Source organism: Mycobacterium shottsii (assembly GCF_010728525.1).
Classification (GTDB): Bacteria; Actinomycetota; Actinomycetes; order Mycobacteriales; family Mycobacteriaceae; genus Mycobacterium; species Mycobacterium marinum.
In genome coordinates this window covers 3,459,673-3,517,343 of record NZ_AP022572.1, presented here as the reverse complement: position 1 = coordinate 3,517,343, position 57,671 = coordinate 3,459,673, and the positions used below count along the sequence as shown (strand labels likewise).

At 64.4% G+C, this 57,671-nt stretch carries 41 protein-coding genes, 9 pseudogenes and 1 riboswitch (2 of these 51 only partly in view); of the genes and pseudogenes, 25 read left to right on the top strand and 25 right to left on the bottom strand.

Annotated elements, in window-relative coordinates:
* Nucleotides 1-180, top strand: the 3' portion of a protein-coding gene (locus tag G6N41_RS16215) for a pyridoxamine 5'-phosphate oxidase family protein (RefSeq protein ID WP_198965111.1). 465 nt of this gene lie to the left of the window's left edge; 180 of the gene's 645 nt are visible here — the last part of the coding sequence; its start codon lies off the left edge, out of view; it ends in the stop codon at nucleotides 178-180.
* A 27-nt stretch (nucleotides 181-207) separates the two neighbouring features.
* Here the strand turns inward: G6N41_RS16215 and ilvA are convergent, their stop codons facing one another.
* Nucleotides 208-1,488 (bottom strand): threonine ammonia-lyase, encoded by a 1,281-nt coding sequence (gene ilvA / locus G6N41_RS16210; RefSeq protein ID WP_198965110.1) that lies wholly within the window; start codon nucleotides 1,486-1,488, stop codon nucleotides 208-210.
* A 33-nt stretch (nucleotides 1,489-1,521) separates the two neighbouring features.
* Nucleotides 1,522-1,959 carry a nitroreductase family deazaflavin-dependent oxidoreductase gene (locus tag G6N41_RS16205; RefSeq protein ID WP_198967885.1) on the bottom strand — a complete coding sequence of 146 codons (438 nt, stop codon included), beginning with the start codon at nucleotides 1,957-1,959 and terminating at the stop codon, nucleotides 1,522-1,524.
* A gap of 102 nt (nucleotides 1,960-2,061) precedes the next feature.
* On the opposite strand from G6N41_RS16205, the gene G6N41_RS16200 reads away from it, so the two are divergent.
* Nucleotides 2,062-2,292 (top strand): hypothetical protein, encoded by a 231-nt coding sequence (locus tag G6N41_RS16200; protein ID WP_198965109.1) that lies wholly within the window; start codon nucleotides 2,062-2,064, stop codon nucleotides 2,290-2,292.
* 10 nt (nucleotides 2,293-2,302) lie between these two features.
* Here G6N41_RS16200 and G6N41_RS16195 read toward each other — a convergent pair.
* The 7 genes and pseudogenes from G6N41_RS16195 to G6N41_RS16165 all read right to left on the bottom strand — a co-directional run bounded on the left by G6N41_RS16195 (nucleotide 2,303) and on the right by G6N41_RS16165 (nucleotide 13,079).
* Nucleotides 2,303-3,153, bottom strand: a pseudogene (locus G6N41_RS16195) (IS5 family transposase).
* A 57-nt stretch (nucleotides 3,154-3,210) separates the two neighbouring features.
* On the bottom strand, nucleotides 3,211-5,085 hold the full coding sequence (locus G6N41_RS16190) for a lysophospholipid acyltransferase (protein ID WP_198913355.1): 1,875 nt from the start codon (nucleotides 5,083-5,085) through the stop codon (nucleotides 3,211-3,213).
* A 14-nt stretch (nucleotides 5,086-5,099) separates the two neighbouring features.
* A complete protein-coding gene (gene fadD11 / locus G6N41_RS16185; RefSeq protein ID WP_198913354.1) occupies nucleotides 5,100-6,926 on the bottom strand; it encodes a fatty acid--CoA ligase FadD11 in 1,827 nt (608 codons plus the stop codon).
* Between the two features lie 174 nt (nucleotides 6,927-7,100).
* Nucleotides 7,101-10,643 carry a DNA polymerase III subunit alpha gene (dnaE, locus tag G6N41_RS16180; RefSeq protein ID WP_198913353.1) on the bottom strand — a complete coding sequence of 1,181 codons (3,543 nt, stop codon included), beginning with the start codon at nucleotides 10,641-10,643 and terminating at the stop codon, nucleotides 7,101-7,103.
* A 67-nt stretch (nucleotides 10,644-10,710) separates the two neighbouring features.
* Nucleotides 10,711-11,142 carry a type II toxin-antitoxin system Rv0910 family toxin gene (locus tag G6N41_RS16175; protein ID WP_012394117.1) on the bottom strand — a complete coding sequence of 144 codons (432 nt, stop codon included), beginning with the start codon at nucleotides 11,140-11,142 and terminating at the stop codon, nucleotides 10,711-10,713.
* Between the two features lie 119 nt (nucleotides 11,143-11,261).
* Nucleotides 11,262-12,058 (bottom strand): annotated as a pseudogene (locus G6N41_RS16170) (SDR family NAD(P)-dependent oxidoreductase).
* Between the two features lie 4 nt (nucleotides 12,059-12,062).
* Nucleotides 12,063-13,079 (bottom strand): SDR family NAD(P)-dependent oxidoreductase, encoded by a 1,017-nt coding sequence (locus G6N41_RS16165; RefSeq protein ID WP_198913352.1) that lies wholly within the window; start codon nucleotides 13,077-13,079, stop codon nucleotides 12,063-12,065.
* Nucleotides 13,080-13,317: 238 nt separating this feature from the next.
* Here G6N41_RS16165 and G6N41_RS16160 point away from each other — a divergent pair, with 238 nt between their 5' ends.
* The 3 genes from G6N41_RS16160 (at nucleotide 13,318) to G6N41_RS16150 (ending at nucleotide 15,511) form a co-directional block, all read left to right on the top strand.
* A complete protein-coding gene (locus tag G6N41_RS16160; protein WP_012394114.1) occupies nucleotides 13,318-13,728 on the top strand; it encodes a group I truncated hemoglobin in 411 nt (136 codons plus the stop codon).
* Between the two features lie 83 nt (nucleotides 13,729-13,811).
* Nucleotides 13,812-14,447 (top strand): lysozyme inhibitor LprI family protein, encoded by a 636-nt coding sequence (locus G6N41_RS16155; protein WP_015356027.1) that lies wholly within the window; start codon nucleotides 13,812-13,814, stop codon nucleotides 14,445-14,447.
* Between the two features lie 338 nt (nucleotides 14,448-14,785).
* Complete coding sequence (locus G6N41_RS16150; RefSeq protein WP_198913351.1) at nucleotides 14,786-15,511, top strand: class I SAM-dependent methyltransferase; 726 nt, start codon at nucleotides 14,786-14,788, stop codon at nucleotides 15,509-15,511.
* Nucleotides 15,512-15,519: 8 nt separating this feature from the next.
* Here G6N41_RS16150 and G6N41_RS16145 read toward each other — a convergent pair whose 3' ends face one another.
* Together G6N41_RS16145 and lspA are read right to left on the bottom strand one after the other, a co-directional pair.
* Nucleotides 15,520-16,431 carry an RluA family pseudouridine synthase gene (locus G6N41_RS16145; protein WP_020728671.1) on the bottom strand — a complete coding sequence of 304 codons (912 nt, stop codon included), beginning with the start codon at nucleotides 16,429-16,431 and terminating at the stop codon, nucleotides 15,520-15,522.
* 14 nt (nucleotides 16,432-16,445) lie between these two features.
* Nucleotides 16,446-17,036 carry a signal peptidase II gene (lspA, locus tag G6N41_RS16140; protein WP_012394110.1) on the bottom strand — a complete coding sequence of 197 codons (591 nt, stop codon included), beginning with the start codon at nucleotides 17,034-17,036 and terminating at the stop codon, nucleotides 16,446-16,448.
* A gap of 75 nt (nucleotides 17,037-17,111) precedes the next feature.
* Here lspA and G6N41_RS16135 point away from each other — a divergent pair, with 75 nt between their 5' ends.
* Nucleotides 17,112-18,068 carry an asparaginase gene (locus G6N41_RS16135; RefSeq protein WP_036455857.1) on the top strand — a complete coding sequence of 319 codons (957 nt, stop codon included), beginning with the start codon at nucleotides 17,112-17,114 and terminating at the stop codon, nucleotides 18,066-18,068.
* On the opposite strand, the gene G6N41_RS16130 is transcribed toward G6N41_RS16135, so the two are convergent.
* Nucleotides 18,033-19,445: a DNA polymerase IV gene (locus tag G6N41_RS16130; protein ID WP_456320206.1), complete on the bottom strand. Its 1,413-nt coding sequence runs from the start codon at nucleotides 19,443-19,445 to the stop codon at nucleotides 18,033-18,035. The genes G6N41_RS16135 and G6N41_RS16130 overlap by 36 nt on opposite strands.
* Before the next feature lie 66 nt (nucleotides 19,446-19,511).
* On the opposite strand from G6N41_RS16130, the pseudogene G6N41_RS16125 reads away from it, so the two are divergent.
* Nucleotides 19,512-20,074, top strand: a pseudogene (locus tag G6N41_RS16125) (class I SAM-dependent methyltransferase).
* A 55-nt stretch (nucleotides 20,075-20,129) separates the two neighbouring features.
* Nucleotides 20,130-21,168, top strand: a pseudogene (locus tag G6N41_RS16120) (hypothetical protein).
* A gap of 4 nt (nucleotides 21,169-21,172) precedes the next feature.
* Here the strand turns inward: G6N41_RS16120 and ileS are convergent.
* On the bottom strand, nucleotides 21,173-24,373 hold the full coding sequence (ileS, locus tag G6N41_RS16115) for an isoleucine--tRNA ligase (RefSeq protein ID WP_198913349.1): 3,201 nt from the start codon (nucleotides 24,371-24,373) through the stop codon (nucleotides 21,173-21,175).
* 444 nt (nucleotides 24,374-24,817) lie between these two features.
* Between ileS and G6N41_RS16110 the strand changes: the two genes are divergently transcribed.
* From G6N41_RS16110 to G6N41_RS16090, 5 genes and pseudogenes are all read left to right on the top strand, one after another.
* Nucleotides 24,818-25,084 carry a hypothetical protein gene (locus tag G6N41_RS16110; protein WP_015356035.1) on the top strand — a complete coding sequence of 89 codons (267 nt, stop codon included), beginning with the start codon at nucleotides 24,818-24,820 and terminating at the stop codon, nucleotides 25,082-25,084.
* Nucleotides 25,072-26,580 (top strand): condensation domain-containing protein, encoded by a 1,509-nt coding sequence (locus G6N41_RS16105; protein WP_198913348.1) that lies wholly within the window; start codon nucleotides 25,072-25,074, stop codon nucleotides 26,578-26,580. The genes G6N41_RS16110 and G6N41_RS16105 overlap by 13 nt, the downstream gene beginning before the upstream one ends.
* Nucleotides 26,581-26,594: 14 nt before the next feature.
* A pseudogene (locus tag G6N41_RS16100) lies at nucleotides 26,595-27,968 on the top strand (hypothetical protein).
* A gap of 63 nt (nucleotides 27,969-28,031) precedes the next feature.
* Nucleotides 28,032-29,276, top strand: coding sequence for a glycosyltransferase (locus tag G6N41_RS16095; RefSeq protein ID WP_198913347.1), 1,245 nt, complete (start codon nucleotides 28,032-28,034; stop codon nucleotides 29,274-29,276).
* A gap of 27 nt (nucleotides 29,277-29,303) precedes the next feature.
* Entirely contained in the window at nucleotides 29,304-30,038 is a 735-nt protein-coding gene (locus G6N41_RS16090; protein WP_198913346.1) for a GAP family protein, read from the top strand.
* A 118-nt stretch (nucleotides 30,039-30,156) separates the two neighbouring features.
* On the opposite strand, the gene G6N41_RS16085 is transcribed toward G6N41_RS16090, so the two are convergent.
* Nucleotides 30,157-30,906, bottom strand: a complete 750-nt coding sequence (locus G6N41_RS16085; RefSeq protein ID WP_231608536.1) for a glycosyltransferase family 2 protein — start codon at nucleotides 30,904-30,906, stop codon at nucleotides 30,157-30,159.
* Nucleotides 30,907-31,007: 101 nt separating this feature from the next.
* On the opposite strand from G6N41_RS16085, the gene G6N41_RS16080 reads away from it, so the two are divergent.
* The gene (locus G6N41_RS16080; RefSeq protein ID WP_198913345.1) at nucleotides 31,008-31,679 is read left to right on the top strand and encodes a class I SAM-dependent methyltransferase; all 672 of its coding nucleotides are present in this window, start codon (nucleotides 31,008-31,010) and stop codon (nucleotides 31,677-31,679) included.
* Between the two features lie 45 nt (nucleotides 31,680-31,724).
* On the opposite strand, the gene G6N41_RS16075 is transcribed toward G6N41_RS16080, so the two are convergent.
* From G6N41_RS16075 to G6N41_RS16060, 4 genes and pseudogenes are all read right to left on the bottom strand, one after another.
* Nucleotides 31,725-32,507: a glycosyltransferase family protein gene (locus G6N41_RS16075; RefSeq protein WP_231608535.1), complete on the bottom strand. Its 783-nt coding sequence runs from the start codon at nucleotides 32,505-32,507 to the stop codon at nucleotides 31,725-31,727.
* Nucleotides 32,508-32,750: 243 nt separating this feature from the next.
* The gene (locus G6N41_RS16070; RefSeq protein WP_020728659.1) at nucleotides 32,751-32,984 is read right to left on the bottom strand and encodes an Rv1535 family protein; all 234 of its coding nucleotides are present in this window, start codon (nucleotides 32,982-32,984) and stop codon (nucleotides 32,751-32,753) included.
* Between the two features lie 285 nt (nucleotides 32,985-33,269).
* Nucleotides 33,270-33,439, bottom strand: a riboswitch (M-box (ykoK) riboswitch).
* A 177-nt stretch (nucleotides 33,440-33,616) separates the two neighbouring features.
* Nucleotides 33,617-34,750 (bottom strand): annotated as a pseudogene (locus G6N41_RS16065) (nitronate monooxygenase).
* 132 nt (nucleotides 34,751-34,882) lie between these two features.
* Nucleotides 34,883-35,446: a carboxymuconolactone decarboxylase family protein gene (locus tag G6N41_RS16060; protein ID WP_020728657.1), complete on the bottom strand. Its 564-nt coding sequence runs from the start codon at nucleotides 35,444-35,446 to the stop codon at nucleotides 34,883-34,885.
* Between the two features lie 574 nt (nucleotides 35,447-36,020).
* Between G6N41_RS16060 and G6N41_RS29610 the strand changes: the two genes are divergently transcribed.
* Entirely contained in the window at nucleotides 36,021-36,149 is a 129-nt protein-coding gene (locus G6N41_RS29610; RefSeq protein WP_259594201.1) for a hypothetical protein, read from the top strand.
* A gap of 107 nt (nucleotides 36,150-36,256) precedes the next feature.
* Here the strand turns inward: G6N41_RS29610 and G6N41_RS16055 are convergent.
* Nucleotides 36,257-37,128, bottom strand: a pseudogene (locus G6N41_RS16055) (IS5 family transposase).
* Nucleotides 37,129-37,195: 67 nt separating this feature from the next.
* On the opposite strand from G6N41_RS16055, the gene G6N41_RS16050 reads away from it, so the two are divergent.
* Genes G6N41_RS16050 through G6N41_RS28660 form a run of 3 tightly spaced genes read left to right on the top strand, consistent with a single transcriptional unit; the run spans nucleotide 37,196 to nucleotide 38,153 of the window.
* Nucleotides 37,196-37,435, top strand: a complete 240-nt coding sequence (locus G6N41_RS16050) for a hypothetical protein (RefSeq protein WP_198913343.1) — start codon at nucleotides 37,196-37,198, stop codon at nucleotides 37,433-37,435.
* Nucleotides 37,411-37,572, top strand: a complete 162-nt coding sequence (locus tag G6N41_RS16045; protein ID WP_198913342.1) for a hypothetical protein — start codon at nucleotides 37,411-37,413, stop codon at nucleotides 37,570-37,572. Before G6N41_RS16050 ends, G6N41_RS16045 begins: the two co-directional genes overlap by 25 nt.
* A gap of 5 nt (nucleotides 37,573-37,577) precedes the next feature.
* A complete protein-coding gene (locus tag G6N41_RS28660; RefSeq protein ID WP_231608534.1) occupies nucleotides 37,578-38,153 on the top strand; it encodes a hypothetical protein in 576 nt (191 codons plus the stop codon).
* Nucleotides 38,154-38,192: 39 nt separating this feature from the next.
* Here G6N41_RS28660 and G6N41_RS16035 read toward each other — a convergent pair whose 3' ends face one another.
* Nucleotides 38,193-39,263 carry an IS3 family transposase gene (locus G6N41_RS16035; RefSeq protein ID WP_231608533.1) on the bottom strand — a complete coding sequence of 357 codons (1,071 nt, stop codon included), beginning with the start codon at nucleotides 39,261-39,263 and terminating at the stop codon, nucleotides 38,193-38,195.
* A gap of 53 nt (nucleotides 39,264-39,316) precedes the next feature.
* On the opposite strand from G6N41_RS16035, the pseudogene pks2 reads away from it, so the two are divergent.
* The 5 genes and pseudogenes from pks2 to G6N41_RS16010 all read left to right on the top strand — a co-directional run bounded on the left by pks2 (nucleotide 39,317) and on the right by G6N41_RS16010 (nucleotide 48,615).
* Nucleotides 39,317-45,595, top strand: a pseudogene (pks2, locus tag G6N41_RS16030) (sulfolipid-1 biosynthesis phthioceranic/hydroxyphthioceranic acid synthase).
* A gap of 53 nt (nucleotides 45,596-45,648) precedes the next feature.
* Nucleotides 45,649-46,305 (top strand): class I SAM-dependent methyltransferase, encoded by a 657-nt coding sequence (locus tag G6N41_RS16025; protein ID WP_012394089.1) that lies wholly within the window; start codon nucleotides 45,649-45,651, stop codon nucleotides 46,303-46,305.
* A gap of 358 nt (nucleotides 46,306-46,663) precedes the next feature.
* Nucleotides 46,664-47,537 (top strand): annotated as a pseudogene (locus tag G6N41_RS16020) (IS5 family transposase).
* Between the two features lie 36 nt (nucleotides 47,538-47,573).
* Entirely contained in the window at nucleotides 47,574-48,275 is a 702-nt protein-coding gene (locus tag G6N41_RS16015) for a hypothetical protein (RefSeq protein ID WP_231608532.1), read from the top strand.
* Between the two features lie 127 nt (nucleotides 48,276-48,402).
* Complete coding sequence (locus G6N41_RS16010; protein WP_011739649.1) at nucleotides 48,403-48,615, top strand: dodecin; 213 nt, start codon at nucleotides 48,403-48,405, stop codon at nucleotides 48,613-48,615.
* A 19-nt stretch (nucleotides 48,616-48,634) separates the two neighbouring features.
* On the opposite strand, the gene lipL is transcribed toward G6N41_RS16010, so the two are convergent.
* The 4 genes from lipL to mutA all read right to left on the bottom strand — a co-directional run bounded on the left by lipL (nucleotide 48,635) and on the right by mutA (nucleotide 55,207).
* Nucleotides 48,635-49,921 carry an esterase/beta-lactamase LipL gene (lipL, locus tag G6N41_RS16005; RefSeq protein ID WP_036449818.1) on the bottom strand — a complete coding sequence of 429 codons (1,287 nt, stop codon included), beginning with the start codon at nucleotides 49,919-49,921 and terminating at the stop codon, nucleotides 48,635-48,637.
* Nucleotides 49,922-49,984: 63 nt separating this feature from the next.
* Nucleotides 49,985-50,974, bottom strand: coding sequence for a methylmalonyl Co-A mutase-associated GTPase MeaB (gene meaB / locus G6N41_RS16000; protein WP_036455852.1), 990 nt, complete (start codon nucleotides 50,972-50,974; stop codon nucleotides 49,985-49,987).
* Between the two features lie 88 nt (nucleotides 50,975-51,062).
* Complete coding sequence (gene scpA, locus G6N41_RS15995) at nucleotides 51,063-53,324, bottom strand: methylmalonyl-CoA mutase (protein WP_198913341.1); 2,262 nt, start codon at nucleotides 53,322-53,324, stop codon at nucleotides 51,063-51,065.
* 5 nt (nucleotides 53,325-53,329) lie between these two features.
* On the bottom strand, nucleotides 53,330-55,207 hold the full coding sequence (mutA, locus tag G6N41_RS15990) for a methylmalonyl-CoA mutase small subunit (protein WP_198913340.1): 1,878 nt from the start codon (nucleotides 55,205-55,207) through the stop codon (nucleotides 53,330-53,332).
* A gap of 192 nt (nucleotides 55,208-55,399) precedes the next feature.
* Between mutA and G6N41_RS15985 the strand changes: the two genes are divergently transcribed.
* Together G6N41_RS15985 and G6N41_RS15980 are read left to right on the top strand one after the other, a co-directional pair.
* Nucleotides 55,400-56,173, top strand: coding sequence for a TVP38/TMEM64 family protein (locus tag G6N41_RS15985; protein ID WP_231608531.1), 774 nt, complete (start codon nucleotides 55,400-55,402; stop codon nucleotides 56,171-56,173).
* Between the two features lie 64 nt (nucleotides 56,174-56,237).
* Nucleotides 56,238-57,209, top strand: a complete 972-nt coding sequence (locus G6N41_RS15980; protein WP_198913338.1) for a S1 family peptidase — start codon at nucleotides 56,238-56,240, stop codon at nucleotides 57,207-57,209.
* Nucleotides 57,210-57,213: 4 nt separating this feature from the next.
* Here G6N41_RS15980 and G6N41_RS15975 read toward each other — a convergent pair whose 3' ends face one another.
* On the bottom strand, nucleotides 57,214-57,671 hold the 3' end of the coding sequence (locus G6N41_RS15975; RefSeq protein ID WP_198913337.1) for a HAMP domain-containing sensor histidine kinase. 1,063 nt of this gene lie beyond the right edge of the window; only the last 458 of its 1,521 coding nucleotides appear in the window; the start codon falls outside the window, past its right edge — the gene reads right to left on this strand; its stop codon occupies nucleotides 57,214-57,216.

The following is a 57,671-nucleotide window of genomic DNA, read 5'->3' as shown; positions in this document are numbered from 1 at the left end:
CTTGCCCTCGATCTCGCCGAAGCCTCGGCCAAGGTGCGCAGCGGCGGCCCGGTCGACGACCCGCAAGACCATGCCCTGCCGCATTGGGCGGGCGTGGTACCTCTCGCGCTCAGGGCCGGAACCCCGGAGCCCGCCGCGGATCTAGACCCCGCTACCCCACTGCCGGCCTATTTGCGGTGACCACGCCACCCCCGCGCCGGGCTGCGGTTACAGGAGGTACCGGTATGCCGGCGAACCGGGGGCAAGGGGTTCCACGTGAACTTCGGTCTCACGCATCCGAGCCAACAGGCCATCGAGATTCGCCGCAGACCCCAGCTCGACACCGACCAGCGCCTCACCGGTTTCCCGGTTGTTGCGCTTGACGTACTCGAACAAGGTGATGTCGTCGTTGGGACCAAGCACCTCGTCGAGGAATCGTCGCAACGCGCCGGGTTCTTGTGGGAAGTCCACCAAGAAGTAGTGCTTGAGGCCCAGGTGCACCAGCGAACGCTCCAGGATCTCCCCGTAGCGGGAGACGTCGTTGTTGCCCCCCGAGATCAGGCACACCACGGTCGATCCGGGTTCGATATCGGCTTCCAGCAATCCCGCGACCGACAATGCTCCCGCGGGTTCGGCGATGATGCCCTCGTGCTGATAGAGGTCAAGCATCGCCGTGCAGACCGCACCTTCGTCAACGGTGGTGATCGACACCATGTCGCCGGCCGCGGACAATGCCGCATAGGGCAGCGCCCCCGCCCGATTCACCGCCGCGCCGTCGACGAATTGGTCAACATGGTCCAGTGTGACCGGTTCACCCGCTGCCAGCGCAGCCATCATTGCGGCGGCCCCAGCGGGCTCGATGCCCAGCACCGCCGTCTTGGTCGTCCGCTCGGCCAGGTAGGAGGTGATGCCGGCGATGCAGCCGCCACCACCGACCGGGACCACCACCAGGTCGGGCTCCGCATCGAGTTCGGCGAGCAGCTCGACGGCGATGGTGCCCTGTCCGGCCATCGTGCGCAGGTCATCGTAGGGCGGCACGAGAGTCGCACCGGTACGTTCGACATCCTCGCGAGCCGCGGCGGCGGCAAGATCGTAGGTCTCCCCACAAACGATCAGGTCGATGAACTCTCCACCGTGGTAGCGGATGCGATCCCGCTTCTGTTTGGGCGTCTTGGCCGGTACATAAACCCGACCGTGCACACCCAGGGTTTTGCAGGCGAAAGCGAAGCCTTGTGCGTGGTTGCCCGCCGAAGAGCACACCACGCCCGCGGCCAGCTCCTCGGCCGCTAGCTGAACCAGCAGGTTATAGGCGCCGCGCAACTTGTAGGACCGTACGATCTGCAGGTCTTCGCGCTTGAGGTAGACTGTCGCGCCGGTTATGTCGGACAACCGCTCGCACAGCTGCAGCGGGGTGGGGGTAATGACGGGGGCGATCCGCTCAGCAGCGTTGTCGATATCAGCCGCAGACAGCGGCGACCTGCTTGGAGTCTGACTCAGTTCGGCGGACACCGGTCAATGGTGCCATGCCGACCAATAAGCAACTCAGCTCACCGGCGTCAGCACAAAAACTGGAATCTGACGGTCGGTCTTTTTCTGGTATTCGGCGTAGTCCGGCCACACCCCTACAGCCCGTTCCCACCAAATCGACTTCTCGTGATCGAACACCTCACGAGCGTCGTAGTCGCGGATGACAGTGCCGTCTTGAAGCTCGACTCGAGGATTCTGCACGACGTTGTAGTACCAAACCGGGTTCTTGGGGGCCCCACCCAGCGATGCGACGATCGCATACTCCCCGTTGTGCTCGACGCGCATCAGCGGGGTCTTGCGCAGTTTGCTGCTCTTGGCCCCGACGGTGGTCAGTAGCACTACCGGTTTCCCTTGTAACTGTGTGCCCTCGGTACCACCCGATTCCAAATATTTGTCGGCCTGTTCACGAGACCAGTCGAGTGGGCTGGGTGCGTATTCACCTTCTAGCGGCATACGCACCACTCTAGGCCGTGCGCCCCCGCACCCCGCCGCGATCAGCGCCACCCACGCCGAATCTTCGGTTACCCGAAAATCAGAGTGGGGTAGGCTGAATCCATGACCACGGCAGAACGATTCTCGGCGTTCGCCGCCGCGAACCGAGGCGATGTGCTGATCGCGGGCGTGCCCTGGCCTCGGCACAAGCTGTTTGCCGTGATAGCAGGGCTGGTCACCTTCGTGCTTGTCGGCGCGATCACCAGCAGCGCGGCACCGTCCGTTCTGGGTGCGACCGCCGTCGGGGTCATCGTTGCGGTGGCGCTCAAGATGATCGCCAAGGACATCGACTAGGTCCTGTCTGCTAATTGCGGACGCGATGGTAGGTGATGATGGCGGCCAGGGTGACACCGCCGAGGTAGGTCAGGGCGTATTCGTCGTAGCGGGTGGCGACCGCGCGCCAGTGTTTGAGCCGGTTGAAGCTTCGCTCGACGGTGTTGCGGTGCTTGTAGATTCGGCCTGAGAACCCCGGAGGCCGTCCTCCGTTGCGGCCTTTGGCTTTGCGGCGGGTGATCTGGTCGCTGCGCTCGGGGATGGTGTGGGCGATCTTGAGCCGGCGCAGCTGTGCCCGCGTCGAATCATAGGAGTACGCCTTGCCCGCCAGCAAGCGAAACGGGGCGTATGAGTTGCTGCACCGGGCGGCCAGCAATGGCCAAAGCATCGGATTATCACCGGCTTGACCGGCCGACAGTGCCAGGGTGACCGGACTGCACAGCTGGTCGGTCAAGGCGTGGATCTTGGTAGTCAGCCCGCCGCGGGAACGCCCAATGGCGTGGTCATCGGGCTCATCGAGATATTTCTTGTAATTCGACAGATCCCCTGTGCTGCGTGTCGGTGGGCGCGCACACTGGTCGAATCGACCGACAACAGTGCGCCCAGGTCGGCGTCCTCGGCGTCGAGGTCAGAGGCGATCGCCGCGAAGATCCGCGCGTAGATGCCATCGACCGACCAGCGTAGATGCCTCTCGGCCACCGATTGCCAGGGACCGAAGTGCTCGGGCAGGTCACACCACGGAGATCCCGCACGGTAACGCCAGATAATGCCCTCCAGAGTACGTCGATGATCGTTCCACGGCCGGCCACGCCGCCGCCCCGCAGGCAACACCGCCACGATCAGCGACCACAAATCATCAGAAATCGCATGCGTCCGCATCACCCAAACAGCATCAGCCAAAACACCATTCACATTAAGCAGACACGCCCTAGTCGCGGTTCAGCGCGTCCTGGCCAACTCGGCGATCGTGTTAACCCGTCGTGTCGCCGTAGCGACCTCGTCCGCGAACTGTCGCCGGCGCCGAGAAATGTCCGCAAAATCGGCCCCATCCACCAGCTCGCGATGGCGAGCAAGCCGCAGCGCGGTCTTGAAAAGTTCCATCGACCTCGACTCGGCGTTGGCGATGCGGCGCTGCAACTCCCACTGCTTACCGACATCCAGACATTCGGCCAGGAAGGCCTCTTCGTCGAACGACTCATCCTCGAGGGCGGCCAGTCGATCGGCGACGATGTGATAGGCGTCCAGGAACGGACGCAACACCAAATGCGCCAGCAGCAAGTCGGCCGATTCCAGCAGTTCGCGGACATCGGCCGTGTTGACGGCCTTGGTGATATCTTCCACCGGCCCGATCAGGCGCACCTCGTCGGCCAGGTCCTTCTCGAACTGCGCGCGTGCCGAGAACAAGAACTCGAACTTCAGCAACTCACGCAGCCGCAACGCCTCGTCGCGCACCGTCGCCGGTGCAACCGAGCTATCCGCCGACATCACCGATATCTCGGCGGCGGCAAGCAACGCCATCTCAGCGATGGCGCGATCAACCAGAATGTGGATCGCGGTGTTGCGATAGAACGCGGCGACGAGGTGTTGATCTTCGCCGATACCCCACACGGCTTCGGTACCAGCGTCATAAACCCGCACGACCCCGGAGGCCACCATCTGGTGCAAGGTCCATCGGATCGTCGAACGGTTGGTCAGGTCGGCTGCACCGGCCACCGCCCAGTTGCGGGCGGCGATGTAGCTCGCCAGCGGGCGCACCGTGGACAGCACTTCGCTGATCGACAATGACCGATCCGCGCCCAACAGCGCGAGACTTACCACCGCGGTGGGTGTCACCGGGGTGGCCCGGTTGATCCGGTGCTCCACATCCAGGGCGATGCGTTCTATTTCGGTCCCGGTCCCCGATTCGTCGGTACGCAGTTCTTCCAGCCGCTTGCGCAGCGGCAATGGCTCACCGAAGTCCAGGAACGCACGTCCGAGGCGCTCCCCCTGCTGGCGAGCCAACCGGACCAGGAATCGCAGGTCTTCGGGCCGCTTCACCGCACCGTAGGCCTCGGTCGTCATGGCCTCAACCTCGTGCAACTGGTCGTACACGATGGACGTGGGCACCAAATACACCTCGGGACCGTCGATTTCATCGACCGCGTCGGCGATGTAGCGCAGGATGCCGAATACCGGCGGCCGCAACTTGCCCGTCCTGGTCCGCCCACCCTCGATCGACCAGGTCAGATTCGCATGGTTCTGCACCAACTGTGCGGCGTAGGCCCGCAGCACAAAGCGATAAACCGGAATGTCTTTGGTCTGGCGCCGGATGAAAATCGCACCGGCCCGCTTGGCCCAGGCACCCATTGGAAAGAAGTTCAGATTCGCACCACCGAACGTCAGCGCCGGCGAGAGCCGATTGGCCTGAATCACTTCCGGAAGCAGCATGCCGTCCAGGTAGGAGCGATGCGAGAAGGCGAACGCCAACGTCGCCTTGCGGTCCAGCTTGCGCAGCTGGGCGATCTGATCTTCGTCGACCAGGACGTCGTAGGCCCGCATCAGCCAACGACTGAAACCGCGCCAGGCCTGCACCGCGCGCTCATCGAGCGTGGCCACCATCTCGCGGAGATACCCCGCGGCCTCCGCACGCACCCCGTCGGGATCACGCCCGAGTTCGGCGGCCAGCTTGGCAAGCCGCTCGTCATACCATGGGGCACTCATCAGCTCAGCGACCTCGGCCGCGTCAGTCGACAGCGGCGATATCGATTCATCGATAATCCCACTGCGCTGCAACAGCTTTCGCGCTCCGACCCGACCAACCTCACGCGCAGTCATCAGTGGCCCCTTCATCACGCCGGTTGTACCGTTGCCGCGGACGCGGGTTCGTGGACGTGAGGTCCCGGCTTGGCCGCATAGAGTTCTTCGATCTCGGCCGCGTATTTCGTCACGATCGGCCGGCGCTTGAGCTTCATGGTCAGCGTTATCTCGTCTCCCCCGGGTTCCCACAGTGTCGGCAATATGCGGAAGCGCTTGATCTGTTCCACCCGCGATAGTTTGGCGTTGCCTTCGACCACGCCCGCGGCGATCCGGGCAATCACTGCTGGGTCAGCGGCAAGCGCGGCCGGCGACGCATCCGAAATCCCGTGCTGGGCCGCGTAGGGCCCCACCGAGTCGGCATCGAAGACCAGCAGCGCAGTGTTGTACGGACGACCGTCACCGATCGCGATCAGCACGCCCACCATCGGACAGGCCGCCAAGATGGTGTTCTCAATGTTTGCCGGCGACATGTTCTTTCCGGCCGCGTTGATGATCAGCTCCTTCTTGCGATCCACCACCCGCAGGTAGCCGTCCGCATCGACATCGAAGATGTCACCGGTGTGCAACCAGCCATCCTCGTCGATGGCCTCCGCGGTCTTGGCGGCTTCTTTGCGGTAGCCCTTCATCACTAGCGGACCGCGAACCAGGTACTCGCCGTCATCGGCGATCTTGCCTTCCAATCCGGGCAGCAGCTTGCCGACGGTACCCAGTCGCGCATCGCGCGGATGGCTGGCGGTGGCAACGCAACTCAGCTCGGACATTCCCCAGATCTCCGTTATCGGAATGCCGATACCGCAGAAGAATCCCAAAGTCTCCTTGGGGATCGGCGCCGCTCCCGAGACCGCCCACCGGAGTTCACCGAATCCCAGCCGCTCGCGCAACTTCGACAGCACCAACTCGTCGGCCTTGGCCCATTCGTCGACCACCTCGGCTGACATCGGTTCATCGGCAAGCATGGCCTCTGCCCGCTTGGCGGCCACTGACATCGCCCAGATCAGGGCCTGTTTCTTCATCTCATCGGTCTCGTGGCTGATCATGAATTCGATGCCGGCCTTGAGCTTCTCCCAGACCCGCGGCACCGCGCCCCACACGGTGGGTCGCACATCGGGCAGGGCGGAGACGATCGCCCGTCCGTCGGCCACCGCGGTGACCTGGGTGCCGAACATCTCCTGCAGATACAGGCCGGTCATCCGGTCGGCGATGTGCGCGGTCGGGAGGAAGGAGGTAACCCGGTCACCGAACTGAATGCCGAACACCTCCTCGATGGCGAACCCCTCGAACAGCAGGTTGGCGTGGGTCATCTCGACCCCTTTGGGGTTCCCGGTGGTACCGGACGTGTAGATCAGGGTCACCACGTCATCGGGCTGCACTGCTGCCCATGTCGCTTCGAAATCGAAGTCTTCCGGCGCGGCCGCGTACAGCTCCTGCACCGACATGGTGCCCTCCGGCGCGCCGTCGATGCAGACGATGTGCTCGATGGGTGCGCCGCTAGCACGGATGCGGTCGACGTATTGCTCCTCGCAGATCACGACCTTGGTGCCAGCGTTGTCGAACACATAGGTCAACTGTTCGGCGGGCAACGTGTTGTACACCGAGAACGACGTGGCGCCAACGTGTTGCGCGCCGACTTCGAGTGGGTAGAACTCGACCCGGTTGGCCATCATCAGCGAAACGGTGTCCCCGCGTCCCACCCCCAGCCCCGCGAGGCCGCCGGCTACCTGCCGCACCTGGTCGGCATACTCTCTCCAGGTCAGCGTCTGGGCGCCCCCCGGCGTCCGGAGTGCGATGGCATCCGGATCGATCGCGGCGCTGCGCTGGAACGCCTCGCACATGGTGGTCGGACGCTCGGTTGGGGTCATTTCCGTCCTCCTTGATCGACCGGCGCTCCATCGCTGAGCCTACGTCCGCGACACACCAAGCGTCACGCTGGTGTTGCGCCCAAAAACGAGCGTCACGCTAGCCTGACGCTGGGCGCCAGCCCGCCGTCAGCTGCCCAGCGTCACGCTAGCCTGACGCTGGGCGCCAGCCCGCCGTCAGCTGCCCAGGCAGCCGGGACCGAGCAGCTCTTTCAGATCGCCCATCAACGCCGGCGATGGCGTGACCCGTAGTGACTGGTCGAGCTCCAGCGTGGTGATCCGATCCCCACTGATCAGCCGCAGATGCACCTGAGACGTACCCGCGTGCCGAGCCAGCACCTGTTTGAGTGCGGTGACCTTATCGATGGTGCACTGCCGGGTGGGCAGGCTCACGGCCAGCGGCCGATCCGCCTGGGCATTGGAAAAATCGGGCACCACGAGCTCGTTGGCGATCAAGCTGATGCGGTCGTCGCGAATCGCGACCTTGGCGTTGACCAGCACCACGGCGTCGTCGGCGATATCGGCGCCATAGTTGGAGTAGGTGTGCGGGAAGAACATCACCTCGATACCACCGGTGAGATCTTCCAATTGAGCTGATGCCCAGGGCATCCCGTTCTTGTTGACCCGCCGGTTCACGGCCGCCAGGATGCCGCCCACCCGCACCTGGGCATCGTTGGAGACATCACCATCCAGGATTGCCGGGATCGCGGTATCAACCTGGGCGGCCAACAGATGTGCCACCCCGTTGAGTGGATGCCCCGACACGTACAGGCCCAGCATCTCGCGTTCCAGTGCGAGTTTGTGTTTGTCTTCCCACTCGTCCTCGGGAACCTTGATGGTGAACACCGCGTCGGCACCCGAGTCGCTGCCGCCGAAGAGATCGAACTGTCCCATCGCCTCGGCCTTCTTGGTACCCAGCACCGAGTCCACGGCGTCGGTGTGCACCAGGAAGAGGCCTTTGCGCGGGTGCCCGAGCGAGTCGAACGCCCCCGCCTTGATCAGCGACTCGGTGACTTTCTTGTTGCAGGCCGAGATGTCGATCTTGTTCAGGTAGTCGGAGAAGTCGGTGAATTTGCCTTTGCCGCTGCGGGTACCGATCAACGAACCGACGACGTTGGCCCCGACATTGCGCACCGCACCCAACCCGAAGCGGATGTCCTGCCCGACCGAGGCGAAGTTCACCAATGACTCGTTGACATCGGGCGGTAGCACGGTGATGCCCAGCTTGCGGCAATCGGCCAGGTAGACCGCGGCCTTGTCCTTGTCGTCACCGACCGAGGTCAGCAACCCGGCCATGTACTCGGCCGGGTAGTTGGCCTTCAGATAGGCGGTCCAATACGAGACCAGACCGTAGCCCGCGGCGTGCGACTTGTTGAAGGCGTATCCGGCGAACGGCAGGATGGTGTCCCACAGCGCCTTGACCGCTTTTTCGGAGAATCCGTTGGCGGTCATGCCTTCGTAGAAGCCCTTGTATTCCGCCTCGAGCACCTCGAGCTTCTTCTTGCCCATCGCCTTGCGCAGCGCGTCGGCCTTACCCATCGTGTAGGAGGCGACCTTTTGGGCGATGAACATGATCTGCTCTTGATAGACGATCAGACCGTAGGTCTCCGAGAGGATTTCGCGCAGCGGCTCCTCCAGCTCGGGGTGAATCGGCTTGACCGCTTGGCGATTGTTCTTCCGGTCGGCATAGTCGTTGTGGGCGTTCATGCCCATCGGGCCTGGCCGGTACAGCGCCAGGACGGCGACGATGTCATTGAACTCGGTGGGTTGCATGCGACGCAGCAGGTCGCGCATCGGCCCGCCGTCGAGCTGGAAAACGCCCAGCGTCTCACCGCGTCCCAACAGCTCGTAGGTGGGCTTGTCGTCGAGCGGCAGCGATTCCAGGTCGAGGTCGATTCCCCGGTTGGCCTTGATGTTCTCGATCGCGTCGCCGATGATCGTCAGGTTTCGCAGGCCCAAGAAGTCCATCTTCAACAGGCCGATCGCCTCACACGACGGGTAGTCCCAGCCGGTGATGATGGCCCCGTCTTGAGGCCGCTTCCACAGCGGAATGGCCTCCGTCAAGGGTTCGCTGCTCATGATCACCGCACACGCGTGCACGCCCGCATTACGGATCAGACCTTCCAGCCCGCGCGCGGTCTGGTAGATGGTGCGGACGTCGGGGTCGGTCTCGATGAGGCCACGAACCTCCGCGGCCTCCTTGAACCGCTCGTGGGCCGGGTCGGTGATGCCGGACAGCGGAATGTCCTTGGCCATGATCGGCGGCGGCAACGCCTTGGTGATTCGGTCGGCGATCGCAAACCCGGGCTGGCCGTAGTGGATACGCGCGGAATCCTTCAGCGCCGCCTTGGTCTTAATGGTGCCGAAGGTGATGACCTGGGCGACTCGATCCTGGCCCCACTTGTCGGCGGCGTAGCGCACCATCTCGCCGCGACGGCGGTCGTCGAAGTCGATATCGATATCGGGCGCTGACGGGCGCTCCGGGTTGAGGAACCGCTCAAACAGCAGACCGTGCGGTATCGGGTCGATGTTGGTGATGCCCATCGCGTAGGCCACCAGCGATCCGGCCGCCGAACCACGCCCCGGTCCCACTCGAATGTCGACCGACCGCGCATAGTTGATCAGGTCGGCCACGATCAGGAAGTACGACGGGAAACCCTTGTCGCAGATCACCTTGATCTCGTACTCAGCCCGATCGATGTAGTCCTGGCCGAGACCGGACGGGAAACGTCGCCGCAGGCCGGCCATCACCTCGTGATGCAGCCACGACGCCGGATCGTGCCCCTCGGGCACCGGGAAGATCGGCATCCGGTCACGCGGGGTCCATACGTCGGCATAGGACTGCACTCGCTCCGCGATCAGCAGCGTGGAGTCGCAGGCGCCCGGGATGTCGTCGTCCCAGAGTTGGCGCATCTCGGCGGCGGACTTGAGGTAGTACCCGTCACCGTCGAACTTGAACCGATTGGGGTCCGAGAGCGTCTTGCCGGTCTGAACACACAGCAGCGCCTCGTGGTTGTGCGCGGCGTCGCGAGTGACGTAATGGCAGTCGTTGGTGGCCAGCGGCGGAATGTCGAGCTTGCGGCCTATCTCGATCAGACCCTCACGGACGCGGCGTTCGATGGACAGTCCGTGATCCATCAACTCGAGGAAGTAGTTGTCGGCGCCGAAAATCTCCCGCCACTTGGCGGCCGATTCCAGCGCTTCGCGGTCATGGCCCAGCCGCAGCCGGGTCTGCACCTCACCGGAGGGGCAGCCGGTGGTGGCGATGATGCCCTCGGCGTGCTCGGCGACAAGTTCGGCATCCATGCGCGACCACTTACCGAGCTGACCCTCGAACGAGGCCAGTGACGACAGCTTGAACAGGTTGCGCAGGCCGGTCGCGTTCTCGGCCACCATCGTCAGGTGGGTGTAAGAGCCGCTACCGGATACGTCGTCGCCCTTCTGGCTGGGATCACCCCAGGTGATGCGACGGGTATCGAAACGAGAGCCGGGAGCTACATACGCCTCGACGCCGATGATCGGCTTCACCCCGGCCTTGGTTGCCGAGTTGTAGAACTCGCTGGCGCCGAACATGTTTCCGTGGTCGGTCATCCCGATCGCGGGCATGTCCAGCCGTTCCACCTCGGCCAGCATGGGGGTGATCTTCGCCGCACCATCCAGCATCGAGTACTCGGTGTGGTTGTGCAGGTGCACAAAGGACCGCGAAGAAGAACCGCTCATAGGCACGCCAGTCTAGGACCGACCACCGACAACGTTCGGGCGTGTCGCCAAACGTGTCGTGTGGCAGCTATCCATACAGCTCGACAAACTGCTTCAGCGACTGCTCGACATCTCCCTTGACGGCGCGCGCCGCAGCCGACCCGAGCGGACCGAACAACGCGCGCCCGCCCAGCTCGAGGCGCAACCCGAGGGTGGACCCGTCCGCGTTTGGCTCGACGGTGAGGCTTACGCCGTACTTGGCTCCGCCCTTGCCCGATCCTGACATCGTGACCTCGCGCGGCGGATCCCACTTCGTCACCGTCCACGTCACCCGGTTGCGCATGCCCTTGGCACGGGCCACACCCTCGATCTCGACGCCCTCACTGAGCTGCTCGGGCAGCTCGCTTCGCCACCCCTCGTGGATCACGAGCCATTCGCCCAACTCCGACAGATCCGAAACATGGTCCCAGGTGTCCTGCGGAGGGATCGGGACATCGGCGGTCATCTCAACGGAAGCCATCGCATGAGCCTAGCCGTGCCGCAAGGCACGGCCGCGCGAAGCACCACCCGCGCAAAGCGCGCCGGCGCCCCGGGCATTGGCGTGCCGCAACCAACACCGCGGGGCCGTCGACACGGCGGTCAGTGGCTGGGACCGCCGCGCAGTTTGTTCCCGATCCGGATCGCGGGCAGCAGCACGCTGCGTGGTAGGTACCTGCCGCTGGTGCTGACGAACTTGGGCACCACGCCGGGCACGACGGTGCGCTTGCCGGTCAGCATCCCCTCGATCGCGGCTTCGGCGACGTCGTGCGGAGACACCTGCGCCAAGGGAATGCTGAACCGCTCGGCACTGGCGATCTCGGCCCACTCGGTGGGCACCGGTCCCGGGCACAGCGCGGTGACCGAAACTCCCGTACCGTGCAGCTCCTCCTGAACGGCTTCGGAGAAGGTGAGCACGAAGGCCTTGGAGGCCGAGTACACCGCCATGAAGGGAATGGGCTGGAAGCCGGCAATGGATGCGATGTTGAGCACCGCACCGGCACCGCGCTCCACCATGCCGGGTAACGCCGCGCGGGTGAACTCCATGAGGGCCAGCGCGTTGAGCGTGACCTGCTCGCTTTCGCGTTCGGGTGGCAGCTCGCAGAAACGGCCGCTGGTGCCGAAGCCGGCGCTGTTACACAAACCGGCGACCGAATCGCTGCGGAGCCGGTCAGCGAGCTGAGTTCTGGCTTGCGCATCGGACAGATCGAGGGGCAACACCTCAACGGCGATCGAGAACTTGTCCCGTAGATCGTCGGCCAGTTCCTCGAGGCGCTCACGGCGCCGCGCGACCAGCTTTAGCGGAAAGCCCCGGCCGGCAAGGCCGCGGGCCAACTCGACACCGATGCCGGATGAGGCGCCGGTTATGTGGCCTGTTTGTTTGGTTTCGGAAGGCTCATAGTCTCACCAATGTATCCCTCGGGTCGCCTGGACGAATGTTTCGCTTCTCTTATCGAGTTCTGTTGTACCAGAATGCGATTCACTGCCCTTGGCGGCAGAGGAGTCACTGAACATGCCGAACGCGCGGTTGCGCACCCGGTCCATGACGGCCGGGTTGACGGCGTCTGCCACGGCCGCGAATTGCCCGAACGGCGAGCTGGCCCGCCGCGGCCGATGCACGATCGCGTCGGTGATGACCCCGGCGGCCTGCTCGGGCGTCAGGGTCGGGAATTTGTCGTAGATCGTCGTCGGGCTGATCATCGGCGTCCGCACCAGCGCCATGTGCACGGTGGTGAAGCGAACCCCTTCATTGATGGTCTCGGCCTGCAGCGCGTCGCAGAGGCTGTCCAATGCCACCTTGCTCGCGATGTAGGCGCCAAAGCGCGGTGCGCGGGTCTGCACACCGACCGAGGAGACGTTGACGATGTGCCCGAACCCGCGTTCCCGCATCCCGGGGATGAACTTGAGGATGAGCTGCACCGCACCGAGGTAGTTCAGCTGCATGGTCCGCTGATAGTCGTGAATCCGGTCGTAGGACAGCTCCAGCGAGCGTCGAATCGAGCGGCCCGCGTTGTTGATCAGGATGTCTACACCGCCCAGATCGGCCAGCACCTGATCGGCCATCGCCGCGATGGCGTCCATGTCGGACAGATCGCACGGGTAGGCATGGGCCGCACCGCCACCGGCCCGAACGTCATCGGCCACCTTTTCCAGGTTTTCCCTGGTGCGCGCGACCAGCACCACCGTGCCGCCCGCTTCGGCGATCTTGTGCGCGGCCGCCTCGCCGATCCCCGATGACCCACCGGTGATGAGCACGGCCTTGCCCTCTACCGCGTCGCTGAGTTTGCGGCCCTGGACGACGTCGAGCAAATTCCTTAAATAGAAGGGCCGATAGCGCCCCGCCGAGTTGGGCGTGTTGACGATGTTCGACATCGCCGCGAACGGCTTCTCGACCAGGTTGGTGAGGTCACCTAGCTTCATGTGAAGTTGCTCCTGAGGGCGGTGTGGATAGTGTGGCGTGGGTCATAAAGCAAACCTAGGACATCCATCCTCGAATAGATACGACTTGCCGTGACGCGAGCGCCGCCACGGGCCGGCCGGCCGAGACCCAGCAAACGCCTGGATCCGCGGTCGATGAGCAATCTGCTTGTTACCCGAGGCAATGCGCGCGTGACGGCACTCTAATCGATGCGCAACTGCCCCATGCTGCCCTTGCAACATGGGACTACTGTCACGCTTTCGTAAACGTGCGCCGGTCAGCATCTACGACAAGATCGGCGGGTATGAGGCGATCGAAGCCGTAGTCGAAGACTTCTATGTACGTGTGCTCGCCGACGATCAACTCGGCGGCTTCTTCACCGGAACGAATATGAACCGCCTCAAAGGCAAACAGGCCGAGTTCTTTGCGGCAGCCCTCGGCGGACCCGAGCCCTACACCGGCGCACCGATGAAACAGGTCCACCAGGGCCGCGGAATCACCATGGCGCACTTCAGCTTGGTAGCCGGGCATCTGGGCGACTCACTGACCGCAGCAGGGGTCCCTTCTGAGACCGTCACCGACATTCTCAAGCTCGTGGCACCGTTGGCCACAGACATCGCCTCGGGCGAGACCACGACCGCGGGAGTCTGATCCCCCGCCGGAGCCCGCAGGAATTGCGCCCGGTCTGGCGTGTCGCGCTTTGCACGCCCTCCGCAAGCCGGTAGACAGCACATATGAGACTTATCGCACTCATCGGGGCCGCCTTGGCGTTGAGCGCCTGCAGTTCAGCAACAACGCATTCGACTCCCGATTCGCCGGCCGGCACCACGAGCGGCTCGCAGCCGACATCGACGGCCGCACCGCTGCTCGACTGCACCAACCCCGAAGATGACACCCAGCGACTGGTCTGCAACGACCCCCAGTTGACCGAACTCGATCGCCGGCTCGACACCGCCTACCAGCAGGCGCTGGACCGTCCCGGCACCGACAAAGCGGCGCTGACGCTGGCCCAAGGTCACTGGGCGGAGACGCGTGACCAATGTGCGCAGAACCCTGACATGCGCACCTGTCTGCAGGAGTCCTACCAGACCCGGTTGGCGCAGTTGGCCATCGCGGACCCGGCCACCGCGGCTCCGCCCGTGATCAGCTACCGGTGCCCCGCGGAGGACGGCCCATTGACTGCACAGTTCTACAACGAACTCGATCCCAAGACGGCGGTGCTGACCTGGCGAGGCGACCAGTACATCCTTTTCGTGCAGCTATCGGGCAGTGGTGCCCGGTACGGCCGTCAAGGCGTCGAGTACTGGGAGCACCAGGGCGAAGTGCAGCTCGATTTCCACGGCACCAAATTTGTCTGCACCACGACCTGAGGCCCCTCACGCCCGGCGCTAGGCCGCGGGCGGGCCGGGCGCCCGATCCGGATCACCGCTCGTGGTCGACGGCACGGGTTGCTTGCGGCGAAAATGCCTAGCATGCGCCGTGCATTCAAAGTCCCGGCGGCAGAGGCCGGGCGGGCCCCCGTGCCCGACCGGGATTTCTCCCGCCCGCACGGACGCCCGTGCGCCGCCGTCGAATCGTGGCCACCGCATGCCGCGCTGGCATCCAGACGCCGGCATCCGCGCGGCACGCTCGTCGAGGCCCGCATGCCGCAACGGCGGCCCCGGTGACGGCCGCCCAACGCTCATTTGAGGAGCTCGTGGCCGAAGCCATGGCGGCGCCGGTCGTGGGATGGGATTTCTCCTGGCTAGAAGGCCGAGCGACAGAAGAACGACCGTCGTGGGGGTACCAGCGGCTGATGAGCCAACGATTGGCCCGCACGTCGGCCGCCCTGGACATCCATACCGGTGGCGGCGAGGTGCTGTCCGGCGCGCCGAAGTTTCCACCGACCATGGCCGCGACCGAATCGTGGCCGCCGAATGCGGCGCTAGCCACCCAGCGGTTGCGCCCGCGCGGCGTGGTGGTGGTCGCAACGCGCGATGAGCCGCCGCTGCCGTTCGCCGATGAAGCGTTCGACCTGGTGATCAGTCGCCATCCCATCACCGTGTGGTGGAGTGAGATTGCCCGGGTGTTGCGTCCCGGCGGCACCTACCTCGCGCAGCACCCCGGGCCGGCGACGGTAGCCGAACTCGTGGGACACGTCATCGGACCGCAGCCCCAGCTGTGGGAGCGGCTAGAGCCCGCGGCTCAGCGTGCCCAGGCCCAGGCGGCCGGGTTACAGATCGTGGAGATGCGCATGGAGCGGCTCAGGGCTGAATTCTTCGACATCGGCGCGGTGGTGTACTTCCTGCGCAAGCTGATTTGGACGGTGCCGGATTTCACGGCAGAGCCGTACTTTCAGCGGCTGGTCGAGTTGCATGAACGCATCCAGGTCGACGGACGCTTCGTCACCCACCCGACGCGGGTGTTAGTGGAAGCGCGAAAGCCGACCGAGTGAGCTATCGCTCACCCCTCGTCGCGGAGCACATCCAGGGCGTGCTGCAGATCTGGCGGATACGGACTGACAATCTCCACCTGCCGGCCATCGGCGGGATGCGCGAAGGCCAGCGATCTCGCATGCAGCCATTGACGTTGCAGACCCAACCGTTTGGCCAGTTTCGGGTCGGCCCCATAAACGAGGTCACCACAGCACGGATGATGCAATGCCGCGAAATGCACCCGGATCTGATGAGTGCGCCCGGTTTCCAAATGCACGTCGAGCAAGCTGGCCGCCACGAAGGCCTCGACGGTGTCGTAGTGGGTGAGGCTGTGCCGGCCGTTCTTGGTGACCGCAAACTTCCACTCGCCGCCGGGATGCCGACCGATCGGTGCGTCGATGGTTCCGCTGGATGGATCTGGATGTCCTTGCACCAGAGCGTGATAGCGCTTGTCGACGGTGCGTTGTTTGAAGGCCCGCTTGAGAACCGTGTAGGCGCGTTCGGACAGCGCAACCACCATCACCCCGGACGTCCCGACGTCCAGGCGATGGACAATGCCCTGCCGCTCATGTACGCCGGACGTGCTGATCCGGTAGCCGGCCGCCGCCAGGCCACCGAGCACCGTGGGCCCCGTCCAGCCCACCGACGCATGTGCTGCCACCGCGGCCGGCTTGTCGACGGCGACAATGTCGTCGTCGGAGTACAGGATCGTCATGCCCTCGATCTCGACGGGGGTGTTCTCCGGCGGCGGCGGCGCCTCAGGCAGCTGGACGTGCAGCCAGGCCCCCGCGGTCAGCCGATCGGATTTGCCCGCCGGCACACCGTCGAGCTCGACACCACCGTTCTCGGCGATGACGGCCACCGCGCTGCGGGACAGACCCAGCAGACGGGCCAGCCCCGCATCAACACGCATTCCTGCCAATCCCTCCGGAACCGGCATCGAGCGATCGCCCGTCAACGCTCATCGGCCTTTCGCCGGCCCACGGTGTCGAAGTCGAAGCCGAAGATCGACAGGATTACCAGCAGGATGGCGCCACCGACCACCGACGGATCAGCGACGTTGAACACCGGCCACCAACCGACCGAAAAGAAATCGACGACGTGCCCGCGCAGCGGCCCGGGTGCCCGGAAGAAGCGGTCGACCAGGTTGCCCATTGCGCCGCCCAGGATCATCCCGAGCCCCACGGCCCACCAGGGCGACACCAGCCGCCGGCCCATCCAGAAGATTCCGACCACCACGCCCGTCGCGATCAAGGTCAATACCCAGGTGTAGCCGGTCGCCATCGAGAAGGCGGCACCCGAATTGCGCACCAATGTCCAGGTCACTGTGTCACCGATGATCGATACCGGTTGGCCGGGAGGCAGCAGCTTGACGGCGAGCACCTTCGTCACAACGTCCAGCGCCAGCACCACCGCCGCGACCGACAGCAATAGCCGCAGCCGCCGTGGCGGCGGCTCCGGCGCGGAAACCTTGGGTTCCTCAGTCACCCCGGTCTCTCCCGCTGTCGTCAGTGGATCGGCTGATCCGGTTGGTTCGTCAGACACTCCCCCATCATCCCTCAGCTTTGTACCGGTACCCACATGCGGATGCCGATGACATGGGTGCGAGATGATCCCAGCATGGGCCGCCTCACCGTTATCACCACCGGAGGAACGATCTCGACCAGCACGGGCACCGACGGAGTGCGCCGACCGTCTCGTAACGGTGCGCAGCTCACCGCTGCCGTGAGCGGGGATCTGGATGTCGAAATCATCGACTTGATGGCGCTGGACAGCTCGCAGCTGGTGCCGGCGGACTGGGATCGCATCCGCGCCGCCCTACACGCCATCACCGGGCGCGGCGCCGACCGCCCCAATGGGCCCGATGGGGTGGTTATCACCCACGGCACAGACACGCTTGAAGAGACCGCGCTGTGGTTGGACCTCACCTATTCCGGCAGCACCCCGGTGGTGTTGACCGGGGCCATGCGCAGCTCCGATGCCGCCGATGCCGATGGTCCAGCCAACCTGCGTGACGCGCTTATCGTGGCCGGCGATCCCGCGGTACGCGACTGTGGGGTATTGGTGTGTTTTGCAGGTCGGGTGCTCGAGCCGCTAGGACTTCGCAAGGCGGCAACCGATGATCTGAGCGGATTCGCGGGCGAACTTCTGGGCACCGTCACGGACGAGGTGACGCTGCGGCGCGCGAAATCGCGGCCATATCTCGGCGACGTTCTGGCCGCCGATGCACCCCGGGTCGACATCGTCGCGGTCTATCCCGGAAGCGACGCTGTAGCACTGGACGCGTGTGTGGCCGCCGGCGCGCGCGCCATCGTGCTGGAGGCCCTGGGGTCGGGCAATGCCGGCGCGGGCGTGATCGACGGGGTGCGGCGGCATTGCGGCAACGGGGTGGTGATAGCGGTTTCCACCCGTGTTGCCGGCGCTCGGGTCGGCGCCGGCTACGGCCCTGGCCATGATCTGGTGGCCGCGGGCGCGGTGATGGTGCCACGGCTGCCGCCGTCGCAGGCGCGGGTGCTGCTGATGGCAGCGCTGACAGCCGAGCTACCCATCGTCGAGGTCATCGACCGCTGGGGTTGAGGTGTCAGCGGCATTCTCGACCCGCAACTGGCCGACAAAATCCGGCCAATCCAGGCTGTCCACCGGGTTGGCGGCGGTGATGTCGCTGGTCTCGATGGGAAAGGTCCGCGCTGGCCCGGGGCCTGAACCGCGAGTCTCGAACCTCACGGTGACCACTCCGTGACCCGCTCCTTGTACCCAGCCGTGACCAAGCTCCCGGTGGGTGACGTCGTCGCCGATTCGCCACACGACGCCGGCTGGGGTGCTCGACAACGCACCATGCGAGGGGTGAAAGTCCTGATGGGCTTCTTCTGACGTCTCCGCCGCCAGGTCCAGATCCGGGAACAGCGATTCCTGGCGTACCTCGCTCAGCCCCGAGAAACCCACGCCCAGCAGGCGAATGGGCCCGATCTGGACCGGATCCAGCAGCAGCCGGCGGGCCAGCGCCAACAGTGCTCCCACATCGGTTGTCGCATAGGGCAAGGTCGCCGAGCGGGTCAACGTGCTCATGTCGGCCTTCTTCAGCTTCACCGTGACGGTGCGAGACCCGCGACCGTCGCGCAGCAACCGCTGATGAGCGTGCTCGGCAATCGGATCAAGCGCGTTGCGGAGCTGATCGAGGGTGGTCAGATCGATGGCAAAGGTCGACTCCGCGCTGATCTGCTTGGCTTCCGCGCGCTCGGCAACCGGCCGGTCGTCGATGCCGCGCGCCAGCCGGTGCAGCGCGGGCCCGACGGTCGCGCCAAGGATGTTGGCCACTTCAGCGTCGGCCAGCGCCGCCAACTGTCCGACCGTCTCGATCCCAAGGCGATGCAGCTTCTCCTCGGCAACTGGACCAATGCCCCACAACCGGCGCACCGGCAAGCCGCCCAGCAGCAGCTGTTCTTCCTGACGGGCGACCACCCGGATGCCGTCGGGCTTGGCCAGTCCGGAGGCGATCTTGGCAATTTGCTTACCCGAGCCGGCACCGACCGAGGCGATCAGGCCGGTTTCGTCGCGCACCCGTCGCCGCAAGTCTTCGCAGAACTGTTCTACCTCCGCAGTAGCGGCCCCACCGAGTTGTGGTGGTTCCCCGAAGGCCTCGTCGAACGACAGCTGCTCGACGACGGGAACCAGGCCTCGCACGGTGTCGAACACCCGGCGACTGGCCACCCCGTACACGGCGCCGCGCGGCGGCAACACCACCGCCGTCACACCGATCAACCGCCGAGCCTGGTGCATCGGCATGGCCGAACGGGCCCCGAAAACGCGCGCCTCATAGCTGGCGCCGGCGACCACACCGCGCCCACCCATACCACCCACCAGCACCGGCCGGCCCATCAAGGTTGGTCGGGTGAGCTGCTCAACCGAGGCGAAGAACGCGTCCATGTCCAGGTGCAGCACCCAACGGGACTCCACAACCGGCAATACTATTCGGGGCTAGTCGGGGCTCGCCGGAGGCGATCTCGACTAACGTCGGTCAGTATGGCAATGAACCTTGTGCATAGGTTGTGCTGCGACTCTGACCGCTGGGCAAAAGAGGTCAAGGGCCAGGTATTGCCCTGGGTTCTCGCCGATGTGGACCTCGGCGACAACGCCCTCGAGATCGGGCCGCCTTTCTTCGGGTGCTGGTGGACACGACGCCAAAGCTCACAGCGGTCGAAATCGACCCAGCCATGGCGCGGCGCCTACAAGAGCGCTATGGCGAGCAGGCACGCATCATCAACAGCGACGGCACCGACAGCGGGCTGCCTGCCGAAGAGTTCAGCTCGGTGGTGTCTTTCACCATGCTGCATCACGTCCCTACCACGGAACTGCAGGATGAACTGTTCGCCGAGGCTTATCGTGTGCTGCGTCCCGGTGGTGTCTTCGCCGGGAGCGACGGGATTCCTTCATTACTGTTCAGCATCTTGCACTTTCGCGACACCTGCAATCCGATTCCACCGGAGAACCTCCCGGATCGCCAGCGCGCAGCGGGATTTCACGATTTCGAAGTTGAGGTTCAGGCCTGCAGGCAACGCTGGCGTGCACAGAAACCCAAAGCCTGACTTTTCTCGAAAAGATATGTCAAATAAGGGTATTGAGGAACGGTAAGGAACCACGGTGTGTCCGTCCGATAGCGAGTCAACTTCCTTCGGCCGGTCCGGTGATGACTTCGTGGCAGGAATTTGTCAGCAGGTCCATGCCTGGAGCACTCAGCCCGCTCTGACGGAATTGGTCGAAATGTTCGGCGGCTCCCCACCCACCGGCGACCTCCCGACTCGACTTGCGCTGCTCGACGAATTCAGCAAGGTGTGGGACTACCGGGGGCGGGCCCGGGCCGCCGCCACCGGCCGGTTACACAGTCAGGACGCGGCTGGCGCGGTCAGATGGCTGATCCCGCGCCTGGACCTGCCCGCCACCCAACTGGAACAGATCACGGCGTTGGCCAGCGAACTGGGTCTGGTCACAGCCACCACGCCCGAGGGCGCGGACTTCGATCACATCTTGGTGATCGGCGGTGGACGCTATACCAACCAGCTGCGGGTGGGCTACGCAAGAGAGATGGCTACCGGCCGGCGCATCGGCCAGGTGGTGCTGGCGGCAGCATCACGCCAGCTACTGGAATCCGAACTGGATGCGGTAGCCGTCTGCGCGCCGGGGGCACGCACGGAGTTCGAGCTCCTGGTGGCAGCAGCAAAGGACGTACTGGGGCTGGACACCGGTGAGGTGACCGCGCACATACGACAACGGGTGGATAACCCGCAACGCGACCGGGCGGTGTGGCGTTTTCCACCGGAGGGCAACGACCTCGGCGTGCCGGTCATGTTGTTGGAAACCCCGTCGCCCGACCCGGACAACCGTCGATACCTACACCTTCGCCGCCCAAACGGCACGCATGCACCAGTCGACTTGCCTGCTGGTGACCGGCCAGCCGGTGGTGCCCTACCTGCACTTCGAGGGGCTCCGCACGCTGGCTCTACCGTTGCGGATTCACCTGGAGTCAGCGGGGTTCGGCATCGACCGCTACAACCGGCTCAGCAACCTGGACCAACAGCATCCGGCCAAACTGCTGCAGGAGGTCCGCTCGACGATCCGGTCCGCCCGCGCCCTGATGGATCGGGTAGCGATCACAGGGCGCGGGCCAACCAGCGCCGGCTGACGTCTTAGGCCTGCTCGCGCCCGGACACCCCTGCTCCGCCAGATTTCGCGATTGCCACCCGCACCCCGTCTCCGATCTCGACGCCATCATCGGGTTCACCGAATTCGAAAGTGGTGGCCAGGATTTCGCCGGCAATCAGATCGCGGTGAGTGCGCGCCCACTCGGCGCGCTCCCCCGGTACCGAGATCAGCACCTGGATGCGGTCGGAAACGTCGAGCCCGGTGGACTTGCGCAGCTCCTGCAATTCCCGGATGCGGTCCTTGGCCCAGCCCTCGGCCTCGAGTTCGGGTGTGACGGTTCCGTCCAGCACCACTAGGCCCGCACCGCCCGGCAAGGCCGCCGTGAATTCCGGGTCGGCGGCCACTAGCCGGGAGCTGTACTCCTCGGGCTGCAACACCGCCGGACCCGCCGTCAGGGTGCCGTCGGAGTTGACGACCCCTTCGCCGGCTTTGACCGCCTTGATGGCAGCTTGCACGTCCTTGCCCAGCCGGGGACCGGCAACCCGAGCGTTGACGGTCAGTTCGAACCGGCCGTAGGTGCCGATCGCATCTGTCAACTCGACCTGCTTGACGTTGAGTTCGTCGGCGATCAGGTCGGTGAACGGCTTTAGCGCCTGCGGATTCTCGACGGCCACGGTCAATTTTGGCAGCGGCAAACGTACCCGCAGCTTCTTGGCCTTGCGCAGCGAAGACGCGGCCGAGCACACTTCACGGACCTGGTCCATCGCGGCCACCAGTTCCGCGTCCGCGGGGACCTCGCCAGCCTGCGGCCAGTCCGTCAAATGCACTGAGCGCTCGCCGGTTAGCCCACGCCAGATCACCTCGGTGACTAGCGGCAGCAGTGGTGCCGCCAACCTCGCGGTGATCTCCAGCACGGTGTGCAGTGTGTCGATGGCATCGACATCTTCCTGCCAGAACCGCGAACGCGACCTTCGGACATACCAATTCGTCAAAGCCTCGGTGAACTGGCGCAGCTGTTCACAAGCCCCCGAAATGTCGCAGACCTCCATGGCCTGGGTGAGGTCATCGCGCAGCACCGCGAGCTTGGCCAGGATGTAGCGATCCAGCACATGATCCGAATCGGTGCGCCAGGTACCGACTTTCGGTGCGTACAGAGCCAAGAAACTATAGGCATTCCAGAATGGCAGCAGCACTTGCCGTACGCCCTCGCGGATGCCCTGTTCGGTGACGATCAGATTGCCGCCGCGCAGAATCGGCGATGCCATCAGGAACCACCGCATGGCGTCGGAACCATCCCGGTGGAACACTTCGGCGACGTCTGGGTAGTTGCGCAACGACTTGCTCATTTTTTGGCCGTCAGAACCCAGCACAATGCCATGCGCCACACAGGTTTTGAACGCCGGGCGATCAAACAACGCGGTGGCCAGCACGTGCAGGGTGTAGAACCAGCCGCGCGTCTGTCCGATGTACTCGACGATGAAATCGCCCGGGTAGTGGGCGCCGGCGTCACCGGCCGCCCCGCCCAAGAACCAGTCCCCATTCTCGAACGGGTAGTGCACCTGTGCGTACGGCATCGATCCCGAGTCGAACCACACGTCGAGCACGTCAGGGATGCGTCGCATCGTGCTCTGCCCGGTGGGATCGTCGGGATTGGGACGGGTGAGTTCGTCGATGTAGGGCCGGTGCAAGTTGGTGGGCCTAACGCCGAAGTCGCGCTCCAACTCATCCAGGCTGCCGTATACATCGATCCTGGGATACGCGGGATCATCGGAGTTCCAGACCGGGATCGGAGTGCCCCAATACCGGTTTCGTGAGATGGACCAGTCCCGGGCACCCTGCAACCACTTACCGAACTGACCGTCTTTGACGTGCTCCGGGTACCAGGTGATCTGCTGGTTGAGTTCAACCATCCGCTCCCGGAATTTAGTCACTGTGACGAACCACGAGGACACGGCGCGATAGATCAGCGGGTTGCGACACCGCCAGCAATGCGGATACGGGTGCTCGTAGGTCTCATGGCGGATCAGCACCGCACCGTTGGCCGCCGCCGGACCGCTCTGATTCTTCAAGTCACGGATGATCTGGGCGTTGGCATCGAAAACGTGTTGCCCTTGGTAATCGGGCACTGAGGAGTCGAAGCGGCCCTTGGCATCCACAGGTGTCACCGGCTCGATGCCGACCGGGCTGGTAACCGCCATGTCGTCCTCACCATAGGCGGGTGCCATGTGCACGATGCCCGTACCGTCTTCGGTGGTCACGAATTCGCCCGCCAACACCGCAAACGCGTTTGGCGAATCCATGAAATACGCAAACGGCGGCAGATAGCGCATGCCCAAGAGGTCGACGCCACGATAGCTGCCAATCACCTCCGGCTCTTCGCCGAGTTCGCGCGTGTAGGCCGCTAGACGCGCCTCGGCCAGCACAAGGCGGCGATCCCCCACGCGTACCTGCACATACGTCACATCCGGGTGCACGGCCACGGCGAGGTTCGACGGCAGAGTCCACGGCGTGGTCGTCCACACCAGCAGGTAGGCCCCGGCCAGCTCCCCCTGCGGTTCGCCGTCAACCACCTTGAATCCAACCGTAAGCGCCGGATCCTGGCGGCTTTGGTAGACGTCGTCATCCATCCGGAGCTCGTGATTGGACAACGGGGTTTCGTCACGCCAGCAGTAGGGCAACACCCGGTAGCCCTCGTAGGCCAGCCCCTTGTCCCAAAGTTGCCGGAACACCCAGATCACCGACTCCATGTAGCCGAGATCGAGCGTTTTGTAGTCGTTGTCGAAGTCGACCCACCGCGCCTGGCGAGTAACGTACTGCTGCCATTCGCCGGTATAGCGCAAAACCGACGCGCGGCAGGCATCGTTGAACGCGGCAATCCCCATCGTGTCGATCTGGGATTTGTCGGTAATTCCCAGCTGACGCTCGACCTCGAGTTCGGCCGGCAGCCCGTGGGTGTCCCAGCCGAAACAGCGCTCCACTTTGAATCCACGCATGGTTCGGTACCTCGGAACGATGTCCTTGACGTAACCGGTGAGCAGGTGACCGTAGTGGGGCAGGCCGTTAGCAAATGGGGGCCCGTCGTAGAAGACATACTCGGGCGCGCCGTCGCGGCGCTCGATACTGGCCCGGAAAGTTTCGTCACGTGCCCAGTAATCAAGCACCTGGGTTTCCAGTTCCGGAAAGTCCGGAGAGCCGCCACGGTGGTCGGCGCCCAGGTTGCTGCGCGGATAAGTGCTGTCAGTCATCGGTCTCCTGTGCCAGAAATCACACGGCACGGGGACGACGACGCGCTCAGTGCGCGAGCGCCGCGGTACCACCCCGCTTGCCGCATCTGAGTGCGGCCGCTCAATTTGGGCTGTAACGGACCCAACCGTTCGGTTCTACTGGGCTTTTAGGCTGTTCTTCCGAAAGCTAACCGGTGATAGCCGGATCAACGCTGTTGCGGCAATACTACCTGGTCGCAGGCGCGCCGATGCTGGGCCCGACGCATAAATCCCCGCACTTGGCACCCAGTTCAATCCCAATGCAGCGAACACCGAAATCTAACGCCCGCCTATCAACTAGGCTCTGCTCTACCAGCGTTTAACAAGTAAATACCCAGATGAAGGGTCGTCACAGCGTCGGCGTAGTTATACCGACGGCAGAGTGGTCGTGCCTTTGCAAAGGCGCAGCCAACTAAGAGGGGGCATGTGAACACCACATTACCTGGCACGTCGAGTGCCGTCACCACCCCAGTCGGTTGGCCGGTATTGGGGGCCGGCCAAACCGACACGTCGCGGGTGATGTTGCAGCGTGGCAACACCGACTCGAGCCCAAGCGACCAAAGCCGCTATCTGAAGCCCGGCTCAACGGGGCCCCTGCAAACATCACAACCGTTTCAGGTTTTGTGGACCACCTGCAGCTCTCCGGTGCACCGCAACCTGCTGGGCGACTTGGAGGAGAAATGGTCAGAGTAGCGAAGGTCGAAGCTGGGACAATCAGCGACTGGCATCCTGAGCCGGGCACGTTGGTGTCGTGGCAGCCATCGCGTGGCTCGCTCGCCAAGGCCGCCAAAGCGCCGATAAGCCCGGTGCCGCCCAGCTACATGCAGGCCCATCACCTTCGCAACTTCCGGTCCTACCGCGAGCGCGGACTGGAATTGTCGCGGTTGCTCATTTCCTCCTGGGACATCCCCGGAATTTGCGACATCCGCACCATGACGCACGTCGTCAACGCACACATGCGCCGTCACGACACCTTCCGCAGCTGGTTCGAGCACACCGAGGGCGATCACTTCGTGCGCCGGACCCTCGAGCGGCCCAACGACATTCAGTTCGTCGCCGTCGAACACGGTGAGCTGACCACCCAGAGTCAATGGCGCGAGCATCTGTTGGCCACCCCGAGTCCGCTGGAGTGGGGGTGCGTGCGCTTCTCGATCATTCAGCGTGCGGACCACTTCACCTTCTGCGTGGCCATTGACCACCTTCACTGTGACGCGATGTTCGTCGGCGTGGTGTTTGCCGAAATTCACCTGATGTACCTGGCCCTCGTCAGCGGCGGAGCTCCGCTGCGGTTGGCCGAACCGGGCAGCTACGACAACTACCGCAACCGGCAGCGTGAGCACATCTCCGGTCTCACCCTGGATTCCCCGGTCATGAGCAAGTGGACCGAATTCTTCGACAACAACGACGGCTCCCTTCCCAAATTCCCACTGCCGCTTGGCGATACCTCCGCGCAGTGCGAAATGATGGGCGTCCGGCTGATGGACGAGCGCCAGACCCTGGCTTTCGAAGCCGCCTGCATGTCGGCGGGGGGCCGGTTCTGCGGGGGCGTGTTCGCAATCTCGGCCGTGGTCCAGCACGAATTGACCGGAGCCGACGAGTACTACGCGATTGTCCCAATCGACATCCGCCGCACCGAAGAAGACTTCATGACGACCGGATGGTTCACCGGCTTCGTGCCGATCACCGTTCCGACCGTGGGATCGTCGTTCGGCGAGATCGTCAAGGCAGCCCAGGAATCCTTCGACTCCGGTCGCGACTTGGCGGAGGTGCCCTTGGACTGCGTGATGGAGCTGGTGCCGTGGCTGCGTGAGGGGCAGTGGGGAGCACCCTTGCTGTTCTACTTGGACGCCGGCATTCCGCCGCTGTCAGCCATGGCGAACTCCCATGTGGAAGGTTTGCGCGCCCGCCTCTGCCACGACGGCGGCATGATGGGTCAGATTGACATCCGGGTGAACCGGCTCGAGAAAGAGACCCAGCTGACGGTGTTGTTCCCGAACAACCCGGTGGCCCGTGAGTCGGTTACCCGCTACGTCGAGGCGCTGAAGTCCGCGTTTGTTCGGGTGGCCGAAGGACGCGACGTGATGCCGGCGCGCTCGCGCACCGGCAGTCAGCTGCACCTCGCCTACAGCCGGCGTACCTACGAACCCCCTGCGACGGTGTCCCCTTTGACGTCATGGCGTACCGGCTAGGCGGAAAACAAGGGGTGCTCAACGAGTCTCGGACCCGCAGCTCGTCGGCCATGACGGATAACAGGATCGCCTTTCTCGACCAGGCGGCTTTCCTGAGGCTGCGGGCTACCGGTTTCGAAACGGTCGGTCAGACTTTGTGGATTTATGACCGCGAAGCGGACATGGACGGGTTGCGGCGGTTCAACGAGAACCTCGGCTATGGGCTACTGGGGCGCCGGATCGAGCGCTCTCCGTTGCCTTTCGGTCGTCCTCGATGGGTCGCCCACCACGAAGCGCCTGACATCGACGTCGCCGCGACGCCCCGGCCGCGAAGCGAAATTACGGCGTGGTTGGACGAACGCGCACAGATTCCAGTTGACCCCGAGTATGGGCCCTGCTGGCATCTGGGGTTCCTTCCGCTGCAGGACGGCGGCACGGCGGTCAGCGTGGTCATCACCCACTCGGTGGTGGACGGTGTCGCCGGTGGCCTCGCCGTCTTCGAGGCCATCAACGGCATCACCCGGGACTTCGGATATCCGCCGCCGGGATCGCGCGGCCGGACGGAAGGCCTGCTCGTCGATCTATGGGATGCCCTTCGTGGATTGCCAGAGGTCTTCCGGGCCCTGCTCGCGTTGATCCTCATCGTGCTCAGACGCGATACCGGAGCAGCAGGCCAACCCGGCAAGCCGCCGACCGTGTCGGACGGCGCCGATGAACCGATCGTGACTCCATCGGTGACGGCGTTCTGCGATCTGGAGACCTGGGATTCCTGTGCTCTCGATCTGAGCGGGTCCAGTGGTTCGCTGTTCGTGTCCTTTGCTACCCGACTTGCCCAACTCATGGGCCGGGTGCGGGCGACAGATGGCGCCGTCACGATAATCATGCCGGTCAGCGAACGCACCAACGATGACACTCGGGCGAATGCTGTCACGGCAATCACCTTCGATCTCGACCCCGATCGCGCGCGAACCGATTTGCAGTTCATCCGCAACTAAACGAAACAAAGCCTGTCCGCGCTGAAAGACACCCCTAACGAGCTGCTCAAGCCTCTTCCACTGGTGCCCTACACACCGAAATCGTTGGCCCGGAAAATGGAAGTGCTGGCGATGGCAACGTCGGATCCGCCGGTGGGTTGTTCCAATCTTGGCGAGCTCAGTCAGGCTCTGACCCGGGTCGACGGAACCGGGGCCCGGTATTCCTCCGCGCGCATGTTCAACCGAGGAGCCACCAGACAACGCTTTGAACGGGAAAGCGGCGAGCTATATCTGTTTTCCGGGCAGCTCGAAAACTCGGTATTCATCAGCGTATCGGCTTACCAACCCGGCGCCGAGAACTCGAACCAGTACCTCAGAGGACTGGTGGAGCAAACACTTGCCGACTATTCGTTCAAGGCGGAGATACTCGGATGACTGGGGCCGGATAGCTGGGTCGATTGGGGTTTTAAGGACGGAAGAAGTGGTTGGGGGCCGCTGATGAAATTTGCACTGGCGATAAGCGGCACGCGAGGCGATGTCGAACCGTGCGCTGCACTCGGGCGGGAGCTATCGCGCCGAGGCCACGAAGTACGCGTCGCAGTACCCCCCAACCTGACCGGCCTGGCCGCGGCAGCGGACTTGGAGGCGGTGCCCTACGGCCCCGACACCGACGAGCTGCTCAACGACGAGGACAACCTCCAGGAATTCTGGAAGCCGCAAACTTCGATCAAGTTGGTGCGCGAGGGCATATCGGATCTGCGCCAGGCCTGGTCCGACATGGCGACAACCCTGAAAACGCTGGCAGACGGCGTCGACCTGGTCCTGACCGGCATGATCCACCAGGGCATCGCCTTGAACGCCGCGGAGTATTACGGGATTCCGCTAGCAACGATGCACTTCCTCCCGTCGCGGGTGAACAGCCGGGTCATACCGATCTTGTCGCCGCGCTTGAACCGCTCGGTCATCTCAGCGCTGTGGTGGGTGCATTGGCGCGTGACCAAAAACCCCGAGGAAGCGCAACGACGCGAGCTTGGTATGACCAAGGCGTCCTCATCCTCGACTTCGCGAATTCTGAAAGGCCGCTCACTCGAGATCCAAGCCTATGACGAGCTTTGCTTTCCCGGGCTGGCCGCTGAGTGGGCGGAATGGGGCGATCGCCGACCGTTTGTCGGTGCCCTGACCCTGGAAATGCCGACAGATTCCGACAACGAGGTGCTGTCGTGGATCGCTTCCGGAACGCCGCCGATCTACTTCGGCTTCGGCAGCATGCCGGTGGAATCGCCCGCCGCAACAATCGCCATGATCAGCGCGGCGTGTGCGGAGTTGGGCGAACGTGCATTAATTTGCACGGGTTCGAATGATCTGGGCGGCTTGCAAGCCCCCGAAAACGTGAAGTTGGTCTCCGGGGTATCGCACGCCGCGGTATTTCCGGCGTGTTGCGCAGTCGTGCACCACGGCGGGGCCGGAACAACCGCAGCGGGTATGCGGGCTGGCATCCCGACCCTGATCCTTTGGATCTGGATAGAACAACCGATCTGGTTGGCGCAGATCAAACGGCTAAAAGTTGGCTCTGGACGTCGTTTGGCGTCGACCACAAAAGAGACATTGGTCAGCGATCTCCGCTGCATTTTGGGTCCCGATTACGTCGCTCGCGCCCGCACGATTGCAAATGAGATGAGCAAACCTGGCGAAAGCGCCACGCGGGCAGCAGATCTTCTGGAAAATGAGGTGTCGGTTAGCTGAGTCGGCGAGGGGATGGGGGGGGGGAAGATGTGCACCACGGTATTGATCCTGGCGGTGATGACGGCGACCGAGCCGGTGCGTCTCGGGGTTGCCATCTTCCTGGTCTCCAAGCCGCGTCCGATGGTGAACCTGCTCGCATTCTGGTTCGGCGGTATGGCGACCGGGATCGGCGTCGCGCTGGCCGTTCTACTGCTGCTGGGTGACCTCGCCAACGCCATTGTCGACAACGTCTCGTCGCTGGCAGCAACGTCGGTTGTCGGGCACCTACAAGTCGGCTTGGGCGTCGTCGCGCTGCTGGTCGCTGCCCTGGTCGCGACGGGGTTCTCGGTGCGCTCACCGGCGCTGGTCGCTTCCGGCGCCGGAGACTCGTCGACGCTGATGGTCGCGGAGACCCCGACCCGCTTCTCCCGGTTGATGGCGAGCGCTCAGGGCGCTCTCGAAGGTGGGTTCCCCTGGGCCGCCTTCGTGGTTGGCCTCAGCTCGGCCGGCCCACCGCCGGTCGAATACCTGGTGGCGCTCACGGCCATCGGGGCCTCAGGAGCCGCAATGGGCACGCAGCTCAGCGCGACCTTCGTCTATCTGCTGGTGATGCTTGCGATCATCGAGATCCCGCTGATCAGCTACCTGGTGTACCCCGGCCGCACCGAGGCAACCATGCTGTGGCTGCGCAACTGGTTGCGAGCCCACCGGCGCCAGATCATCGCCGTTGCTGTCGGCTTGGCAGGTATTGCCCTGGTCACAAACGGTATGGGCACCATCTGAGCACCGGCCCGCACGGCGTGGCTCCATTCAGGTTGCTTTCGGACCCGATGGTCGACTAACAGTCCAAGACTGTGCCGCCAGCGTCCAGGCGGCCAATACTCCCCGGTAGGAAAGCGATCTATCGGATTACTTTGTAGCCACGGCGCTTTTGTAGCCGCCGCGGCAATATTTCGAACGAGGCCCACTGGAAATAGAGCCGCCAGTACCCGACGGTGTCGAACCGGCGGGTCGAGGTATAGACCGTGTCCGTTGGCACATAGAAGAACTTGCCGAGCTTACGGGCCTGCTTGATCAGCAGCAGGTACTCCCCCATGATGAGATGCTCGTCGAATCTGAGCTCCGGAAACAGCGAACGCTTGGCTATCTGGATGGCATATGAGCCACCCAACCGGTGCAGTAGGTCATAACAGGCGAACCAGGCGCGCGCGTGCCGGCCGCCACCGAGCGGCAGAACCTTCGCGGTACCCACGGAGAGCGGCTTGCGTGATGCTCGCAACTGCGCATCGAGATCGAGGAGGAAATTGGGCTTCAGGATCGTGTGCGCATCCAAGAAGACCACCCAGTCGCTGCGCGGCGACAGCCGGTCGATACCGAAGTTCTTTGCTGCCGATACTGCGGCCGTGTCGCTGCTGAAGACGCGGACGTTGGGGCCCTCGAACTGTCTTGCGACATCGAGGGTGCGGTCCGAGGAGCCGTTCTCCACCACGATTACTTCAAAGGACTCGGTGGTATATGAAAGGCTACTGGCGTGTTCGAGGGTGGAAGCGATGTATTCCTCTTCATTGTGTGCGGGAATGACGATAGAGAAACGCAGCTCCCGAGAGCCGGCCATATCGGTATTCCCCCCGGTTGATGCCTCACCCAACACGAAGCGATCCTAGCAGGATCTGGTTGCTGGAACCCCGATAACGACCGGCGCAACGGGGCTATGCTCGGGGGCGCTTCGCTTTACAGGACGGAATAGCAGCCATGCACATCGCCAGAGAATCGAAAAGTGTTACTGAATATTACCGCCCAACGCAGACGGAGATACTGCGGTTCGTTCCAACAACCGCACAGCGGATCCTTGACCTCCACTGCGAGCAGGGCACGCTCGGGGCAACGCTCAAAGAGCGTACTGGCGCAGAGGTCTGGGGCATCGAGTCCGACTCACAAACGGCCCAACAGGCCAGCGCGGCCATCGACCGGGTACTCGTCGGCGCCGTAGCCGAGCGGATCGCGGAGCTGCCGGACAACCACTTTGACGTGATCGTCTGTAACGACGTCTTGGAGCGCCTGGTCGACCCGACTGCGACGCTGAAACAGCTTCGGCGCAAGCTCACGTCCGAGGGCGTCGTCGTCGCGGCGGTCCCTAACATCCGCTTCCTACCGGCTCTGAGCAAGGTGCTGTTTCGAAAGGATTTCCCGCAGGAGGATTTTGGCACCTTCGACCGCACCTACATTCGCTTCTTTACCCGCAGGAGCCTGGTGCGGTTGTTCAAGACGTCAGGCTTCGGGGTACGCCGGATCGAGGGAATCAACGCCTGGAACGGGACCATTGGCGTAGCGCTGGCCGTCCTGACCCTCGGATACTTCGCCTACGGCCGATACCTGCAATACGCCTGCATCGCGTCACCATCAGCTTCAAAGCCCACCTCCTGAGAGTTATCCCGAGGGGTTGTCGTCAGATTGAGGAAGCGGCCGAAGTCACTGCTCGAGCTGGTGGGTCGTGTACGCGATCGGGCTTCCCGGCGCCGCTTGCGGCAGCGTCCCGGGGGGAAATAGCTTGCGCCACTTACGGCCATGAACGCGCCGCATTGCCCGCTCCATGGCGGAGTTGGCGCCGATCAAGTACCGAAGCTTCCCGAAATGCTTGTTGGCCGTTCCGCGGCCGAAATGGTTGATGTACGCCATCTCGGTTGTGTACAAACCGAACTCAGCATCGCGAGCACGCAGGGCTAGATCAAGGTCCACGCCCCACCCGTAGCGGCCGAAGGTGCGCAGGTCCATGCCTCTGACCGACCGCCAGCATTCTCGAGACAACGCAAGTGCGGTTCCCTCGACCGCACTTACCGTCCGATATCGCGGTCGGGGAATGTAGTTCGCGGCCTCGGGTTTCTGGTCATCTTCCGCGCACGGGAACCCGTGATCGATCATCGGCCCAACGATTCCGGTATCGGCGGGCAGGCGCGGATCGAGCAGGCCGGCAACGAATCCCTTTGAGATCCGGGTGTCGTTGTTGAGTGTCATCGCGTAGGAGGGCCCTTCCGAGGACGCAATTCGGAATCCGAGATCACTCCCCCCAGCCCAGCCCAGGTTTTCACGCGGCGTGACAACGCGTTCATTGCCGATCTTGGGGTAGTCGCCCCGGTTGTCGACGATCAGATACTCCGCGCTCTCGCGCTCCATGTCACCGACCAATGCATGCGTGTACTCATGCTGCCCGAACACCGGGACAATAATCAGTACGGACATGAGTTGACCGTACACTGACCGGGTCGGCGCCCAAGTCCATTCCGGAACCAGCGCCGCAGTCGACGGCCAAGGGCGGGGCCGCCGCCCAACGCCGATTGCATCAGCCCGGCGCGCGGATGCGGTTGTTGTGCGCCAATAGTTCCAAGGGGTTGCCAAGCCACAGAACACAGACGTCTACGTCTGTGGCGTGGCAACCCCTTGGAACCGTGCGTCAGCTACGGACGCGCTCGCAAGGCTGCGATGTTCGCAATCCATGGCTCACGCCTGGACTTCGAGCAATCCAACGCGCCAGAGTGCTGCGTAGACGTGGCGCACCGGAACGCTCAGCAACCGAGCCGCGCCGGCGACCAGCGGGTCGCCCCCGACGAAGTCGCTGCGGTTGGCCGACTTCTTCTTGGCCGCCGGAACCGGAGGTGGCGTTCCATCGCGTACTACCGTCAGCCGCGGCGCGGGCGATGCGGTTACCACTTCATCGAAAACAGCTACGGTCATGATGCCCTCCCGGACAGGTTCGAACCGAGAATGAATTGGACTGATATGTCCCGTCCCGTAGCGATTCCGATCCAAGAGCGTTTGGTCCGCAGACCATCTGCGTGGGCAAATTCAGCTGAGGACGTCGCGCTTGGGGCCGGATCGGGACGAAACATAGCCCGGATATCGACCCGGACTGCCACTGGAACTCATGCGTCCCTCACCTCCTCACAACCACGACGCGTGCGGATACCCGCACGATTTCCATGCGCAAAGGAGTACAGAAGCCCAACGAACGTCGGAGAATCCGCACCCCACTCGTCAAAGCTTTGGCACCACACGACGTGTCCGGTAAACCGGAAGCCACCTGGGCTCAACCCTTAAGCCGGGAGGAGCTGTCCTGACCCGGGGCGTCTTTCGACGTTCGGGGTCAGTGGCCTATGTTCGTGTAGCCGCCTCACCTAACGAGGTGCTTGCCTGACCGATCATGCATGACCGGGCTGCGCGGGTCAACGTGAACCGGTGCCCGTGTCCGATTCTTTACGCTTTCCCCCGGCACGCTGACAGCTTTTCTCCAGGTTAGACGCTTCTGAGCTGGGCTTTTGATACCGAAGCCGATGTATTTGAGATGGCTTTGAATCAGATGCCGACGATCAATCGGCGAGTCGCTCCAGCCGCCCGATGGTGTCGATGAACTCCTCGACCATCTCCAGCACCACCGACCGAGTCGGCCGCACACGGTCAAGCGAACCGACAACCTGACCCACGAAATAGGTGGCCAGTTCCCGTGCCTTGGCTCCGGGTTGGACGGCAGCCTGGTTGATTCGGATCTGCGACTCGGTGATCAGCGTGGTCTGCAGCGGCATACCAAGGGGTTCGGGGGTATCGGGGCGGGCCCATTCGTCGGTCCAGGCGGTGCGCAGCATCCGTGCCGGTTTGCCCGTCATCGACCGCGAACGCACAGTATCCGAGGAGTTCGCCGCCAAGAACTTGTCCTTGACCGCCGGGACCGTCTCGGCTTCCTCGGTGGTCAACCAAACCGACCCGCACCACACGCCTTCGGCTCCAAGCGCCAGTGCGGCGGCGATCTGGCGGCCGCGGGCGATACCGCCGGCGGCCAGTACGGGTGTCGGCGCAACCGCATCCACCACCTCGGGAACCAGCACCATCGTGGCCACCTCGCCGGTATGACCGCCGGCCTCGGTGCCCTGCGCGACGATCAGGTCGACACCGGCCGCCGCGTGTCGTCGCGCATGTTGGGTGGTCCCGGCCAGGGCCGCTACCAGCACTTCCTTCTTGTGAGCCCGCTCGACGAGATCGTTCGGAGGCGGCCCCAGCGCACTGGCAATCAGGCGGATGCCATGGCTGAAGGCCACGTCTAACAGCGGCTCGTAGCCTTTCGGCGAGATGTTGAGCCCTCCCCCGGATCGCGAAGTCCGCTCCGCTCCGGCTTCCGGGGACGGTGCGATGCCGTAGCGGGCCAGCAGTTCCTCGACGAACGCCCGATGCGCTTCGCGCACCAACTCGCGAGCCTGCCCCGGGTCGATTCCTCCCTGCTCCGCCCCGACGTATTTGGGCGGCAACAACAGGTCAACTCCGTAGGGCTTTCCGCGCGTTTGCTCCTCGATCCAGGTCAGCTCGCTCTCCAGCCGTTTCGGGCTGTGAGCGGTGGCACCCAGAATCCCGAAACCGCCCGCGTTGGTCACCGCGGCGACCACGTCTCGGCAGTGGCTAAAAGCTCAGATGGGAAACTCGACGCCGAGCATTTCGGCCACTCTGGTTCGCATTTCCCGACGCTAAGAATCCCAGACCGATATGTCAATCGAATCGCATGACACTCAACGCGTTACGTGTTCAGCCTTCGCGAACTTGGCCGAAGAATTCACCCGTGCTGTTCCGCAACTGCGGCGACGTTGCCGCTAGGGCGAACAGCCATCGGGCGGCCAGCTCGCCACGCCATCCTCCAACGGAACCTTGAGGCTGTGCAGGATCGAGGCAACCATGCGCCACGCACTGATCGCGGTGACGAGTTCGGTAAGAATCGTTACGTCCCCATGCAATTCGCGCTCACACTCCGCCCAGCTCGAGGCACTCACCGCGCCGTCGCGCACGATGTCGTCGGTCGCTGCCAACACAGCACGCTCGGTCGGACCGAATCCGTTGTATTGGCGCCAATCACGCACCCCGAGTAGGTCCTGGGCGGAGACCCCCAGGCCGGAGGCAACGCGCCAGTGCTGGGTCCATTCGTAGTCGCACGCGGTAAGCCACCCGATCCGCATGATCACCAATTCGCGCAGCCGAGGGTCGAGGGCGCCATGCCAGAGCATGGTCGCGAGCAGGTCGTTGAAGGTCCGGGCCAGCCGCGGATGGTTCAGTAACGCCTGAAAGATGCTGAGCTCAGCCATGTAGTTGGGCACGCCCGCTTCGTCGGCGGCGGCCTTGGCCTCGTTGACCGGCAGTAGTGGCACGCGGGGAATAGTCATAGTCTGTCACTCCGTTGGGCTCGCCGACTACCAGCGCACTATGAACTATCAACTCGCGAGTCAATTGCAGGCGCGTTGCGGCGCAGCACAAAACGGCCATCACATGACAAACCCCGCGATGGCGCGGCATCGGACAGGTCCCGCGACACGCATTTCCCAAGACGCTCGCTTTGCGTGGCTGGGCGGCCGAACCGGCTACGCTGCGGATGCTGCCAACTCCAATAGACGTCAAGAGACTTACTTCAATAGATGTAGAGATCGGTCCTTCAATAGATGTAGAGATCGGTCTGTGGCTATGGCCGGACCCCGTGAACTGGTCCGCGGCGAACGAGAGTCATTCATCGGTGGGTACAGGCGGCAGCATAGCGGGCAGGCGGTAGGTAGCCCAGCGATCGGCAAGCATCACGAGAAATGCCCGTGAAGCGTCCTCGGTGCATCACGTAAAAATGCCCGCGAAACGGTCGATCCTTGGCAGGCATGGGAAGTGGGCTGTCGATGTCGTCTCGGGCCGAGATCACCGCGAAGTTCGCCAGGGCGTATGTGGGGCGCCGACAAGGGGCAGATTCTGGATCAGGTGGTGGCGGTCACCGGCTGGTCGCGTGACAACGCCCGACGGCGGTTGAGGGCGGCGGCCGCGCCGCCGGGAGCGGGTCGGCAGGTCGCCAAACGGACTCGCCGGCAACGCAATCCGAAGTACTCCTAGGATGCGCTCAAGGTGTTGCAGAAGGTGTGGGCGGCCTCAGGCGGGCAGTGCGGCCGGTACCTGGCCGCTTCCATGGCACTTCAGTTGGATGCTCTAGGTCCTGTCTGCTAATTGCGGACGCGGTGGTAGGTGATGATGGCGGCCAGGGTGACACCGCCGAGGTAGGTCAGGGCGTATTTGTCGTAGCAGGTGGCGACCGCGCGCCAGTGTTTGAGCCGGTTGAAGCTTCGCTCGACGGTGTTACGGTGCTTGTAGATTCGGCCTGAGAACCCCGGAGGCCGTCCTCTGTTGCGGCCTTTGGCTTTGCGGCGGGTGATCTGGTCGCTGCGCTCGGGGATGGTATGGGCGATCTTGAGCCGGCGCAGCTGTGCCCGCGTCGAGTCATGGGAGTACGCCTTGTCCGCCAGCAGGTGAAACGGGGCGTATGAGTTGCTGCGCCGGGCGGCCAGCAGTGGCCAAAGCATCGGATTATCACCGGCTTGACCGGCCGACAGTGCCAGGGTGACCGGACTGCACAGCTGGTCGGTCAAGGCGTGGATCTTGGTAGTCAGCCCGCCGCGGGAACGCCCAATGGCGTGGTCATCGGGCTCATCGAGATATTTCTTGTAATTCGACAGATCCCCTGTGCGGCGCCCGGGCGCGCTCCGGCTGCGTGTTGGTGGGCGCGCACACTGGTCGAATCGACCGACAACAGTGCGCCCAGGTCGGCGTCCTCGGCGTCGAGGTCAGAGGCGATCGCCGCGAAGATCCGCGCGTAGATGCCATCGACCGACCAGCGTAGATGCCTCTCGGCCACCGATTGCCAGGGACCGAAGTGCTCGGGCAGGTCACACCACGGAGATCCCGTACGGTAACGCCAGATAATGCCCTCCAGAGCACGTCGATGATCGTTCCACGGCCGGCCACGCCGCCGCCCCGCAGGCAACACCGCCACGATCAGCGACCACAAATCATCAGAAATCGCATGCGTCCGCATCACCCAAACAGCATCAGCCAAAACACCATTCACATTAAGCAGACACGCCCTAGAACGCCACGGCGAACTGGTGGACGGCCGTGACCGTTACGGCCCGGCGGTGCGTGCCGAGCTGTTGGCGATGAGCAGCGCCACGATCGACCGCTACCTGCGCGGCGCCAAGGCCCGCGACCAGATCTCGGGTGTGTCGACGACGAAACCCTCCCGCTGCTGCGGTCCTCGATCACCATCTGCAAAGCAGGCGATGAGGCCGAAGAATCTCCGGGGTTCTTCGAAGGCGACACCGTGGCGCACTGCGGCCCGACACTGAAAGGTGAGTTCGCCCGCACGGTCAACCTCACCGACATGCACATCGGCTGGGTGTTCACCCGCACGGTGCGCAACAACGCCCACCCCCACATCCTGGGCGCCCTCAAAACCGGAATTACTAAAATCCCTATAAGGTAACGGGTTTGGACTTCGACAACGGCACCGAATTCCTCAATAAGGCGGTCATCAAGTGGGCCGCGGACATGGAGATCTTCTTCACCCGCTCACGACCCTACAAGAAGAACGACCAGGCCACCATCGAGTCCAAAAACAACCACCTCGTGCGTCGCTACGGGTTCTACTACCGCTACGACACCGACGAAGAACGCGCCGTGCTCAACCGGCTGTGGCACCTGGTCAACGACCGGCTCAACTACCTGACCCCCACCATCAAACCCATCAGCTACGGCTGCAGCCGCGACGGTCACCGCCGCCGGCTCTACGACAAGCCCCAGACCCCTGGACCGGCTGCTGGCCGCCGGAGTCCTCTCAGCGGCCCAACAAACAGAGCTGCTCACCTACCGCAACAGCCTCAACCCCGCCGCGATCGCCCACCAGATCGCCGACCTGCAAGCCGCCCTGCTCAGACTCGCCAAAGACAAGACCGAACAGCTCTACCTCGCCGCCATACCCGCCGCTCTACCCGCCCTCAAAGCCGGCATCCGCATCAAAAGCAAGACCACCACCTGACCCCGATTTCGCGGGCATTCCTTACCTGATGCATGAACCAGGTTTCGCAGGCATCTTGACTTGATGCATCACGGCGATGAATGCCGCCGATGATGGTTGTACTCGTGCTTCCAGTCGCCGATGACGACACGGGCCTGGGCCAGCGACCAGAAGCTATTGATGTTGAGGCACTCGTCGCGGATGCGGGAGTTGAACGACTCGACATAGCCGTTGCGCCATGGCTCGCCGGGCGGGATGAAGTGGAGTCCGACCTGGCCCTCGGCCCAGTCTGCCATTGCGCTGCAAGCCAATTCGGGTCCGTTGTCACACCGCAGCACCGCGGGTAAGGCCCCGCGCCCGGCGGCTATGCGGCCCAACTCCTCGGTGAGGTGATCACCGGTGATGCTGCGCTCGACCATACCGCCGAGGCATTGGCGGGTGTGCTCGTCGATGATCGACACGATCTTGATCGGCCGCCCATCGGTGGTCACGTCGAACTGGAAGTCCACCGCCCACACCCGATCGGGTGCATCGGCGACTACCTCTGGCGGGGCGGTGGAGGTGCCGTGCCGTTTGCACTTGCGACGCTGCGGGACCCGCAGTCCTTCCTCACGCCAAAGCCGTTGCACCTTCTTATGGTTCACTTCCCAGCCTTCGCCGCGGGCATCGTGGTAGGCCGGTCGGAACCCGCGACGAGGATGCTTGTTGGCGTAGTCGCGTAGCCACTCCCTCAGAGCGGCGTCCGGATCGGCCGGCGTGCCCGCAACCGGTTCGTGGCGTTGGGTGGCGCGGTGCTGCCCGGTGACGCGGCAGGCAAACCGCTCGCTGACCCCAGCACGCGCTGGAGATGACGAACGGCCGCCCGCCGGCGCTCCGGGCCTAAAAGTTTCCCGGGCGATCTCCCACAGCGCGTCCTTCTCCAACTCGGCATCGGCCAACAACCTTTTGAGTGCGGCGTTCTCGCGTTCGAGGTCCTTGAGCCGTTTAGCGTCCTCGGCCTTCAGGCCGCCGAACTGGTTGCGCCACCGGTGGTAGGTAGCCTCAGAGACCCCCAGCTCGCGGCAGACCGCCGCGGTGTCCTTGCACTCGGCCAACAGCCCGTCCGCGGTCATCAGCTTGCGCACAATCTGCTCCGGACTGTGCCGTTTCCTCGTCGCCATGATCTTGTCGAGCCTTCCTGCCCACAACGTGGGCCACAAGACTCTCACAAGCCGTGGATCAACCGATCGGGGTCAGGCCAGAGAAATCACATGTCACCCCCGTAGCGGTGATCGGAATGGTGTGCCGGCTCCCCAAGGGCATCGACTCTCCGGAGAAGTTCTGGACGGCGTTGCTGCGCGGGGACGACCTGATCACCGAGATTCCCGCCGACCGCTGGGACGCCGACGAGTACTACGACCCCGAACCGGGCGTGCCGGACCACTCGGTGTCGCGCTGGGGCGGATTCCTCGACGATGTGGCCGGTTTTGATCCGGAGTTCTTCGGGATCAGCGAGCGTGAAGCCATCGCGATAGATCCCCAGCACCGCTTGCTGTTGCAGACGTCATGGGAAGCCGTCGAGCATGCCGGCATGCCACCGATGTCGCTGAGCGGCTCGCTGACCGGGGTGTTCGTCGGGATGTGTCATGACGACTACGCATTTGTCACCGACGATGCCGGCGCGCTGGGTGATGCCTACGCGTTCACGGGAACCGCGTTCAGCATGGCTTCCGGTCGGGTGTCCTATGCCCTGGGCCTGCGCGGTCCAGCCATGACGGTGGATACGGCCTGTTCGTCGAGTTTGCTTGCGGTGCATATGGCCTGTCGCAGTCTGGACGGGGGTGAGAGTGACCTTGCTCTGGCGGGTGGCTGCATGCTCATGCTCGAACCGGATGTGTTCAGCTCGGCATCCGCGCAAGGCATGCTCTCCCCGACCGGCCGTTGCCGCACCTTCGATGCCTCCGCCGATGGGTTTGTCCGCTCCGAGGGCTGCGCCATGTTGGTGCTCAAGCGGCTTCCCGATGCCGTGCGCGACGGCGATCGAGTCCTTGCCGTGCTGCGCGGCACGGCAACCAACCAAGACGGACGCACCGACAACATCTCGACCCCCTCGCCCGACGCCCAGGTCGCGGCCTACCGAGCGGCGCTGGCTGTCGCCGGCGTCGACGCCGATACCGTTGGCATGGTCGAGGCGCACGGCACCGGAACGCCGGTTGGTGATCCGATCGAATTCAGCAGCCTGGCACAGGTCTACGGCAGCAACGGGAACCCGTGCGCGGTCAGATCGGCCAAGAGCAGTGTGGGCCACACCGAGGCCGCCGCCGGGGCGGTGGGGATCATCAAGGCCGTCCTTTCCCTCCAACATGGCCTGGTACCGCCGATGGTGCATCACACCCGGCTCCCCGATGAGCTAGCCGAAATCGAAAGCGCACTGTTTGTGCCACAAGCGATTACGCCTTGGCCGGAAGGCAACGGCCGGACACCTCGGCGGGCGGCGGTGTCGTCGTATGGCACGTCGGGCAGCAACGTTCATGTCATCCTCGAGCAAGCCCCCGAGCCGGCCGTTTACCGCAACGGCGCAGCCGGGTTGGGCGATGCGTTGCTGTTCACGGCGTCCGCCAGCTCGACAGAGGCGTTGCGGCAGACCGCCGACCGGCTCGCCGACTGGATCGACAATCACGAAGTATCGCCGTCGGATTTGGCCTACACCCTGGCACGCCGACCGTCCCATCAACCGGTGCGAGCCGGACTCATCGCCGGCGACCGAACCGAGTTGGCCCACCGATTACGCGAGGCAGCCGCCGGCGATACCCCCTATCCGGCCGCCGTCGGCCGCGACGATCTCGGCCCGGTGTGGGTGTTCTCCGGGCAGGGTTCGCAGTGGGCGACCATGGGTACGAGCTTGCTGGCCAATGAACCGGTTTTCGCCGCTACCGTGGCCGAGCTCGAGCCGCTGATCGCAGCCGAGTCCGGCTTTTCGGTGACCGAGGCGATGACGGCGATGGAGACGGTGACCGGCATCGACCGGGTGCAACCAACGCTATTTGCCATACAGGTAGCGCTGGCACAGGCAATGAGGTCATACGGGGTCCATCCCGGGGCGGTCATCGGCCACTCCCTCGGCGAGGTGGCGGCTGCCGTCGTGGCCGGGGCGTTATCGCTGGCCGATGGGGTGAAGGTCATTTGTCGCCGCTCCCGGCTGTGCACCCGGCTCGCGGGTAGCGGCGCGATGGCGTCGGTGGAGCTGCCCGCCGCACGAGTACGCGAAGACCTGGTCCGTCATCGGGCCAAGGACGTTGTGGTTGCGGTGGTGGCTTCGCCGCAGTCCACGGTGATCGGCGGGGCCACCGACACCGTGCGCGAGCTGGTCGCAGCCTGGGAAGAGCGCGAGGTGATGGCTCGTGAGGTGGCCGTCGACGTGGCATCTCACACCCCGCAGGTCGAGCCGATCCTCGGCGAACTTTCCGAACTACTGGCGGATGTCGAGCCGCTGGCGCCGCAGGTCCCGTACTACTCGGCGACCTCCTTCGACCCGCGCGAACGGCCGCGCTGCGACGCCCGCTACTGGGTCGACAACCTGCGTCATGCGGTGCGTTTTTCGGCAGCGGTGCGCGCGGCACTTGACGACGGCTACCGTGTTTTCGGCGAGTTGTCACCGCACCCGCTGCTGACCCGCGCTGTCGAGCAGACCGCGGCAAGCCTGGATATCCCCGCCGCAGCCCTGCCGGCGATGCGACGCAACCAGCCGCTGCCCCACGGGTTGCGCGGCTTGGTGGCCGACCTGCACAGCGCGGGCGCCGCGGTGGACTTCGCAACGCTATGCCCCGACGGGCAATTGGTGGATGCTCCGCTACCTGTGTGGGCGAATCGTCGTCTCCTGCTCACAGCGGCGGATACCAGGCGACACGGATGCGCCAACAGCGTTGCAGCGCAAACTCTTTTAGGGGCGCACGTCGATATACTGGAGGAACCGGAGCGGCACGCGTGGCAGTCCGAAATCGGCACCGCCACGCTCCCCTGGTTGGGCGATCACCAGGTGAACAGTGGGGCCGCGCTGCCGGGGGCCGCATACTGCGAAATGGCGCTCACGGCTGCCAATACGGTATTCGGCGATCTGTCGGAGGTCGGCGACATCGGCTTCCACGAGATGCTGCTACTCGACGATGAAACCGCGGCAGGCGCTGTCGCTTTGCTCGAGGCACCCGGGATCGCCAGCTTCGCTGTGTACACAGTTCGCGGCGGCGAAAAGGTGCGCCGCAGTACCGCACTACTGCGTGCGGTCGAGCGCGACTCGCAACCGGCGGGCTATGACATCGAGGCGCTGCTAGCCGCCCATGCCTGCCGTCTGGACGGAGACGAACTGCGGGAATGGTTCGGCAAGTACGGAATTCACTATGGCCCCGCGTTCACGGGCCTGGCCGCGGCGCATGTCTGTGAACGCGGCAGCGATGCGGTGCTCGCCGAGATCAGCTTGCCGGGTTCGATGCGCACCCAACAGGCCGGCTATCTGGTCCACCCGGCATTGTTGGACGCCTGCTTCCAGTCGGTTCTCGCGCACCCGGTTGTGCGGGAAATGGGCAACAGCGGCTTGCTGTTGCCGTTGGGTGTGCGTCGGCTGCGTTCCCATGCATCGACCCGCAACGCACGCTTCTGCTACACGCGAGTGACCGCCTGCGGCCATGACGCCGAAGCCGACATCGACGTCTTGGACGAGCATGGGACCGTGCTACTGGCGGTGCGCGGCCTGCTGATGGGTACGGGGCTATCGGAGCTGGCCGACCAGGATCGCTTGATGAGTCGCCACCTGCTGGGCACGGAATGGCAGCAGCGCGAGCTGCCCCAGCCCCAAGCGCCAAGCCCCGAAAGTTGGCTGCTGGTCGGGATTTCAGAAACCGCCGATCGACTCACGACGCGGCTCGCCGAGGCGCTGAAGTCGCTTGGCACCGACTGCATCACGACGAGCTGGCACCTGCAGGCCGACCACATCACCGACGCTGAGCGGTTCCGCGATCAGCTGCGCGACCACCGGTTCGCGGGCGTGGTCGTCATGACCGGGACGGGCTGCAGCAGCCCCGTGACCAGCGATTACGTTCGGCATGTGGTGCGTGTTGTTCGGGAGTTGCCCGAGATTATGGGTGAGGCGCCGCGGTTGTTTGTGGTGACGCGGGGTGCGCAGACGGTGTTGGGTGGTGAGAGTGCCAATTTGGAGCAGGCTGGGTTGCGTGGTTTGTTGCGGGTGATTGGTGCTGAGTATCCGCATTTGCATACCACTCATGTTGATGTTGATTAGCACAGTGGTTCTGAGGTGGTTGCGAGTCAGTTGTTGTCGGGCTCTGAGGAAGACGAGACGGCGTGGCGTTGTGGCCAGTGGTATACGGCGCGGTTGTCGCCGATGCCGTTGCGTCCCGAAGAGCGCAAGACCACGGTGGTTGAGCATGACACTGAGGGGATGCGGTTGCAGATCCGCACGCCTGGGGATTTGCAGACGATGGAGTTTGTGGCTTTTGATCGGGTCGCGCCGGAGCCGGGTCAGATCGAGGTCGCGGTCAGCACCTCCAGTATCAACTTCGCGGATGTGTTGGTCAGTTTCGGTCGGTATAACTCCCCTGATGGGCAGATGCCGCAGTTGGGTACCGATTTCGCCGGTGTGGTGACCGCGGTGGGTCCCGATGTCACCGATCATCAGGTTGGTGATCGAGTCGGTGGGATGTCCCCGCATGGTTGTTGGGCCACTTTTGTCACCTGTGATGGCGCGCTGGCTACCCCGATCCCGGCGGGTCTGACCGACGCGCAAGCGGCCGCGGTGACCACCGCGCACGCGACCGCCTGGTATGGCTTGCATGATCTGGGCCGTATCCGTGCTGGTGACAAGGTGCTCATCCATTCCGGAACCGGTGGGGTGGGCCAGGCCGCGATCGCGATCGCGCGCGCGGCCGGAGCCGAAATCTATGCCACCGCGGGCAGTCCCAAGCGTCGCCAAGTGTTACGCGACATGGGCATTGAGCATGTCTATGACTCACGCAGTATCGAGTTCGCCGAGGCCATCCGCGCCGACACCGACGGCTACGGGGTCGATATCGTGCTCAACTCGCTGACCGGCGCCGCCCAGCGCGCCGGGCTGGAGTTGCTGGCCTGGGGCGGGCGGTTCGTCGAGATCGGCAAACGCGACATCTACGGCGACACCAAGATGGGCCTGTTCCCGTTCCGGCGCAACCTGTCGTTTTACGGTGTCGATCTGGGGATGCTCTCGATCACCCACCCCCGACTGATCCGCGAGCTGTTGACCACGGTCTATCAGCACACCGCCGAGGGCGTGTTACCCATGCCCCAAGACACCCACTACCCGCTGGCCGAGGCGGCCACCGCGATCCGGGTGATGGGCGCCGCCGACCACACCGGCAAACTGCTGCTCGACATCCCCCGCAGCGGACACAGTGCGGTGGTCCTGCCCCCTGAACAGGTACCGGTCTTGCGCGCCGATGGCTCCTACATCATCACCGGCGGCCTGGGCGGGCTGGGACTGTTCCTGGCCGAAAAAATGGCCACCGCCGGGGCCGGACGCATCGTGCTCAGTTCCCGCTCAGCACCGAGCCAAAAAGCCCTCGAAACCATCGAACTGATCCGCTCGATCGGCTCCGATGTCGTGGTCGAATGCGGCGACATCGCCCAACCCGCCACCGCAGCACGGCTGGTCGCCAACGCCACCGCCACCAACCTGCCCCTACGCGGAGTGCTCCACGCCGCCGCGGTCGTCGAAGACGCCACCTTGGCCAACATCACCGACGAACTCCTCGACCGCGACTGGGCCCCCAAGGTCTACGGCGCCTGGCACCTCCACCAAGCCACCACCGACCAACCCCTGGACTGGTTCTGCTCCTTCTCCTCCGCAGCAGCCATGCTCGGCTCACCAGGCCAAGGCGCCTACGCCGCCGCCAACAGCTGGCTCGACGCCTTCACCCACTGGCGCCACAACCAAAACCAGCCCGCCACCGCCATCGCCTGGGGCCCCTGGGCCGAAATCGGCCGCGCCATCGCCCTGGCCGAAAGCAGCGACGCCGCCATCGCCCCCGACGAAGGCGCCTACGCCTTCCAAACCCTGCTCCGCCACAACCGCACCTACACCGGATACGCTCCGATCATTGGTGTACCGTGGGTGACCGCCTTTGCCGAACGCAGCAAGTTCGCCGAGGCGTTCAAGGCCTTGGAGCAAGGCCGTTCGGGGTCCAGCAAATTCCGTAGCGAGTTGGACGCGCTGCCGTTGGATGAGTGGCCCGGGCAGCTGCGGCGAATGGTGGCTGAGCAGGTCAGCCTGATCCTGCGCCGCACCATCGATCCGGACCGTCAGCTCTCCGAGTACGGGCTCGACTCCCTGGGCAACCTCGAGCTGCGCACCCGGGTGCAGTCCGAGACCGGAATACGGATCAGCTCCACCGACATCACCACCGTACGAGGCCTAGCGGACCACCTGTTTGCCCAGTTGGCGCCGGAAGAAGCCGCAGTATCGTCACAATGAGCACTGAAAGTAGATGCGAATCAGGGCTATTCGCCCTTCGGGACGGATAAGTCATGCGTATCTTGCCGGAGACAACGAGCGTCACCGAGTACTACGGTCACAAGCGGCCGGAGATGTTGCGATTCCTACCGGCCGACGCGCAATGCGTGCTCGAACTCGGTTGTGGTGAGGGCGTGTTCGGTGCCATCGTGAAGCAGAGCACCGGCGCGGAAGTATGGGGCCTCGAGTACAACGAAGAGGCAGCCCAGCGTGCCGGCGAACTGCTCGACCATGTCCTTGCCGGCGACGCCAGCACCCGAATTGCCGAGCTACCCGACAACTACTTTGATGCGGTCGTCTGTAACGACGTGTTGGAGCACTTGGTGGATCCGCTGGACACGCTCAAGCGGCTCAGACCCAAACTCAAGCCCGATGGCGTCGTTGTCGCCTCGATCCCGAACATCCGCTACTTGCCCGCGCTGGGCAAAGTAGTTTTCCGAAGGGACTTCCCGCAGGAGGATTTCGGCATCTTCGACCGCACGCACCTGCGCTTCTTCACCCGCAGCAGCATGGTGCGAATGTTTGAGGACGCTGGGTTTTCGATGCAACGCATCAAAGGCATCAATCCTTTCCTGGGGCCTTTTGGTGCGTTGTTCGTCGCTTTGAGCCTGGGGCACTTCGCCGATGGGGTCTTTCTGCAGTACGCGTGTGTGGCTACTCCAGCCTCTTGAGTGTGGATGAGATTTTCGACTGGGCCGATGTGTACGCGCCGGACGGTGTTGTCCGGGAGATGGTTTGCTCCAAGCACAGCAAGATCGCATCCGACTCCGCGCTCAAAAACGTATGCTCGGAACATGAATCACGCTGTGCCGCCCAGCGACGACACAGATGAACCGATGAACTCGTTCGGTGCGCACGTCATCGGGCCGGCGTAGCGGCATGACCAGCTCCCGGTTCAGGCGCACCGAATCCGTCGGTGTCGAGCCGGTTTTGCCGGCGCTGTCAGAGTTCCTAGCGAAGCATTTCGCGTGACCGTGGTCTAGGGCGTGTCTGCTTAATGTGAATGGTGTTTTGGCTGATGCTGTTTGGGTGATGCGGACGCATGCGATTTCTGATGATTTGTGGTCGCTGATCGTGGCGGTGTTGCCTGCGGGGCGGCGGCGTGGCCGGCCGTGGAACGATCATCGACGTACTCTGGAGGGCATTATCTGGCGTTACCGTACGGGATCTCCGTGGTGTGACCTGCCCGAGCACTTCGGTCCCTGGCAATCGGTGGCCGAGAGGCATCTACGCTGGTCGGTCGATGGCATCTACGCGCGGATCTTCGCGGCGATCGCCTCTGACCTCGACGCCGAGGACGCCGACCTGGGCGCACTGTTGTCGGTCGATTCGACCAGTGTGCGCGCCCACCGACACGCAGCCGGAGCGCGCTCCGGGCGCCGCACAGGGGGATCTGTCGAATTACAAGAAATATCTCGATGAGCCCGATGACCACGCCATTGGGCGTTCCCGCGGCGGGCTGACTACCAAGATCCACGCCTTGACCGACCAGCTGTGCAGTCCGGTCACCCTGGCACTGTCGGCCGGTCAAGCCGGTGATAATCCGATGCTTTGGCCATTGCTGGCCGCCCGGTGCAGCAACTCATACGCCCCGTATCGCCTGCTGGCGGACAAGGCGTACTCCTATGACTCGACGCGGGCACAGCTGCGCCGGCTCAAGATCGCCCATACCATCCCCGAGCGCAGCGACCAGATCACCCGCCGCAAAGCCAAAGGCCGCAACAGAGGACGGCCTCCGGGGTTCTCAGGCCGAATTTACAAGCACCGCAACACCGTCGAGCGAAGCTTCAACCGGCTCAAACACTGGCGCGCGGTCGCCACCTGCTACGACAAATACGCCCTGACCTACCTCGGCGGTGCCACCCTGGCCGCCATCATCACCTACCACCGCGTCCGCAATTAGCAGACAGGACCTAGACACATCAGATGTCACCTATTCATGCAGCAGACCCTCAAGACGATCGGGCCGGATCCGGTTCACATCGACCCGGATGAAACCTCAGCCGTGTGGGCCTACGACTTCGCGTGGCACCCGGCGCCGATATTCCAGACCTACTTGGTCTACACACCGGCGCTGGACAAGCTAAACCGCGACACGCTCGCGGCCGGGCCGCAGTTCGTCCTGTCGCTGCGATCGGCGACCTCGCCCGCCACCGGTATCAACGGACAGCTCGGCGTGCAGGAGAACCCGCTGTATTCGCGCGCACTGCTGTGCGATTTCCGCCGCAGCGCGGTGGAAGACCATTGGGCGCTGTTCACCCATACCCAGCCCCGGTGCGGACCGCTCACCCCGATCTCAGAACTCGTTGTCCACGACGGCAAGCCCGTCACGGTGCCCAAACCAAGCGGACCCGACGTGGCCGTCCTGGTCGGCGTTGATCTGGAGCCAACCTTCATCGACCGGCTTTTCATGGGATCGCTCGTTCCCCTGACCTCTTTCACGGTGAACCTGGACGGCGTCGGCTATCGCCTCATCGCCGGCAACGCCGCGGAGCCGTTTCTGATCAAGACGCCCGATTCCGTCAGCGCCACCAATCTCGAGATCGACTCCCGCACAATCGGTGTTGACCGGAGCCGGTCGCTGGGCCAGGGCAAGCCCACGGCGCGGCTGCGCTTTTACGAGATGCACGTCAGCCCCTGACGCTGGACGCGCTTGGTCATTTGCACCGAGCCAGCTGCGTGTCGGGCCTCATCCGGCGCCGACCACCGGCGCAAGATGATTCTTCGGACCCTCTTAGGACGTCAACACTCAAAGATAAGGGGACGAAATGAGCGATCACACCTACCGGGTAATCGAGATCGTCGGAAGCTCGGCCGACGGAGTCGACGCGGCAATCCGCAACGGTTTGACCCGGGCCGCCCAGACCATGCGCGCCCTGGACTGGTTCGAAGTCGAATCAGTGCGCGGCCATCTGGTTGACGGCGCCGTCGGCCACTTTCAGGTGACCATGAAGGTGGGCTTCCGGCTCGAAGATTCTTAGCGCTCGAACGCCCCTGGGCTCAGCCCGCGACGGCTCCCGGCTCCGAGTACGGCGCCCCGATGCCCGTGACCGGCTGGTAGCCACGCTCGCGGGCCTTGGCGGCCGCCTGCCGGATCAGGGCATAGATGGCGACGAAACCGGCGTGGTCGGTGGCCACCAGCGGAGTCAACAGCCGATTGTGCACCAGCGCGAACGCCACGCCGGTCTCCGGATCTGTCCATCCGACGGACCCGCCCATCCCGACGTGACCGAACCCCGGCATCACGTTGCCGATGGGCAGACTGTGGTAGCCCAGGTGAAAAGCCATCGGCATGAAGAGATTGCGATCCGGCTGCAGCCGCCGCTCGCCGGTCAGCCCCGCCACCAGCTCCCGCGACAGGAACTGGGTGCCGTCAATCTCGCCGCCGTTGGCGATCGCGCCGTACATCCGCGCCAGCGCGCGGGCGGTGACGACTCCGTTGGCGGCCGGAATCTCGGCGTCCAGCATGGGGGTTTCGCCCTGAACCGTCGCGATGACGCCCGGAAAGTACATCGAACGGAATCCGCTGGAGAACTGGTTGGCGATCTTGTGCGCCGCAAAGGTGACCAGCGGGTTGGCGGCGATGTCCTGCGGCATGATGATCTGGGCGACCTGCGTGGGCGAGCCCGCCGGCGGCCGGCCCAGATGAAAACCGTCGGTGTCCAGTGGCTCGGCGAGCTCCTCGCGGAACAGGACGCGCATGTCCTTGCCGGTCACGGCCCTGGCCAGGCCGGACATCAACCAACCGAAGGTAAGCGCGTGATAGGCCGGTTTGCCGAGCAGCCTTCCCGGAGCCGCCGCCGCCAGCCGCTCCTCCATCACGACGTGATCCAGCAGGTCTTCCTGGCTGGCACCGCGCAGTCCCGACAAGCCCGCCGCGTGCCGCATCACCTCGCGGACGGTGAGTTTCTCCTTGCCGTTGGCCGCGAACTCCGGCCAGTACTGCGCGACCGGCGCCTCGTAATCGATCAGCCCCCGATCGGCAAGCCGGTGGATCACGGTGGCGGCCATGCCCTTGGTGGCCGAGAACACCATCGGGGCCGAGTCCGCTGACCATGGGACCTCGCCCTTGCGGTCCGCCCACCCTTTCCACACATCCACGACGGGCTGGCCGTCCAGGTAGACCGCCAACGCTCCCCCACCAAACCGGCGAGCGGGAAACATGCTGGAGAACATTCGAACGACGCACGCAAATTGAGAGTCCGCAGCGCCGGATACACGATGGCCTGCGTCAGGGTCACCGTGGGAAGAAACCGCGCGGCGATTGACTCCGATGTCTATCGTCACGTCTTGAATTTACTTGGATTTCATAGAGCCCAGTGTCAAACCCGGAATTAATTTACCATTCCGTTAGGCCTGCGCGGTATCCAAAATTTGCTGGGCGGCCAGAGCGGGAGTCAGCTCCCCCGCCCGAACCCGGCGCTCGACGTCGGCTCGGATCTTGCGCACGTCCGGGTTGGACAGCACTCGGTCCAGCACCGCATCTCGCACCATCTGCCATGTCCAGTCCACTTGCTGTTCGCGTCGGCGCGCTTCGAACTCACCGGCCTCGGTGAGCACTTGGTGATGGCGCTCGACAGCTTCCCATAGCTGTGTCAGACCGGTTCCTTCCACCGCGCTCATCGTGAGAACCGGTGGCCGCCAGATTGTTTCGCGTGGGTAGATCAGCCTGATAGCGCCGGACAGCTCCCTGGCGGCCAACCGCGCATCGCGCAGATGTTCCCCATCGGCCTTGTTCACGACCACGATGTCGGCCAGCTCCAGCACACCTTTCTTGATGCCCTGTAGTTGGTCGCCGGTGCGCGCCAGAGTCAGCAAGACGAAGGTGTCGACCATGTTTGCGACGGCCACTTCGGACTGGCCGACGCCGACCGTTTCGATCAGAACCACGTCGAAGCCGGCGGCTTCCAAGAGCACCACCGATTCCCGCGTTGCCTTTGCTACGCCGCCCAGAGTTCCCGACGTCGGAGAGGGCCGGACGTAGGCATCCGGGTGCATTGCCAACCGCGCCATCCGCGTCTTGTCGCCCAGAATCGATCCGCCGGTACGCGTCGACGAGGGGTCCACCGCCAGCACGGCCACCTTGTGGCCCTGCTCGATGAGGTACATGCCCAGGGCCTCGATCGTGGTGGACTTCCCCACTCCCGGGACGCCGGTAATACCCACCCGATGGGCCTTCCCGGATTCGGGGAGCAGTGCCAGCAACAGCTCTTGGGCCTGCCGCCGATGGTCGGCGCGGGTGGACTCCAGCAGCGTGATCGCCCGTGGCAGCGCGGCACGGTCGCCATTGCGCACGGCGGCGGCCAGTTGCTCGACCTTGGCGTCGTCCGGGGAGGTCACCGGCCCCACCTCATCGGACACGCCCTGGTGCAGATGCGCGGCGGAATGCGCGATGGCGTCACACTCACGCGAGTAGTTTTACCGGCCACTAGTCCAGCGGGTATCCCAGCCGCTCGGCCAGCTTGTGCAACAGGCCGATGGCGGCGTCGGCGATCACGGTGCCGGGCGGATAGATGGCCGTGGCCCCGGCGGCGTACAACTCGTCGAAGTCGCCCGGCGGGATGACACCACCGACCACGATCATGATGTCCGGCCGTCCCACCTTGGCCAGCGCGTCCCGCAACGCCGGCACCAACGTCAGGTGGCCAGCGGCCAGCGACGACACGCCCACGACGTGCACGTCGTTGTCGGCGGCCTCGCGGGCCACCTCCTCGGGCGTGGAGAACAGTGAGCCGACGTCCACGTCGAACCCGATGTCGGCAAACGCCGTCGCGATCACCTTCTGGCCACGGTCGTGGCCGTCCTGGCCCATTTTGGCGACCAGGATGCGGGGGCGACGGCCGTCCGCCTCGGCGAACTTCTCGACAAGCTCGGTCGCTTTGGAAAGCGGGGTGATGTTGCCGCCTCCTTGAACTTCGTCCCGGTAGACGCCGGCGATGGTGCGGATCTCCGCCTGATGGCGGCCATACACCTGTTCCAGCGCATCGGAGATCTCTCCGACGGTGGCCTTGGCGCGGGCCGCGTCGATGGCCAGCGCCAGCAGATTATTACCCAACCCGTCATCGCCGGCCCGACCGTGGGCGGCGGCGGCGCGGGTGAGCTCGGCCAGGGCGGCATCGACCGCCGCCTGGTCACGGCCGGCCCGCAGTTCTTGCAGTTTGGCCAGCTGCTCGGCACGTACCCGGCTGTTTTCGACCTTGAGTACCTCGATCTGCTGGTCCTCGTCGACTTGGTACTTGTTCACCCCGATGACCGGCTGCTGGCCGGAGTCGATGCGCGCTTGGGTGCGCGCGGCCGCCTCTTCGATGCGCAGCTTGGGAATCCCCTCGCTGATGGCCGCCGCCATGCCGCCGAGTTCGGCAACCTCGTTGATGTGAGCACGTGCCCGCTGCGCAAGCTGGTGCGTCAGCCACTCCACGTAATACGAGCCCGCCCAGGGGTCAATCGGGCGCGTGGTACCCGACTCCTGCTGCAGCAGCAGCTGAGTGTTGCGCGCGATGCGTGCGGAGAAGTCGGTGGGCAGCGCCAGCGCCTCGTCGAGTGCGTTGGTGTGCAACGACTGGGTGTGCCCCTGGGTGGCGGCCATCGCCTCGATACAGGTGCGGGCGACGTTGTTGAAGACGTCCTGCGCCGTCAGCGACCAGCCTGAAGTCTGCGAATGGGTACGCAGCGACAGCGATTTGGAGTTCTTCGGCTCGAACTTCGCCACCAGCTCACTCCACAACAACCGGCCGGCACGCAGTTTGGCGACCTCCATGAAGAAGTTCATCCCGATGCCCCAGAAGAAGGACAGCCGGGGCGCGAACTTATCGATGTCCAGGCCCGCATCCAGGCCCGCTTTGATGTAGTCGACACCGTCGGCAAGGGTATATGCCAGCTCCAAATCCGCTGTGGCTCCGGCTTCTTGGATGTGATATCCGGAGATCGAGATGGAGTTGAACTTGGGCATTTTCACGCTGGTGTAGGCGAAGATGTCGGAGATGATCCGCATGGACGGCTTGGGCGGATAGATGTAGGTGTTGCGCACCATGAACTCTTTGAGGATGTCGTTTTGGATGGTGCCGGCCAGTTTCTCCGGCGACACGCCCTGTTCCTCGGCCGCGACCACGTACAACGCCAAGATCGGCAGCACGGCGCCGTTCATGGTCATCGACACCGAGACCGACGATAGGTCGATACCGTCGAATAACTGCCTCATGTCGAGAATGGAATCGATTGCTACGCCCGCCATTCCAACGTCGCCCTGAACACGGGGGTGATCGGAGTCGTAGCCGCGGTGGGTCGCCAGATCAAAGGCGACGGACAGCCCCTTCTGGCCAGCGGCCAGATTGCGACGGTAGAACGCATTGGAGTCGGCAGCGGTGGAGAAGCCGGCGTACTGGCGAATGGTCCATGGCTGGTTGACGTACATCGTCGGATACGGGCCCCGCACATAGGGCGGCTCCCCAGGAAAGCTGTTCACCGGATAGCCGTCGGCCTGCGCTGCCCTGCGGTCGGCACCGATGTAAACGGGTTTGACCTCAATACCTTCCGGCGTCTGCCATCGAAGTTGATCGGTTGCGTACCCGTGCGCAGCAGCGGTCGCTGCGACTTGTTTCTCCACCGACGCTTCGGTGGCCGACGCCACAGCGCGCTCGCCATGAAGTGGTACGTCAGCGAAACTGCCGATGGCCGATGCAGTGGTAGTCATCGTGGCTACGCTCCCAACCGCGTGAGCAGATCGGACAGGGCTTGCACCGCATTGATTTTCGCGGTCAAGAATTCGTCAGGCCGACTCGCGACGTCAACCGCCTCGTCCAGTGCGCCCGGCGGTCCGGCCAGGTAGACCCGGGAGATGCCGGCCGATCTTGCCGCCTCGACCACGGCGGGCGCCTCGTCCCGATAACGGCGGTCGGTGCCGCAGATGACCGCGACCGTCGGCGAACCCGCCTCAGCTACCGCCGTTGCGACGCCTTGCGCGTCGACGGTTCCCGGATTGAGCGCCTCGACGCCACCCGAGGCCAAGAGATTCGATGCGAAAGTCGCCCGAATGTTGTGTTCAGCCAGCGGACCCAGTGGCAGCAACAGCGCCCGCGGTCGCGCCCCGGTGTCGGACAAGTAGGCATCCGATCGATCGCGCAATGTCTCGAATTCGGCGCCGTAGCGCAACAGCTTTCCGCAGCCGTCGGGCGAGAAACCGCGATCCGGTTGCGACAGAGCAGGTTCGTCGAGGTTGGGAAATTCGTTGACCCCGGTGATCGCGATCCGCCGATGCGCGATGTCGTCGGCGCGGCGTGCGGCGAGCTCGGCGATCTGCACGGCGACGTAGTCATGGGCGTTGGCAAATCCGCCACGCGCCTCGATGGCCTGGAAATGCTGCCAGGCGTGTTGGGCCAGTTCTTCGGTGAGGTCCTCGACGAACCACGACCCACCGGCCGGGTCCAACACGCGCCCCACGTGGGACTCCTCCAACAGCAACAGTTGGGTATTGCGGGCGATCCGGCGCGCAAAGCTGGTGGCCGTACCCGGAAAGCCACCCGCAATCGCGACATCGAAGGGATGAACCAGCACGGTGTCCGCACCGCCGACACCCGCGCCGAAGGCGGCCAGCGTGCAACGCAGCATGTTCACCCACGGGTCGCGTTGGGTCATCATCGGCAGCGAAGTCTCCGCGTGCAACGTCGCCGCCACGCCATCCGGGTCACCGGCGACCTCGGCGACCCGGGCCCACAACCGGCGCGCGGCTCGCATCTTGGCCAGTGTCATGAACTGGTCGTCATCGGCGGCCAGCCGGAGGCCGATCTGTGCCAGCGCGTCGCCGATCGAGAGACCGGATTCGGTGAGCAGCCGGAGATAGGCCACCGCCGCGCCAATGGTGGCCGCGAGTTCCCAGGCCGCAGTCGCGCCCAGATTGTGAAACGCCGGCCCGTCGACCGTGATCGTGCGCACGCCTCGATCACCGGCCACCCGTCCCGCGATCGCGAGTACATCGTCAATCGAGGGGGCGGGACGCCCGCTCAGCGTCGCGGTCAACGGATCGGCGCCCAGATCGATCGACATCGTCGCGCGCTGGTCGGTATCCAGCCCAGCCGCCAACCGCAGCATCGCCTCGCTGGCCGCCCGGTACTGGGCACCGGCATCCACAATCACCGGCGCCAGGTTCAGATACACACCCGCGAGCAGCCCTTCGAGCTGGTCAGGCGCCACGCCGTGGTCCCCCACCCGGACCAGCAGCGCGCTGACACCGTCACCCAACATGCCCAGCAGCGCCTGGTTGGTGTCCACCACGGACGCATCCGGCTGCGGTACCGCCTCGACGACCTTCCAGCCCGAGTTGACGTCGCGCAACGCGTCGCCGCCCCGGACGTAGGGCCACTCGCCCGGCAGCGGTGGTTCCGGCAACTCGTCGAAGGCACTGTAGAGCGCCCGGATGGCGATTCCGTCGTAGGTGGGAGTGTTCAGCAGCCGTTCGGGTTGATCGCCGAACCCGGCAGAATCCGGCCGCGCGGTCTTGGAAAGAACACCGGCGACCGCACTGCGCCAACGCTCGCGAACCTGTTCTAGCTCGGCGAGCTCGGGTACATCAATGGACACCGACTGCTCCTATTTACGCAGCAATTGACAACTTTGTTTCCGGTTGCTCTTGGCCTGCCACTAAACTAATAAGGCTAGTTGATTGGAGCCGGGGGCTAGGTGACCAGGTGCAGCCTTACCGCTCACAGTGTGACCAGAAACGCCAGCCGGGAGAAACGATATATTCACCTTCGCCCCGTACTCTGGGTGATTGTGACAGCCTCTGTCCTGTGCAAAACCACCGATACGGTGCGCGGCATCGCTCTCGCGCTCCGGACGGCCGCACGGCAGATGTCACGACTGCGCAAGGTCAGCACCGTGGCAGGAATCACACTACTGGTGGCGGTGGCATTGCTGGTTCCGCTGCCTACCGCGGTGCAGATGCGGGACTGGGCATCATCGGTGGGGCCATGGTTACCCCTAGTGTTTCTGCTGGTCCACATCGTCGTCACGGTGCCACCCTTTCCCCGTACCGCATTCACCGTTGCCGGCGGCCTGCTGTTCGGACCGGTCTTGGGCATCGTGATTGCGGTGACGGCCAGTACGGCGAGCGCGGTGATTGCGCTGCTGCTGGTGCGCGCGGCCGGGTGGCGGCTGAACCGGCTGGTGCCGCACGGTGCGGTCGACCGGCTCGATGAGCGTCTGCGGGAACGGGGCTGGCTGGCGATCTTGTCGCTGCGGCTGATCCCCGCCGTGCCGTTTGCGGCGCTCAACTATGGCGCCGGCGCATCGGCGGTGCGGGAGGTCCCCTACACGCTGTCCACGCTGGCGGGCTTGCTCCCCGGCACCGTCGCGGTGGTGATTCTGGGCAGTGCGCTCGCCGGTGACGGCAGCCCATTGCTGGTTCTGGTGTCGGTATGCACGGCGGCCCTGGGCATGAGCGGGCTGGTCTTCGAGGTCCGCCAATATCGACGGCACCATCGCCACCAGGCGCCATCGGACCACGGACCCGTTCTCGAGCCGGCTTGCGAGCCGCTGGGCGTCTGACCGTCAGCTGCCGGTCGTAGACCGGTATTGAATCTCAAACCGTTTTGCCTGAAAGATCTACCCAATGGTCGGCGTCAGTGCCCACGCGCTCGCGAATCTGGGCTCGCCGTCGTCCCTGGCTCGCACCGCGTTGTTGTTGGCCGGAGCGCTGCTGTGTCTGTCGGTGGCAGCCTGGCCGGTGCTGAGCCAGCGCCGCAGGCAGCACCCCGAGACACAAGAGCAGATGTTCGCCGGCACGAATGTGCCCTACTCCGCGCCACCGCAGCGGCGGCGGTCCGACGGTGGGCGACTGACGATTGCCGCGCTGATCTGCGCGGCCGGATTCGTCGCGGCTATCTGGCTGCCAAGCAAGAGCACGATGGCGCGACCACTGGTTGCCCTGCCAGGCGCCAGTGCCATTGCCCCGGGCACCGGCATCGCCGTCACCTACACCGACGGGTCAGGGGGAATGGGCTGCACCGCTGGGTTCTTGGTACGCACCAACGCCGGCCGGACCGGGATACTCACCGCCGGCCACTGCAATAAGGAAGGCGAAGCGCGCAAGGTCAGCATCAACTACTCCACGGGCGGCGGATACGTGAGCATCGGTACCTTCAGCCAGTCGGTCAGCGAGGGCCTCAGCGGGGAAGCCCACGACATCGGACTGATCACGCTGGATTCCGGAAAGATCCCGCAGTCCCCGGCGATCAAGGCGGCTGTTCCGGTCACCGGCATAGCCACCGATCTGAAGGTGGGGCAACTGCTCTGCAAGTTCGGGATGAAGACGGGCCGAGCGGAATGTGGGCAAGTCACCGACATCAGTGCGAGCAAGGTGGCTTTTCTGGTGGCCAGCGAATGCGGCGATTCCGGGGGCCCCGTCTACCGCCTGGACGACGATGGCACCGCGGTGGCGGTCGGCATTCTCATTCGGGCCGGCCATGCCAACGACCCACATCCCGGATGCTCGACACCGGCCACATTCTCAATCGCCAAGCTGGTGCGCCCCTGGCTGGACCGGTGGAGCCTGACCGCCATCACCGAATCGGGTTCCCCCTGAGCGTTCACTCAACGCCACCGGCCACGGCCAGCGGCAAGGTGAGCCGGAATCGTGCACCGCCCTGGTGCGGTAGACAAACCAGCTCGCCCCCGTGGGCCCGGGCCAGCGCCCGCGCGATCGGCAAACCCAGGCCCGCACCACCATGGTCGCGGGTGCGTGCGGCATCGAGGCGCACCAAGCGCTCGAAGATTCGGTTGCGCTCGTTGTCGGGGATGCCCGGGCCGGTGTCGGTGACGGTCACCGAGGCCACTCCTTGGCCGGCCCCCAGATCGATGGCGATGGCTCCCCCGGCCGGGGTGTACCTGCGCGCGTTGTCGAGCAAGTTGGACAGGATCTGCGCCACCCGAGTCGGGTCGGCCGCAACGGTAAGCGTGCCAAGCCCGGACCGGGTCACGGTGATCTGCGGCGCCAGCATCGTGGTTCGCTGGCTTTCGGCGTCGACGATCTCGGCCAGGTCGATGT

What these genes read in the sequence shown, in the direction of transcription:
- G6N41_RS16205 (WP_198967885.1), bottom strand. Translation starts at nt 1,959, where the DNA reads ATGCCGCTAGAAGGTGAATACGCACCCAGCCCACTCGACTGGTCTCGT.
- G6N41_RS16200 (WP_198965109.1), top strand. Translation starts at nt 2,062, where the DNA reads ATGACCACGGCAGAACGATTCTCGGCGTTCGCCGCCGCGAACCGAGGC.
- G6N41_RS16190 (WP_198913355.1), bottom strand. Translation starts at nt 5,085, where the DNA reads ATGACTGCGCGTGAGGTTGGTCGGGTCGGAGCGCGAAAGCTGTTGCAG.
- fadD11 (WP_198913354.1), bottom strand. Translation starts at nt 6,926, where the DNA reads ATGACCCCAACCGAGCGTCCGACCACCATGTGCGAGGCGTTCCAGCGC.
- dnaE (WP_198913353.1), bottom strand. Translation starts at nt 10,643, where the DNA reads ATGAGCGGTTCTTCTTCGCGGTCCTTTGTGCACCTGCACAACCACACC.
- G6N41_RS16175 (WP_012394117.1), bottom strand. Translation starts at nt 11,142, where the DNA reads ATGGCTTCCGTTGAGATGACCGCCGATGTCCCGATCCCTCCGCAGGAC.
- G6N41_RS16165 (WP_198913352.1), bottom strand. Translation starts at nt 13,079, where the DNA reads ATGAAGCTAGGTGACCTCACCAACCTGGTCGAGAAGCCGTTCGCGGCG.
- G6N41_RS16160 (WP_012394114.1), top strand. Translation starts at nt 13,318, where the DNA reads ATGGGACTACTGTCACGCTTTCGTAAACGTGCGCCGGTCAGCATCTAC.
- G6N41_RS16155 (WP_015356027.1), top strand. Translation starts at nt 13,812, where the DNA reads ATGAGACTTATCGCACTCATCGGGGCCGCCTTGGCGTTGAGCGCCTGC.
- G6N41_RS16150 (WP_198913351.1), top strand. Translation starts at nt 14,786, where the DNA reads ATGGCGGCGCCGGTCGTGGGATGGGATTTCTCCTGGCTAGAAGGCCGA.
- G6N41_RS16145 (WP_020728671.1), bottom strand. Translation starts at nt 16,431, where the DNA reads ATGCCGGTTCCGGAGGGATTGGCAGGAATGCGTGTTGATGCGGGGCTG.
- G6N41_RS16135 (WP_036455857.1), top strand. Translation starts at nt 17,112, where the DNA reads ATGGGCCGCCTCACCGTTATCACCACCGGAGGAACGATCTCGACCAGC.
- ileS (WP_198913349.1), bottom strand. Translation starts at nt 24,373, where the DNA reads ATGACTGACAGCACTTATCCGCGCAGCAACCTGGGCGCCGACCACCGT.
- G6N41_RS16105 (WP_198913348.1), top strand. Translation starts at nt 25,072, where the DNA reads ATGGTCAGAGTAGCGAAGGTCGAAGCTGGGACAATCAGCGACTGGCAT.
- G6N41_RS16095 (WP_198913347.1), top strand. Translation starts at nt 28,032, where the DNA reads ATGAAATTTGCACTGGCGATAAGCGGCACGCGAGGCGATGTCGAACCG.
- G6N41_RS16090 (WP_198913346.1), top strand. Translation starts at nt 29,304, where the DNA reads ATGTGCACCACGGTATTGATCCTGGCGGTGATGACGGCGACCGAGCCG.
- G6N41_RS16080 (WP_198913345.1), top strand. Translation starts at nt 31,008, where the DNA reads ATGCACATCGCCAGAGAATCGAAAAGTGTTACTGAATATTACCGCCCA.
- G6N41_RS16070 (WP_020728659.1), bottom strand. Translation starts at nt 32,984, where the DNA reads ATGACCGTAGCTGTTTTCGATGAAGTGGTAACCGCATCGCCCGCGCCG.
- G6N41_RS16060 (WP_020728657.1), bottom strand. Translation starts at nt 35,446, where the DNA reads ATGACTATTCCCCGCGTGCCACTACTGCCGGTCAACGAGGCCAAGGCC.
- G6N41_RS16035 (WP_231608533.1), bottom strand. Translation starts at nt 39,263, where the DNA reads ATGGCGACGAGGAAACGGCACAGTCCGGAGCAGATTGTGCGCAAGCTG.
- G6N41_RS16025 (WP_012394089.1), top strand. Translation starts at nt 45,649, where the DNA reads ATGCGTATCTTGCCGGAGACAACGAGCGTCACCGAGTACTACGGTCAC.
- G6N41_RS16015 (WP_231608532.1), top strand. Translation starts at nt 47,574, where the DNA reads ATGCAGCAGACCCTCAAGACGATCGGGCCGGATCCGGTTCACATCGAC.
- G6N41_RS16010 (WP_011739649.1), top strand. Translation starts at nt 48,403, where the DNA reads ATGAGCGATCACACCTACCGGGTAATCGAGATCGTCGGAAGCTCGGCC.
- scpA (WP_198913341.1), bottom strand. Translation starts at nt 53,324, where the DNA reads ATGACTACCACTGCATCGGCCATCGGCAGTTTCGCTGACGTACCACTT.
- G6N41_RS15980 (WP_198913338.1), top strand. Translation starts at nt 56,238, where the DNA reads ATGGTCGGCGTCAGTGCCCACGCGCTCGCGAATCTGGGCTCGCCGTCG.